Source organism: Amycolatopsis silviterrae (assembly GCF_042684085.1).
Taxonomy (GTDB): domain Bacteria; phylum Actinomycetota; class Actinomycetes; order Mycobacteriales; family Pseudonocardiaceae; genus Amycolatopsis; species Amycolatopsis silviterrae.
The window spans coordinates 8,128-58,503 of record NZ_JBHUKS010000019.1 but is presented as its reverse complement, the minus strand read 5'-3'; the positions used below and the strand labels follow the sequence as shown (position 1 = coordinate 58,503).

Below are 50,376 nucleotides of genomic sequence, written 5' to 3'. Positions count from 1 at the left end.
TTCTCACCGTGATCGCCACTCACGACTCAGCAAGCTCAGTCGAGAACGGCGAGCACGTCGATCTCGACCAGGAGACCGGCGGGCAGCCCGACGTACACCGTGGTGCGGGCCGCGTGCGGGGCCTCGCCGATCAGCTCGTTGTAGACCTCGTTGAACGCGGCGAAGTGGCTGGTGTCGGTGAGGTACACGCGCACCATCACCGCGTCCGCGAAGCTCGAACCGGCCTCGTCGAGCAGCGCGGTCAGGTTCTTGAACACCTGCCGGGTCTGGCTCACCACGTCGTCGCCGACGATCTCGTTCGTGGCCGGGTCGAACGCGACCGCGCCGGCGACCTGCAGGATGTTCCCCTTGCGGACGGCCTGCGAGAAGTTCGCCGGCGGCTTCGGCGCGTTCTCGCTGGTGATCGCCGTCTTGCCCATCATTGCCCCTTTCCGTTCCCCGTCCATCCACTGTGGACGGAAGCTTCCTCGGCGGCGGCCAGCAGCTCGGGCGCGAGCGCCAGCAGCCCGTCGTAGTCCAGCAGCACCTTCGGCACCGACATCGACGCCGCGGCGAGGACTTCGCCGCCCGCGCCGCGCACCGGTGCGGCGATGCAGTGGATGAAGTCCTCGTGCTCGGCATTGTCCACCGCGTATCCGCGCTCGGCGACCTGGTCCAGTTCGGCCAAATACTGCTCGGGCGTGGTGATGGTGTTGGCGGTGAGCACGACGTAGGTGATCGCGTGGGCGATCCCCTCGCGTTTGGCCCGCGGCATCGCCGCGACGAGCACCTTGCCGACCGCGGTGCAGTGCAGCGGCGCGCGTTTGCCGACCCGCGAGTACATCCGGACCGCGTGGTGTCCCTCGAACTTGTCGATGTACACCACCTCACCGTCCTCATAGGACGCGAGGTGCACGGTGTGCCCGGTGCGCAGGTTCAGCGCGGCGAGCGCTTCGTGCGAGCTGCGCCGGACGTCGCGGTCTTCCAGCGCCTGGTTGGCGAGGTCGAAGAGCGCGCTGCCGAGCCGGTAGTGCCGGGTCCCCTCGCGCCGCACGAAGTGGTGCGATTCGAGCGTGCGCAGCAGCCGGAGCACGGTCGTCTTGTGCACGCCGATCTCTTCGGCCAGCTCGTCGAGCGTCTTGCCGCCGCGGGCGAGGCCGCCCAGCAGCGTCAGCGCGCGGTCGAGGCTTTGGCTCACGTGGCCACCACTCCCTCTCCGGTGAGCCGGACGGAACCCCAGAGGTCGGCGTCCGCCTGCACCAGCTTCGTCACGACGGCTTCGGCCAGCGGAGTGCCGACGTCGTCCTGCGTCAGCAGCGTCGCCGCGGCTTGCAGGTGCCCGCGGCGGAGCCGGGTCAGCGGATCGGCATCGCGCAGCGTCGCGGCCAGGAATCCGGCGGCGAAGGCATCGCCCGCGCCGACTGGTTCGACCACGTCAACGCGCAGCGCGGGCGAGAACAGCGGTTCCGCCGAGCCTTCGACGAGCGTCGCGCCGCGTTCCCCATGCTTGACCACGAGCGTGCGCGGGCCGGGCAGAAGAGTGCGCAGCCGCACCGGATCGCCGGTGCCCCACACGCGTTCCGCCTCGTCGTCGCCGGTCAGCACCAGGTCGGCCTTCCCGGCCAGTTCGGCGAGGACGGACTGGTCTCGTCCGGTCCACAGCGCGGGCCGGTGGTTGACGTCGAACGACACGATCAGGTCGCCGCGCGGACGGTCGAGCAGCGCGCGGACCAGCGCGAGACAGCTGTCCGACAGCGCGGGCGTGATCCCGGAGAGGTGCAGTACGCGGACGCCGGAGAAGTCCAGCCGGGACACCAGTTCCGGGCCCATGCCGGACGCGGCGGAGCCCGAGCGGTAGTAGCGGACCGGACTGCCGCCCGCGCCGCTTTCCTTCACGTACATCCCGGTCGGGCGCGCCGGATCGACCACGACGCCGCGGACGTCCACCCCGGCCGAAGCGATCTCGCGGACGAGCGCGCGGCCGAACGGGTCGTCGCCGACCGCGCTGACCCATCCGCTCGGGACGCCCAATGCGGGCAGATGGCACGCGACGTTCGACTCCGCACCGCCGATGGTGCGCAGCCAGGTGCGCACCTCGTCCGGCGGGCCGGGTTCGGCGGGCACGAACAACGCCATCGACTCGCCGATGCAGAGCACTTCGGGCGGCACTCCGGGCGAAGCTGACGGACTGCTGGTCACTGACGTGTTCCTTCCCCGTTGACCTGTGGCGACCCGGATGCTACACCTATGCAACGCATTTTGCGCAACGTCCGTTGCAAGATACGCAACCGAGGTCCTGAATGAACAGCAACGCCGCTCTCACCGCCGCCGTCCGAGCCGGGCGCGGCGAACGGATCGACTGGCGCTTCCGCGCACTCCCGCCTGCCCTGTCCGGACTCACTCTCGACGAAGCCGCGGCCCGCCGCGCGAAGCTCTTCGACGACGGCTTCTTCGGTCCGTTCGTGGTCATCGACGCGGCCGCGCTGGACCACAACCTCGCCACCATGGCCCGCTGGTGCGCCGACCGCGGCATCGCGCTCGCGCCGCACGGCAAGACGACGATGGCGCCGGAGCTGTTCGCCCGGCAGCTGGAGCACGGGTCGTGGGGCATCACCGCGGCGAACGCCGGGCACGTGCGGATCTACCGCGCGTTCGGCGTGTCGCGGATCCTGCTGGCGAACCAGCTGGTCGACCCGTCCGCGCTGCGCTGGCTGGCCGGCGAGCTGGCGGCGGATCCGGAGTTCGAGTTCGTCTGCTGGGTCGACTCGGTGCGCAGCGTCGAGCTGATGACCGAGGCGCTCGCCGGTGCCGAGCGTCCGGTGGATGTCTTGGTGGAGCTGGGCGGCGAAGGCGGCCGCACCGGTGTCCGTGACGCGGCGACTGCGCTTGCGGTGGCTGAGGCCGCGGCGAAGAGCCCGGTGCTGCGTCTGCGCGGCACGGGCGGTTACGAGGGCGCGCTCTCGCACCACACCGACGAGGCGGCGCTGGCGAAGATCAGCTCCTATGTGGACAGTCTGCGCGACGCGACGGTCACCTTCGCGGAGAAGGGTTTGCTCGCCGACGGTCCGGTGTACGTCACCGCGGGCGGCAGCGCGTACTTCGACCGCGTGGTGGACGAGCTGACGAAGCCGTGGCCGGACGGTCTCGATGTACTTCCGATCCTGCGCAGCGGCGCGTACCTGACGCACGACGACGGCTTCTACCGCGAGATCTCGCCGCTCGGCGAACACCCGCGCATCGCCGGTGTCGACAGCTTCCGTCCGGCGCTGCACGCGTGGGCGCAGGTCACGTCGAAGCCGACGCCGGAGCTGGCGCTGCTCACCGCGGGCAAGCGCGATCTGCCCTACGACGAAGGCATGCCGGAGCCCCAACTGCTGCGCAAGAACGGCGTGGTCACCGAGCTGACCGGGCACACCGTCCCGAAGCTCAACGACCAGCACGCGTTCCTCGAACTGCCCGAGGGGTCGCCGGTCGAGGTCGGCGACTGGGTGCGGCTCGGTCTGTCGCATCCGTGCACGACATTCGACAAATGGTCGCTGCTGCCGGTCGTGGCCGCAGACGGCGAAACCGTGGTCGACTTCGTCCGGACGTGGTTCTGATGGACCTCGTGATCCGTGGCGCCCGCGTCGCCGACGGAACCGGGGCCCCGCTGGAGATCCGCGACGTCGGGATCGACGGCGACCGCATCGCCGACGTCGCCGCGCCGGGAGCGTTGACCGCGCCGCGCGTGCTCGACGCGACCGGTCAGGTCCTCTCCCCCGGTTTCATCGACATGCACTCGCATTCCGACCTGCAGGTGCTCGCCAACCCGGACCACCTGGCGAAAATCAGCCAGGGCGTGACCACCGAGGTGCTGGGCCAGGACGGCCTCTCCTACGCGCCGGTCAACGACGAGGTGCTCGCCGCCCTCCGCCAGCAACTGGCCGGATGGAACGACGACCCGGCCGGCTTCGACTGGAACTGGCGCTCGGTCGGCGAGTACCTCGACCGGCTCGACCAGGGCATCGCGACGAACGCCGCATACCTGGTCCCGCAGGGCACGGTGCGGATGCTGGTGGTGGGCTGGGAAGACCGGCCGGCCACCGACGCCGAGCTGACCCGGATGAAGGACCTCATCGCGACCGGGCTGGAGGAAGGCGCGTTCGGCCTGTCGTCCGGGCTCACCTACACGCCCGGGATGTACGCGACCACCGAAGAACTGGTCGAACTGTGCCGCGTGGTCGGCGAGCGCGGCGGCTACTACAGCCCGCACCACCGCAGCTACGGCGCGGGCGCGCTGGAGGCGTTCGCGGAGATGGTCGACGTCTCCCGCCGCTCCGGCTGCCCGCTGCACCTCGCGCACGCGACGATGAACTTCTCCGTCAACAAGGGCAAGGCCCCGGATCTGTTGCGGCTGCTGGACGACGCGCTCGACGACGGCTGCGACATCTCCCTCGACACGTACCCGTATCTCCCCGGCGCGACCTACCTGTCCGCGCTGCTGCCCAGCTGGTCTACCGAAGGCGGATTGGAATCGACGCTCGCGCGGCTGTCCGATCCGGACACTCGGGAACGGATCCGGGCGGAGATCGAAGAGTCCGGTTCGGACGGTGCGCACGGCGTCCCGATCGACTGGGACGCCATCGAAATCAACGGGGTCCGCCGCGAGGAAAACGCCGCGCTGGTGGGACACAGCGTCCTCGCGTCCGCCCGCAAGAACGGGAAACCCCCGGCGGAGCTGTATTTCGACACGCTGATCGACGAAAAGCTCGGCACGTCCTGCCTCATGCACGTCGGGCACGAGGAGAACGTGCAGTCCATCATGCGGCACCGCACGCACACCGGCGGCTCGGACGGCCTGCTGGTCGGCGCGCGGCCGCATCCCCGGGCGTGGGGCACCTTCCCGCGGTACCTCGCCCGCTACGTCCGCGAGCTGGGCGTTCTCGAACTGGCTGACTGCGTCGCGCACCTCACCGGGCGCGCGGCACGGCGGCTGGGGCTGTCCGACCGTGGCCTCGTCCGCCCCGGGCACGCGGCCGATCTGGTGCTGTTCGACCCGGACACGGTCGCCGACACCGCGACGTTCGACAATCCGCGGCAGCCCGCCGCGGGCCTCTCCCACGTCTTCGTCAACGGCGTCGCCGCCCTCGAAGACGGAACCCCCACCGGCGCACTCGCCGGGCATTCCCTTCGCCATCCCGGGAGTCGACGATGATTCACTGGCTGCAGACCAGCACGGCCGGTCTGCTCACCCTCGCCGCGGTGTCCATCGCGGTGCTGCTTTTCCTCATCATCAAGGTAAAAGTCGAACCGTTCATCGCCTTGATCGTGGTCGGCCTGCTCACCGCGCTGGCCGCGGGCGTTCCGGTCGGCACCCTGGTCGGCACCGCGCAGAAGACGTCGGATTCGCTGCTGGAGAAGGGTTTCGGCAGCATTCTCGGGCACATCGCGGCGATCATCGGGCTGGGCACGCTGCTCGGCTCGATCCTGGAGAAATCCGGCGGCGCACGGGTGCTCACCGCCGCGCTGCTGCGCACCTTCGGCGAGAAACGCGCTCCGCTCGCCATGGGCCTGTCCGGGCTCATCTTCGGCATCCCGGTGTTCTTCGACATCGGCATTTTCGTGCTCGCGCCGCTGGTCTACGCCGCGGCCAAGCAGGGCGGCCGGTCGATCGTGCTGTACGCGATGCCGTTGCTGGCCGGGCTTTCCATCACGCACGCCTTCATCCCGCCGCACCCCGGACCGGTCGCCGCGGCCGGGCTGCTGCACGTCGATCTCGGCTGGCTGATCCTGATGGGCGCGGTCTGCGGCATCCCGGCGTGGTTCATCGGCGGCATCCTGTACTCGACCTGGATCGGCAAGCGCGTGGACGTGCCGCTGGCCGAGGACTTCGCGAAGCTCGCCGGGGAGGACGGCGAGCAGGACGGCCCCGCTCCGTCGCTCAAACTGGTCGGCGGGATCATCGCGGTGCCGCTGGTGCTGATCCTCGTCGGCACGTTCGGCAGCATCCTGCTGCCCAAGGGGTCCACCGGCGCGGGCATCGCCGCGTTCCTCGGCACCCCGGCCATCGCGCTGACCATCGCGACCCTGCTCGCGTCGTGGCTGCTCGGCCGTCGCCGGGGAATGAGCGGCGCGGATCTCGCCCAGCTGTCGGCCAACGCGCTGCGTCCGGTCGCGATGATTCTTCTTGTGGTCGGCGCGGGTTCGTTCTTCGGCGCGGTCCTTTCCGCCACCGGAATCGGCAAGGCAGTGGCCGGTTCCCTCGGCGACGCCGGGCTTCCGGTGCTGCTGGCGGCGTACATCATCAGCTGCGGCATGCGCATCGCACAGGGCTCCGCGACCGTCGCGATCGTGACGACGAGCGGCATCGTCGCGCCCACGGTGCTGGAATTGCATTACTCGCAAGCGCAATTGGCGCTCCTGGTGGTCGCGATCTCGGCCGGGTCGATCATCGCCTCGCACGTGAACGACGGCGGATTCTGGATCGTGTCCCGGTATTTCGGGCTCACCGTGACCCAGACCCTGAAAACCTGGACGGCTTTGGAAACAGTCCTTTCCCTGAGCGGTTTCGGTGTGGCAGCATTGGTGATGGCATTGGTCTGAACCACATCGGCACATGTTCCGGGGGTATTCGATGACCGAGATTTCCCGCCGCACGTTCGTCGGCGCAGTCGGCGCGGCCGGAGCCGCCGCCGTGGTGGGCGCACAGCTCGCCACCGCGGCGCCCCGGCCGCGCGCGGCCGCCACGGTGTACGTCGGCAGCTACACCAGCAGCGCACCGGCGGGCCACGGGCTCGACGTCACCCAGCGTGCGGCCGGCAGCCCCGCGCTCACGCCGGTGCGCACCGTTCCGAAGCTGACCGACGTATCCTGGTTCGATCGCAGTCGCGACGGCCGGATCCTGTACGTCACCAACGAAAACGAGGGCGCGGAGACCGGCACGGTGTCCGCATTGGACATCTCCGACCCGTCCCGGCCGAAGCTGCTCGGGTCGACGTCCTCGAAGGGCGGCTCGCCCACGCACCTGTCGGTGCACCCGAGCCAGAAGTACGTGCTGGCGGCCAATTACGACTCCGGCAGCGTCGTCGTGCTGCCGATCAAGGCGGGCGGCAAGCTCGGCGCGGCCACTAACCTCCAGCAGCACCAGGGCAAAGAGCCGCACGCGCACCAGGTCGTGACCGATCCGTCCGGCAAGTGGGTGCTCGCGGTCGACCTCGGCACCGACTCGGTGTACGTCTACTCCTTCGACACCGGCAAGGGAAAACTGAAGCTGCACAAGCAGATCACCCTCCCCGCCGGCGCCGGCCCGCGTCACCTCGCGTTCCACCCGAACGGCAAGTTCGCGTACGTCGCCCAGGAACTGCGGCCGGAGATCACCGTCGCCAGCTGGGATTCCGCGACCGGCGCGTTCAAGCCGATCGCCGTCGTGCCCGCCGTTCCGCCCGGCAGCACCGGCGACCTGTTCCCCGGCGAGATCGCCGTTTCGCGCGACGGGAAGTTCGTCTACGCCACCGTGCGCGGGCCCAACACCGTCGCCACTTTCACCGTCTCCGACGGCGGTGCCGGGCTCGCCCTGGTCTCCTCGGCCCCCTCCGGCGGCAACTGGCCGCGGCACCTCGCGCTGGACCCGGACGAGAAGTGGTTCTACGTCTCCAACCAGCGCTCCGGCACCGTCACCTGGCTGCCGCGCGACCCGGCCACCGGCCTGCCCGGCACGTCCGCGGGCTCGCTCGCGGTCCCCAGCGTCAATTCCGTCTTCTTCGTCTGAGAAAAACCGGGGCTGTCACGCCGCACAGTCCCGTCTTTCCGGTCTTCGACCGGTCCCCTCGACAGGAGTCACCGATGAAGCTGCGTTCTGTCCTGCCCGCTGTCGCCGCGCTGGCCTTGCTCGCCTCGTGTGCGCCCACCCAATCCGGCCCAGCCGCTTCCGGCGGGAACAAAACCGACGGCACGCTCAGAGTCTGGCTGTTCGACGAAGCGAACCGCGCTCCGAAGGAGGCCGCGGTCAAGGAAGCCATCACCGAGTTCGAGGCCAGCCACGCCGGCGTGAAGGTCGACGTGCAGTGGGTCCCGGTCGAGGGCCGCGCGGACAAGTTCTCCGGCGCGTTCAACGACCCGTCCAACGCCCCGGACGTCGCGGAGTTCGGCAACACCGACGTCTCCAGCTACGCGCAGACCGGCGCGCTGTCCGACCTCAGCAAGGACATCGCGAACTGGTCCGACGGCAAGGACCTCCTCCCGTCCGTTGTGGACACCGCGAAGGCGAACGGCAAGACCTACGGAATCCCTTGGTACACCGGCATTCGCGCGTTGTACTACCGCACTGACGTCTTCACCGAGCTCGGTCTCAAGCCGCCGACGACGCTGAACGAGCTTGCCGACGACGCCCGCCGGATCCGCGCCGCCAAGCCGGAGATGTACGGCATCGCCACCGGCGGCAAGTACACCTACGCGATGCTGCCGTTCATCTGGGCCAACGGCGGCGAACTGGCCAAACAGGACAATGGCAAGTGGACGTCCGCTGTGGACTCCCCGCAGGCCAAGGCAGGCGTCGCCGCGTACGCGAACCTGATCAAGGACGACACCTGCCCGCCGTCGGCCTGCGCCAACCTCACCGGCACGCAGAGCGTCACCGCATTCGCCGGCGGCAAGGCGGGCATGGTGATCGGCGGCGACTTCAACCGCAAGGCCGTCGAACAGGGCTCGGTCAAGGGCAAGTACGCGATCGTGCCACTGCCCGGCACCACGCCGAACTCCACCGCTCCCGCGTTCGCCGGCGGCAACCTGCTCGGCGTGTTCGGCGCCAGCCAGCGCCACGGTCTCGCGGTGCAGTTCGCCGAGCTGCTGGCCGGCGTCAAGTACCAGGAGAAGATGTACGCGGCGATGGGCAACCTGCCCACCCTCGCGTCGGTGCAGAAGAAGCTCGCCGCCAGCGACCCGACGCTGAAGGCCTTCGTGGACACCCTCGCCGCGGGCACGAAGTTCGTGCCGGCCACCCCGGCGTGGTCGAAGATCGACAGCCAGAACGTGCTGCCGACCGCCGTGCAGCAGATCGCCACCGGCGGCAAGGACGTGAACGCCGCACTGGCCGACGCCGCCGCGGCGATGAACAAGAACTTCGGCTGACCGGTGGCCGCGGTCCGTTCCGCGACCGTCCGCCGCGACGGCCGCGCAGCCCTGCTGTACCTGCTGCCCGCCGGGATCCTCCTCGGCGCGCTGCTGGTGTACCCGATCTACCAGCTGGTCGTGATCTCGCTCTACGACTACGGCCAGCCGCAGGCCGCGGGCGCCGCCCCGCTGGTGTTCCTCGGCCTCGACAACTACGCGAACCTGCTCGCCGAGGCCCAGTTCTGGACGGTGCTCGGCAAGACGGTCGCGTTCGCCGCGGCCTGCGTGATCGGCAGCCTTGCCGTCGGCACGGCGCTGGCCGTGCTGGCGAGCCGGGTCCGCGCGTTCCCGCGCACGCTGCTGTTCCTGGCGGCGCTCGGCGCGTGGGCCACCCCGGCGATCGCCGGCTCGTACGTCTGGCTGTTCCTCTTCGACACCGATTTCGGCCTGGTGAACGAGGTGCTCTCGGGCATCGGGTTCAGCGGGATGGCGCACCATTCCTGGACGTTCGGCACCTTCGGCACGTTCGGGCTGGTCGCCGCCGAGGTGATCTGGTGCTCGTTCCCGTTCGTGCTGGTCACCATGTACGCCGGGATCAGCGCGGTGCCGAAGGAGACGCTGGAGGCGGCGGCGCTCGACGGCGCGTCGGTCTGGCGCACCACGTGGTCGGTGATCCTGCCCGCGGTGCGGCCGCTGCTGACCATCGCGACCGTGCAGTCGATCATCTGGGACTTCAAGGTGTTCACCCAGATCTACGTGATGACCAACGGCGGCGGCGTCGCCGGGCGGAACCTCATCCTGAACGTCTACGCCTACCAGCAGGCGTTCGCCGGGCAGGAGTACGGGCTCGGCTCGGCGATCGGGGTCGTGATGACCTTGCTGCTGCTGTCGATCACCGGGCTCTACGTCCGGTCCCAGCGCCGGAGTGCCGCATGGCTCTGAAAGTCCGCCGCCCCGCGCGGCTCGTCGCCGAAATCGTGACCGTGGTGATCGCCGGGATCGTCGCGTTCCCGCTGTACTGGATGGTGCTCTCGGCGTTCAAGCCGGCCGGCGAGATCCAGTCGGCGCATCCGAAACCGTGGACGTTCGCGCCCTCACTGGACAGCTTCAAGCGCGTGCTCACGGTCTCCGGGTTCAGCCGGTACTTCCTCAACAGCCTCGTCGTCGCGGTCGTCGTGGTGCTGCTGTCGCTTTTGCTGTCGTTCCTTTCCGCAGTGGCGCTGACGCGATTCCGGTTCCGCGGCCGCGGCATGCTGCTGGTGATGGTGCTGGTGGCGCAGATGGTGCCGGTGGAGGCGCTGACCATTCCGCTGTTCTTCCTGATGCGGTCGGTCGGCGACGCGGTGCCGGCGTTCGGGCTCAACGAACTGGGCTCGCTCATGCTGGTGCACCTGGCGTTCAGCCTGCCGTTCGCGATCTGGATGCTGCGCGGGTTCGTCGCCGCGGTGCCCGCCGAACTCGAGGAAGCGGCCACTTTGGACGGTGCGTCGCGGATGCGGTTCACCTGGCAGATCCTGTTCCCGCTCGTCGCGCCCGGGCTCGTGGCGGTGAGCGTGCTCGCGTTCATCCACGCGTGGAACGACTTCCTGTTCGCCAAGACGTTCATCATCTCCAAGACCGAAAACCAGACTCTGCCCCAGGCGATCCTGGTGTTCTTCAAGCCGGAGGACACCGACTGGGGCGCCGTGATGGCCTCGTCCACCCTGATGACGATCCCCGTGCTGGTGTTTTTCGTGCTGGTGCAGCGGAGGCTCGTCGGCGGGACGGCCGGAGCCGTGAAGGGATGACCATGCCTGGATTCGAGACTCTCCTCCCCCGTCCGGTGTCCGCGGAAGCCGCGCCCGGCACCTGCCCGTGGCCCGCTCCGGTCGTCGTGCAGACGGCGCCGGACCTGCCCGCCGAGGGCTACCGGCTCACCATCGCCCCGGACGGCGTCACGCTCGACGCGGCCGACGCCGCGGGCGAGTTCTACGGCCGCCAAACCCTGCGTCAGCTAGCCGGACCGGACGCGTTCCGCGCCGTGTCGATCCACAATGGACCGGCCGAACTGCCGTGCGGGACGATCACCGACCATCCGCGCTTCGCCTGGCGCGGCTGCCTTTACGACGTCTCCCGGCACTTCCGGACGAAGGCCGAGGTGCTGCGGTTCATCGACCTGCTGGCCGCGCACAAGATGAACGTGCTGAACCTGCACCTCACCGACGATCAGGGCTGGCGGATCGAGACGCCGGAATTCCCCAAGCTGACTTCTGTCGGCGGCTGGCGGAAATCGTCGATGGTCGGCAGGCACGACGGCCCGGAACGCGACGGCCGTCCGCACGGCGGTTACTACACTGTGGACGATCTGCGCGAGATCGTCGCTTACGCTGCTTCGCGTTCGGTCACCGTGGTGCCCGAAGTGGACATTCCCGGGCACGCACGGGCCGCCATCACGGCCTACCCTGAACTCGGCCCGGCGTCCGACACTCCCTGGGAGGTATGGACTTCCTGGGGCGTCAGCACCTCGCTGCTCGACCCGTCGGAGTCCACTCTGGACTTCTTCCGCGCGGTCTTCGACCACCTGCTGGACATCTTCCCGTCCCCGGTGATCGCGCTCGGCGGCGACGAGGTGCCCGGCATCACCGAGGCGCACCACCGGTTCGTCCGGGCGATCGCGGACCACCTCGCCGCCCGCGGCCGCACGCCGATGGGCTGGGACGAGGTCCTCGACGGCGGCGACCTGCCGGAGATGGTGATCGGCGTGTGGCAGGACCGCGAACGGGCGTCGCTGGCGCTGAAGGCCGGGCACGAGGTGGTGCTCTGCCCCGAGGACGGCGTGTACCTCGACCACCGGCAGAGCGACCACCCGGACGAACCGATCCCGGTCGGGTTCCTGCAGGACCTCGAACACTTCTACGGTTTCGAACCCGAGGCCGGGCCGGGCGTGCGCGGCGTCCAGGCGCAGCTGTGGTGCGAGCACCTGGACACCGTGCGGCGGACGGACTACGCGGCGTTCCCGAGGCTGTCGGCGTTCGCCGAGGTCGCGTGGAGCAGCGGACCGCGCGACTACGCGGAATTCCTGCCCCGGCTGCGGGAACACCACCTGCCCCGGCTGGATGCGCTCGGCGTCGAGTACCGGCCGCTCGAAGGACCGCACCCGTGGCAGACCCGGCCGGACGCGCCGGGACGGCCGCGCTGAGCCCCCGGGCGGCTCGGCCGGATTCAGGCCGGGCCGCCCGGTTTCAGGCAGCCGGACGGGCGCGGAGCACGGTGCAACAGCCGGGGGCTGTAAGCGGGCCGGGTCCACACCGCGGCGGGGATGGCGGCGGCCAGCTGCCACTCCGGCGACGGCTCGAAGCCCGGCCGTCGATGGGCGCGCACGTGGACCTGGACGATATCGCCGGAAAACCGTGCTCTCCCGGCGGTGATGCCGACGATCTCCTCCGACATGAGGTCGTCGCTGCCGAAGCTGCGGAGCCGCGCGATCAGGATCCGCAGCCGTTCCATCTGCTCGACCGCCGTCAGCTCCTCGAACTCGCGGCGCTCCCGCTCGGCCGAGGCGTCGTCTTGCCGTTGCCGACGGGCCCGCAGCCGTTCCGGCACCCCGTCGAACAAGACCGTGGCGAGTTGCTCGGCGACCCAGATCAGCCGTTCCCGCCGCGGCACGTCGTGCAGTTCGGCCACCAGCTCCGCCCGCCGCGGATGTCCTTGCGGGTAAACCCTTGCCAGCAGGTTCACCGCGAAGACCGGGAAGAACCCGAAGACGAGGGCGGTCAGGACGAGCGTGCCCGCTCCCCAGGTCGCGACCTGGCCCGCCAGCTCGTCCATCAGGCCCACCCGAGCCGGACGCCGCGGAACCTCTCGTCGGCGGCCGCCCGTTCGAGCAGTGCGCCCAGCTCGGCCTTGCCTTTCCCAGTCAGCGTGTAATACCGGCGGGGCGGGCGGCCGTCGGCCTCCTCGACCGATTCCCACCCGTCCTCCAGCCAGCCCTCGGCCAGCATCTGGGTCAGCCGGGGATACATCGCGCCGGAGCGGACTCCGGACGCTCGCGACAACCGGTAGCCCCAGTGCCGGTCGTCGGAGGCGGCCATCAGCGCAGCGGCGAGCTGGACCAGGGCGTGCGTTACGCGCATCAGCCAAGTATGACCTATGTCGCGCAAGCCCTCAACTAGCCGGCGACCGGGCCCAGGAACGTTCCGCCCGTCGCGTCAACAACCTGCCCGGTGACCCACCGCGAGTCCGCCGAGGCCAGAAACGCCACCACATCGGCGATGTCAGCCGGCTCGGCCACCCGACGCAGCGCGGACGCCCCCGCCATTCCCGCGCGCAGCCGCTCGTCGGCGAACAGGTGCGCGGTGCGGTCGGTCGGCGTCGGACCGGGCGCGACGCTGTTCACCGTGATCCCCCGCTGGCCGAGTTCCTGCGCCAGGCTGCGGCTGAACACGTCGAGCGCGCCCTTCGTCATGCTGTAGGCCAGCTCGAACGGCAACGCGATGCGCGTGTCCGCGGACGAGATGTTGACGATCCGGCCGCCGTCCCGCAGCACCGGCAACAGGCGCTGTACCAAGAAAAACGGTGCCTTCACGTTCACCGCGAACACCCGGTCGAACTCCTCCGGCGTCGCCGTGGTGATCGAACCGGCACCGGTCGCCGCGTTGTTGACCAGGATGTCGAGCGCGACTTCGCCGGTGCGTTCACGCAACTCCGCGGCGAGACGGTCGACCAGCGTCGCCACGTCCTCGTCCAGCGTCGCCGGCACCGCGAACGCCTGGCCGCCTGCTGCTTCGATCGACGCGACGGTTTCTTTCGCCGCGGCTTCGTCGCTGCCGTAGTGCACGGCGACCAGCGCGCCGTCGTGGGCGAGCCGGGTCGCGATGGCCCGGCCGATGCCCTTGCTGCCGCCGGTGACGAGTGCGATCTTCATTTCTTGCTCCCCTTGAAGTGGTGTGAACTTCGATGTCCACACCTTCGAGGGGCGCGCTTACCGTCCGCGCACGAAACGCTGACGGGGGTCAGCCAGGCTTCAGCCGGTACCACACCTCCGGCCGCCCGACCTGCCCGTATCGCGGTTCGCGCTGAGCCAATCCGTTGTCCGCCAAGTACTCCAGGTACCGCCGGGCGGTCACCCGGGACGCTCCGATCGCGCTGGCCGCCCCGCCGGCGGACAGTCCTTCGCCGGCTCCGGCGAGCGCGTCGGTGATCGCGTCCAGCGTCTCCGCGCTCATCCCCTTCGGCAGCGGCGCGGCCTCGGTGGTGCGCAGCGTGCCGAGCGCGCGGTCGATCTCCGCCTGCCCGGTGACCTCGCCGGACGCCTCGCGGAACGACGCGTAGCGCTCCAGTTTGTCCCGCAGCGAGGCGAACGTGAACGGCTTCAGCAGGTACTGCACGACCCCGACCGAGACCGCCGCCTTGACCAGCGCGAGATCGCGCGCGGACGTCACCGCGATGACGTCGATCGGCAGCCCGGCCGCGCGCAGCGAACGGCACACCGCGAGACCGTGCGTGTCGGGAAGGTAGAAGTCGAGCAGGACCAGGTCGACCGGTTCGCGTTCGCAGAACCGCAGCGCCTCGCCGCCGGAATGCACCACCCCGGCGACCTCGAACCCGGGCAGCCGCTCGACGTACAGCCGGTGCGCCTCGGCCGCCACCGGCTCGTCCTCCACCACCAGCACCCGGATCACGCCGGCACCTCCTGCCTCGGCAACCGCACGGTGAACACCGCGCCGCCGTCCCGGCCGACGTCGATGGTGCCGCCGTAGCGGCGCACCGCCTGCACCACCAGCGCCAGCCCGAGCCCGTGCTCGTCCCCGGCCTTGGTCGACCAGCCCCGCCGGAACATCTCCCCCACCGCTTCCTCCGGCACGCCCGGCCCGTTGTCCGCGACGCGCAGCAGCAGACCGTCCTCTTCGGACCGAGCGGTGACCACCACCGCCGGGCGCGCGCCGGATTCCCGCACCACGGCGTCGATTCCGTTGTCGATCAGGTTGCCGAGGATCGTCACCAGATCCCGTCCGGCGACGCCGGGGCCGAGGTCGTCGATCATCGTGTCCGGCGTGATGGTGAACTCGACGCCGCGCTCGCTCGCCTCCGCGGCCTTGCCGAGCAGCAACGCGGCGAGCACCGGTTCGGCGACCGCGGTCATCACGCGGTCGGTGAGTTCCTGCGCCAGCGCGAGTTCGGCGGTCGCGAATTCCACCGCGTCCTCGGGCCGGCCCAATTCGACCAGCGAGACCACCGTGTGCAGCCGATTGGCGGCTTCGTGCGCCTGCGACCGCAACGCCTCGGCGAGGCTGCGCGCGGTGGTCAGCTCGCCGGTGAGCGTCTGAAGTTCGGTGTGGTCGCGCAGAATCACGACGGTGCCCTGCGCGCGGCCGCCGGAGCTGACGAGCGTGGTGCTCACGACGAGCACCCGCGAGTCGGTCAGATGCAGTTCCTCGGTGCGGTTCTCCGGCGCGGTGAACGCGGCCGCCAACTCGGGCGACAACCCCAGTCCGGCGAGCGGCTTCCCGACGGGATCGCCGCTCAGTCCGAGCAGCGTGCGGGCACCGTCGTTGCACAGCCCGACCCGGCCGTCGCGATCGACCAGCAGCACGCCCTCGCGGACGGAGTGCAGCACCGCCTCGTGATACTCGAACAGATTGCTCAGCTCGGCGGGCGCGATGCCGCGCGTCTGCCGCCTCAGCCGGGCGCTCACCAGCCAGCCCCCGCAGGCGCCCACGAGCAATACTGCCGCCGCGACGCCGAGCAGCGGCCAGACGCGTTCCTGCAGCTCGGCCGAGATCGCCGCGATCGTGATGCCCACCGCGACGAGCGCAACTACCCGGTGGTTCGCGTCGAACACCGGCACCACCACGCGCACCGACGGGCCGAGCGAGCCGGTGTAGGTCTCGGACACCACCCCGCCCCGCTGCGCCGCTTCGATGTGCCCGAGGAACGGCTGCCCGATCAGCGCCGGATTCGGGTGCGTGTAACGGATTCCTTGCGGCGACATGATCGTCACGAAGTCCACGCGCGTGTCCACGAGCACCCGCTGCGCGTACGGCTGCAGCGTCGCGGTGGGGTCGGCGGTGGCGGCCGCCCGCGCGACATCCGGCGCGTCCGCGATCGAATGGGCCACCGCGAGCGACTGCTCCCCGGCCCGGTCGGTCGTCGTGCGGCGGGCGTCGAGGTAGGCGATAGTGATCCCGCCGGAGACGAGCACGAGCAGTATCGCCAGCTGCAGCACCAGCAGCTGACGGGCCAGGCTCCAGCGGCTCGTCCGGATCCGGGGTGTCGGGGGCACCTGCTCATACCAGCACACGCACGGGTCCGGCAACACTCCGGCGCCGCGGCCGGGAAGTCCACACCGGACGGTCTCGCCGCGAACTCAATGAACACAACAGTGACGCCAGTCATACTGTCCCCGCATAGTGACCCGCGTTCCCCCCACCGAGCTGGAGGCAACGGTGCCGACACCGACCCCCGAGGCAGTCGCGCCCAAGCGCGACCGCACGCGTTACCTGTACCTGGCCGTGATCGCCGCCGTAGTGCTCGGCGTCGCGGTCGGGCTGCTCTGGCCGTCCGTCGGCAAGAGCCTCGCCCCGCTGGGCACCGGCTTCGTCAACCTGATCAAGATGATGATCTCGCCGATCATCTTCTGCACCATCGTGCTGGGCATCGGCTCGGTCGCGAAGGCGGCGAAGGTCGGCAAGGTCGGCGTCACCGCGCTGGTCTACTTCGTCGTGATGTCGACGTTCGCGCTCGCGATCGGGCTCGTCGTCGGCAACCTGCTGCACCCGGGCAGCGGCCTGCACCTCAACCCGGCCGACGTGTCCAAGGTGCACCAGCAGGCCGAAGGCGGCGAGGGCACCACCGACTTCCTGCTCGGGATCATCCCGAAGACCTTCGTGTCCGCGTTCACCGAGGGCGAGGTCCTGCAGACGCTGCTCGTGGCGCTGCTGGCCGGGTTCGCGCTGCAGAAGCTCGGCAAGCGCGGCGAGCCGATCCTGCGCGGCGTCGAGCACATCCAGCGGCTCGTGTTCCGCGTCCTCTCGATGATCATGTGGGCCGCCCCGGTGGGCGCGTTCGGCGCGATCGCCGCGGTGGTGGGCGCGACCGGATGGGGCGCGCTGCGCAGCCTGCTGGTGATCATGCTCGGCTTCTACCTGACCTGCCTGGTGTTCGTGTTCGGCGTGCTCGGCGCGGTGCTGTGGCTCGGCGCGCGGGTCAACATCTTCAGCCTGCTGCGCTATCTCGGCCGCGAATTCCTGCTGATCCTGTCGACGTCCTCTTCGGAATCCGCACTGCCGCGGCTGATCGCGAAGATGGAGCACCTCGGGGTCAGCAAGCCGGTCGTCGGCATCACGGTGCCCACCGGGTACTCGTTCAACCTCGACGGCACCGCGATCTACCTGACGATGGCGACGCTGTTCATCGCCACCGCGCAGGACCAGCCGCTCGCGCTCGGCGAGCAGATCACGTTGCTGCTGTTCATGATCATCGCGTCGAAGGGCGCGGCAGGCGTGAGCGGCGCCGGCATCGCGACGCTCGCCAGCGGCCTGCAGTCGCACCGGCCGGAACTCGTCGACGGCGTCGGCTTCATCCTCGGCATCGACCGGTTCATGTCCGAGGCCCGGGCACTGACGAACTTCGCCGGCAACGCGGTCGCGACTGTCCTCATCGGATCGTGGATGAAGGAATTCGACCGCGACCGCTCGCGGCAGGTGTTCGCGGGCCAGTCCCCGTTCGACGAAGCGACCCTGCTCGACGAAAAACCGGCCGAACCCGCCGCTCCGGCTCCGGCTCCGGCGAACACCTGAGGCCCAGTCCGCGCCCGGGCCCCTTCCCTCCGGGTGCGGACTGTTTCGGCGCCGCAGCCGTGCGCGTCCCCCGTGCGCACGGCTGCGGCGCCTTTTTGCGTGTGCTAGCAGGCAGTGCGTCCGTCATACCCCTGCCGCGAAACCGCGATCGCCTCGCGGTGCCGCTCCGCCCAGTCGACCAGCCCGGACAGCGAGTCGTACAGCTCGCGCGCCATCTCGGTGGCCTCGTACTCGACCCGCGGCGGCACCGTCGGGTAGACCGTGCGCGTCAGCAGGCCGTCGCGTTCCAGGTTCCGCAGGGTGAGCGTGAGCATGCGGCGGCTGATCCCCTGCACCGAGCGTTCGAGTTCAGTGAACCGCACTGGCCCGCGCGTCGCCTCCAGCAGGATGCCGATCACCCACTTCCCGCTGATCCGGTTCACGACCTCCATCACCGTGCACACCGCGAATTTCGCCGGGTCGAAGTCCGTGGCCTCCTCGGTCACAGCGATGTTCCCCTGGGACATGAAAGTGCCTCCTTCCGCACTGCCCCATGGTCACACATGATGGGCACTGTAACAAGAGATGCCCTGGCTTCGACCAGCGAAAAATCTCCCCTGTGCTCGTTCTGGAGGACTTTGTCATGCCCGAAACCGCTCGGCATCGCGGCGCCGCGCTCGCCGTGCTGTCCGCCGCCTCGCTGATGGTGGTGCTCGACAGCTCGATCGTCGCGGTCGCCCTGCCGGTGATCCAAGCCGACCTCGGGTTCAGCGCGTCCGGGCTGGCCTGGGTGGTCAACGCCTACCTCGTCGCATTCGGCGGCCTGCTCCTGCTGTCCGGGCGCCTCGGCGACCTCGCGGGCAGGCGGCGGGTGTTCCTGATCGGCATCGTCGTTTTCACCGCCGCGTCGCTGGCCGCCGGCCTGTCCCCCAACGCCACCACGCTGGTGATCGCACGCTTCATACAAGGCGTCGGCGGCGCTCTGACGTCGGCAGTCGTCCTGGGAATGATCGTGACGCTCTATCCCGAACCACGCGCCCGTGTCCGCGCGATCGGCGTGTACAGCTTCACCCAAGCCGCGGGCGCGTCCATCGGCATGGTCGCCGGCGGCGCGCTGACCCAGGGCCTCGACTGGCACTGGACGTTCTACATCAACCTGCCCATCGGCGTCGCCGCCCTCGTCCTGACCCCGCTGGTCGTCGCGTCCGACCGCGGCCTCGGCCTGCGCACCGGCATCGACGTCCTGGGCGCACTCCTCGTCACCGCCGGCTTGATGCTGCTGGTGCTGGGCATCGTGCAGGCCGGCGACACCGGCTGGACCTTCCTGACCATCGGCACGCTCGCGCTGGCCGTCGTGCTGCTCTCCCTGTTCCTGCTGCGCCAGGCCCGAACGCGAACCCCGTTGCTGCCACTGCGTTTGCTGCGTGTCCGCGCGATCAGCGGTGCGAACCTGACTATGGTCGTGATGGTCGCCGGGTTCCTGGGATTCCAGTTCGTCACCGCGCTCTATCTCCAGCAGGTCCTCGGTTTCGACGCGCTGACAACAGGTTTCGCCTTCGTCCCGACGCCGATCATGATCGCCGCGTTCTCGCTCGGCCTGGCCGACTGGCTGAACACCCGCTTCTCCCCGCGCGCGGTCCTGATCGCCGGTTTGCTGACGACGTCGGTCGCGTTCCTGTACCTGACCCAAGTCCAGACCGACGGCGGCTACGCACTGCACGTGCTCCCGTCGCTGATCCTGATGGGCGCCGGAGCCGGTACCGCGATCCCCGCGCTGATGGGCTTGGCCATGTCCGGAGCGACCCCCGCAGACTCCGGCGTGACCTCCGGCTTGATCACCACCACCCAGCAAGTCGGCGGCGCCCTGGGCACCGCCGTGCTCGCCGCGGCCGCCGCAACCCGCACCGCTGACCTGCTGGGCGACGGCGCACCCGAGAAGGAGGCGCTGGCGTCCGGCTTCCGAGTCGCCTACGGCTTCAGCGCCGGCTTGACCGCCCTAGCCGCGATCCTCGCCGCCGTGATCCTGAGCCGCCGCTCCTCGCCCGCCGCCGCTCCCGAACCGGTCGCTTCCTAAGCCGCCAGGTACCCGGCCAGCCCGTGGTGGCCCCGCCGCATCATCCACGCGTGATTGGCGCGGAAGAACGGCCGGGCCACCACGTCAAGCCTGCGCAGCAACGGTTTCCGCGCCCGGACGTGCTGAGTGATCTCCAGCGTCGTGCCGCCGCCCGCGGCGCGGATCGCCCCCGCGAGCACCCCGTCGAGATCCCCGCTCAGCCGCACGCGCACCCGCAGTCCCGCCGCGTCCTGCTGCTCCCGATGCATCGCGACGACAATCCGGTACGGCAACCGAGACCGGCAGACGACCTGCGCGGTGTCGTCGTCGACCTGGCGCACCGACTGGACGTCCGGCCACCACCGCGGATACGCCTCGAGGTCGACAATCGCGTCGAACACCCGCTCCGGCAGGGTGGTCGGCAGCCACCAGACACTCCGGAACGAGTACTGGGCACTTTCCCGTTTCGCGCGGACCACCCTCTCTCCCAGTGCCGATCAGCGGGACGCCCGCTTGTCGATCTTGACCGTGGTTTTTAGGCTGGCGCACGCCCTCGGGCACGCCGCCGCCAGAACCACCCTTCGGAGGCTTGCCGTGCCCGTACCAGCCCGAACCGCCCTCGCGACGACCATCCTCGCCGCGACCCTCGCCGGCTGCAGCACCCCGTCGGCTCCAGCCTCTCCAGCGTCCCCGGCCTCCCCCGCTTTCACCGCGACCCTCACCTCGCCGACCAACGTCGTCCTGCACTGGCCCTCCGACCCAGCGGCGGCGGGCTACCTGCTCGAATACACCAACACCACCGACAGCCCGTGGACGGCGCTCCAGTACCTCCCGCCCGGCCAGACTTCTTATACCCACCCGGACCTGATCCCGGAAACCCCGTTCTACTACCGAATCCGCACTTTCTCCGGCCCGGTGTCGGCTGTCGTTCCCGGGGCCGGCTCCGTTCCGCCCTCCGCCAAGGCCGCCCCCACGTCCGTGCGCGACCCCGGTGCCGCCCCGACTCACCTCACCGCGGGGCCATCGGCGGACCAGAGCATGCACTTCAGCTGGACCGACCACTCGACCGACGAGGCCGGTTTCCTGCTGGAGATCCGCCGCCCGGGCGCCCCGGATTTCACGCCGGTCGAGGTCACGGACCCGAACGTGACGCAGTGTGCGCTTTCCCTGCTGCCGGGCGAGCAGGGTTCGGCTTTCCGGATCCGCGCTCTGTCTTATGGTCCGATTTCCCCTGTCGTCGAACGCACGACCGGGAAGGGCTGACCCCGTTCCCGGCCCAGGCCAGCACCACCCGAGACCGCGCCCGGCCGGACCGGCGGCACGCCAGCTCAGCCCGAGACCACGCGACTCAAGCCGGACCGGGCCACTCGCCTCATGCGAGAACTCCGGCGGGCTGGGTCTGGCCCCGCCAGGGGTCGTGAGTGTTAAACCCGGTTCTCACCGGCATAAACACTCACGACTCACGACACCCGCGCGGGTCAGGCCGGGTTGAGCACCTCCGCGAGAAACTCGCCCGTGTAGCTCCCCTCGGTGGCCGCCACCTGTTCCGGCGTTCCCTCGGCAATCACGGTTCCGCCGCCGGAGCCGCCCTCCGGGCCCATGTCCACGATCCAGTCGGACGTCTTGATCACGTCGAGGTTGTGCTCGATCACGATCACCGTGTTGCCCTTGTCCACCAGGCCGTTGATCACGCCGATCAGCTTGCTGATGTCCTCGAAGTGCAGGCCGGTGGTCGGCTCGTCGAGGATGTAGACGGTCTTGCCGGTGGAGCGCTTCTGCAGTTCGCTCGCCAGCTTCACCCGCTGGGCCTCGCCGCCGGACAGGGTCGGGGCGGGCTGGCCGAGGCGGACGTAGCCGAGGCCGACGTCGACCAGGGTCTGCAGGTGCCGGTGGATCGCCTTGATCGGCTCGAAGAACTCGGCCGCCTCCTCGATCGGCATGTCCAGCACGTCGGACACCGTCTTGCCCTTGTAGTGCACCTCGAGCGTCTCCCGGTTGTACCGGGCGCCCTTGCACACCTCGCACGGGACGTAGACGTCCGGCAGGAAGTTCATCTCGATCTTGATCGTGCCGTCGCCGGCGCACGCCTCGCAGCGGCCGCCCTTGACGTTGAACGAGAAGCGGCCCTGCTGGTAGCCGCGGACCTTCGCCTCGGTGGTGGCGGCGAACAGCTTGCGCACGTGGTCCCACACGCCGGTGTAGGTGGCCGGGTTGGAGCGCGGCGTGCGGCCGATCGGCGACTGGTCGACGCGCACCAGCTTGTCGACGTTGCCGAGGCCGTTGACCCGGGTGTGCCTGCCCGGGACCTGGCGCGCGCCGTTGAGCTTGTTGGCCAGCACCTGCGCGAGGATGTCGTTGACCAGCGTGGACTTGCCGGACCCGGACACGCCGGTGATCGACACGAGGCAGCCGAGCGGGAACGACACGTCGATGCCGCGCAGGTTGTGCTCGCGCGCGCCCACCACGGTGAGCTGCCGCTTCTTGTCGACCGGCCGCCGGATCGCCGGCACCTCGATCTGCCGCCGCCCGGACAGGTACGCGCCGGTGATCGATTCCTTGTTCTTCAGGATCTTCTTGTACGGGCCGCTGTGCACGATGTGCCCGCCGTGCTCGCCCGCGCCCGGGCCGATGTCGACCACCCAGTCGCTGGCCCGGATGGTGTCCTCGTCGTGCTCGACCACGATCAGCGTGTTGCCGAGGTTGCGCAGCCGGGTGAGCGTCTCGATGAGCCGGTGGTTGTCGCGCTGGTGCAGGCCGATCGACGGCTCGTCCAGCACGTACAGCACGCCCACCAGCCCGGACCCGATCTGCGTCGCCAGCCGGATGCGCTGCGCCTCGCCGCCGGACAGGGTGCCGGACGCGCGGTCGAGCGACAGGTAGGTGAGCCCGACGTCGAGCAGGAAGCGCAGCCGCGCCTGGATCTCCTTCAGCACCGCACCCGCGATCATCGCCTCGCGCGGGCCGAGCACCAGCTGGTCGAGGAACTCCGACGCCTCCGCGATGGACAGCGCGCAGACCTCGGCGATCGACCGGTCGCCCTGCGTCGCGTGCTCCAGCGTGACCGCGAGGATCTCCGGCTTGAGGCGGGTGCCCTGGCAGGCCGGGCACGGCACCTCGCGCATGTAGCCCTCGTACCGCTCGCGCATGTACTCCGAGTCGGTCTGTTCGAGGCGCCGCTCAAGGAACGGGATGACGCCCTCGAAGGCCGCGTAGTACGAGCGCTGCCTGCCGTACCGGTTGCGGTAGCGGACGTGCACCTGCTCGTCGACGCCGTGCAGCACCGCCTTCTGCACCCGCGCGGGCAGCCGCCGCCACGGCGTGTCCATGCGGAACCCGACCGCCTCCGACAGCGATTCCAGCAGCCGCAGGAAGTAGTCGGCGCTCTGCCCGCCCGCCCACGGCGCGATGGCGCCCTCGGACAGCGACAGCTCGTCGTCGGGCACCACCAGCTCCGGGTCGACCTCCTTGCGGATGCCGATGCCGGTGCACTCGGGGCACGCGCCGTAGGGCGAGTTGAACGAGAACGACCGGGGTTCGAGGTCCTCGATCGCCAGCGGGTGGCCGTTGGGGCAGGCCAGGTTCTCGGAGAAGCCGCGCACGCGGTGCGGGTCGTTTTCGTCAAGGTCGACGAAGTCGAGTTCGACCAGGCCGTCGGCCAGCCGCAGCGCCGTCTCCACCGAGTCGGTGAGCCGCTGCCGGGCGCTGGTCTTGACCGTGAGCCGGTCGATGACCACGCCGATCTGGTGCTTCTCCTGCTTCTTCAGCTTCGGCGGGTCGGTGAGCGGGTGCACCGTGCCGTCGACGACCACGCGCGCGTAGCCCTGCTGCTGCAGGTTCTGGAACAGGTCGAGGTACTCGCCCTTGCGCCCGCGCACGACGGGCGCGAGCACCTGGAACTTGGTGCCCTCGGACATCTCCAGCACCTGGTCGACGATCTGCTGCGGCGTCTGCTTGCTGATCGCCTCGCCGCACTTCGGGCAGTGCGCCTTGCCCGCGCGGGCGTAGAGCAGCCGCAGGTAGTCGTAGACCTCGGTGATGGTGCCGACGGTCGACCGCGGGTTGCGCGAGGTCGACTTCTGGTCGATCGACACCGCGGGCGAGAGGCCCTCGATGAAGTCGACGTCCGGCTTGTCCATCTGCCCGAGGAACTGCCGGGCGTAAGCCGACAGCGACTCCACGTACCGCCGCTGCCCCTCGGCGAAGATCGTGTCGAAGGCAAGGCTCGACTTGCCCGACCCCGACAGGCCGGTGAACACGATCATGCTGTCGCGGGGCAGATCGAGATCCACGCCGCGGAGGTTGTGCTCGCGCGCTCCGCGAACAACGAGGCGATCAGCCACGCCTTCGTCCCTTCCATCGTTCTGCTCGGTGGCCCGCCGGAGATCCGGTTCCGGCGGACGCGCCCAGAGTAGGGACGACCACCGACAAAAACCGGACCGCACGTGTCCTGCCTGGGCTTTTCCGCTCTCCGGGGGCCGGGGGAAGCGGCCCGCGGCGGGGTCCGCGGACGCTGCCGGCGGCCCCGCGCGGCAGAGCGGATGCGCGGGCTGGCCCGGTTCCACGATACAGGTCGGCGACGGCTGCCCGGCCCGGGTGCGGGGGCCGGGAAACCGGCCGGCGAGCAGCGTTTTCCGGGGACCCGCCGCCGGGGCGCCGGCGGCCCGCTACGTTCGGGGCGTGGGGAGCGAAGATGCCAACGCCGTCCGGGTCTACGCCGCCGGGAAGGGCGGCGTCCGGTCCGGCCCGGGAGGCTGGGCCGCCGTGCTGGCCTACGGCGATCACCGGAAGTCGATGACGGGCGGCGCGGCGGACACGACCGCTGACCGGATGGCACTGACCGCGGCGGTCGAAGCGCTCGAAAGGCTGAAAAGACCGGTCCGGGTGCACCTCTACAGCGACAGCGAGTATCTCCGCACCGCACTCGACCCGGACGGCCAGCTGTCTGACGACCTTCTCGCGAGGCTCCGCGCCTGCACCGCTCGCCACCACATCACGTGGCGGGCGGTGGAGGAACCGAGCGTCCGCGCCCGCCTCGACGAACTCGCGACGGCGGCCCGGCCCGCCGCGCGGCCGACCGCCCCGCCGGAAGACGACGAGTGCAGGCACGGCATGACGAAGGCCTACTGCGCCGACTGCCGGCAGCTCGACGCGGGAGTCCTGCCGACCGGCTACCGCACCAAGGGCGGCAGCGCCTACCACAACGACGCCGACTGCTCCTGGCTGCGCCGAGGCCAGCAACGGCAGGAGCGGATGGGCCGCGACACGCACGAGATCGTCCGGATCGCCTGGGCGTCGGTGATCCCGGGCGAACTCGAACCGTGCGAAGCCTGCTGCACGCCGGAATGGCTGAAACGGCACCGGCGCGGCTGAGGGCTCAGCCGCATTGCATGACGCACCGAACCCGGTCGAACCGGCCGGCGGCGAGGTCGTCCTCGCGGATCAGCCAGTAGAGGATGCCGACGTCGCCCCACATCAGGCCCGCGTCGCCGTCGCTGTCGATCTGGGCGAGCAAAGCCCAGCGCAGCGCTTCGTCCGCGCAGTCGGAGTCGGTGCCCTCCGGCAGGACCGCCAAGGCGACCTCGTCCTCCGGCGGGCCCTGGATCGGCCACGAACAGCCGCCGATCTGGTGGTACGGCGCGGCCGTCGACTCCCGAAGAAGGTCGAAGAACTCCTCGGACCAGTTGTCCGGATCGGAGAGCGGAAGCCCGTCGCGGGCGAGCGTGCGGCGCAGCACCTCCTGCTGGGAGTTCGGGAAAGTACCCGTGACTGCCGCGGACAGCTCCAGCCGCGGATAGACCTCGACCCCCTCGGGCGCGGCCCGATCCGCGGTTTCGACGCCCTCCGCCACGACGACGACCCCGCCGAGCGCCGTCAGATCGACCGGAGCCTCGGCCTCGAACCAGTCGTCGCAGTAGAAGAACAGCAACGAACCCGACGCGGGCAGCTCGATCCCGCCCGGCACCCGAGGCAGCGCCGCGCAGTCGACCGCCGCGACGAAGTTCATCGGCAACTCGCCCCGCCAGACCGGCCATTCCACATCCGCGGGCAGTGCTGGGTTCCCGCCGAGACAGCCAACGCGGGCACCGGCCCCGCCCGCCGTGAGCCGCACCGCAGGACGGAACACCGTTTCCCACGCCTCGGCCACGTCCGGCGGCAGGTTCTCGCGCGCCAGCTTGGCGAGCGGGTCGATCCAAGAGGTCATGCGGAGATCTTGACAGCAGGCACCGACAAAAACGGCCGCATGGCCGACGCGCGGGTGATCCGGCTACGGTGGGGACTCGTGAACATCGCCGACACTTACACCGGACACGTCGAACCGGGCGGCGACGCCGCGCGCCGGACGCTGGACGGGCTCACCATCACCAAGCTCTCCGTTGGCCCGATGGACAACAACGCGTACCTGCTCGTGTGCCGCGAGGAGAACGAAGCGCTGTTGATCGACGCGGCGAACGACCCGGAACGCATCTCCGACCTGATCGGCCACGGCCCCGACCGGCCCGCGCTGCGCACCGTCGTGACGACGCACCAGCACGCGGACCACTGGCAGGCCCTGGGCGCGGTCGCGGGCGCGAACGGCGCGAACACCGCGGCGCACCCGCTGGACGCGGAACCGCTGCCGGTGCCCCCGGACTTCCTGGTCGAACACGGCGACACGCTGAAGGTCGGCGCGGTGACGCTGGAAGTGATCCACCTGCGCGGCCACACGCCGGGGTCGATCGCGCTCCTGTACCGGGATCCGAAGGGGCACGGGCACCTGTTCACCGGGGATTCGCTGTTCCCTGGCGGAGTCGGGAAGACGTCGTCTCCGGAGGACTTCACGTCGCTGCTGGATGATGTGTCGTCGCGGATCTTCGATCAGCTGCCGGACGACACGTGGTTCTATCCGGGGCATGGGGACGACTCGACGCTGGGCGAGCAGCGGCCGCACCTGGCGGAGTGGCGCGAACGCGGCTGGTGAGCTGACATTCCGGAACGGGGCTGCCCTCTTGAAGGGCGGCCCCGTTCCGTGTCAGCGGCGTCGGCCAAGGGTCGGCAAACCGCCGGATCGAGTGGACACTGAGGTAGTACCGTGAATGTCTTGATCACTGCGATGGAGAACGTCGTTTTCGAGGTCCAGCAGTTGACGACGCTGTTCCGCGGTCAGCGCGGCACGTTCGGCGGCATCGAGGTCACTCCAGGCGAGCCTGCCCTGCCGGACCAAGTTACGTAGTTCCCGGAAAGGGCGGGCGGACTTCGCAGACCGCGCACCACGCTGCGGGCTCGCCTGCTTGGCTGCTCTCGAGCGAGAGCGGCGGTCAGTCGCACAGGCACACCCCAGGCCGACCGTCAGACCACATCGTGCGCATTCCACTTGCTTACTGCCCTCCCCGGCAACGCCTGACCTTGCGAGTCAGTCGTACGGCTGCGCATCGGTGTTACATCCCGTGGTGAGCAAGGGTCCTTACAAGACAGTCGCAACGTTCCTACTCCTCGGCGCTGTTCCCCTGCGGGGTTGGGAAGACTCATTCGCCCGCGGACTTCACGTCACTGCTAAACGACGTCTCGTCGCGGATTTTCGACGAACTCCCGGACGACACGTGGTTCTACCCGGGACACGGTGACGACTCGACGCTGGGCGAGCAGCGGCCACATCCGCCAGAGTGGCGCGAACGCGGCTGGAGAGCTGGCAAAAACGAACGATCGTGCTAGAAAGGTCTCATGACCAAAGGCGAGACGACCCGGCAGACAGTCCTGGACCGGGCCGCCGCAACCGCCAGCCGGATCGGGCTCGCCGGGTTGACCATCGGCACGCTGGCCGCGGACACCGGGCTTTCCAAGAGCGGCCTGTTCGCGCACTTCCAGTCCAAGGAGTCCCTTCAGGCCCAGGTCCTCGCCCACGCGAGGGAGCTGTTCGCCGATCGGGTCGTGCGCCCCGCGCTCGCCGCCCCGCGCGGCGAGGACAGGGTGCGCGCGCTGTTCGAGCATTGGGTCGCGATCGGCAGGGAAGGCGGCCCCTCGTGCCTTTTCGTCTCCGCGTCCACCGAGTACGACGACCAGCCCGGCCCGATCCGGGACCAACTGGTGCGCGACCACCTCGACTTCGCCGATTCGGTCGCGCAGATGTTCCGCACCGGGATCAGCGAGGGCCAGTTCCGCCCGGACGCGGACCCGGATCAGTTCGCCCACGACCTGCACGGCGCGATGCTCGGCTTCTTCCACGCGCACCGGCTGCTGGCCGCGCCCGCCGCCGAGGCGAGGACCCGGCGCGCCTTCGAAAACCTGCTCGCCGCCGCGCGAGTCACCCCGTAACCGCACCTCACCGAGGACACAGGATGATTGTTTTTTGGCCAGAAAAAAGCACGATCGTTCGTACTAAAACTCACCGAAGCCTGCCGCCGCGGGTGAGGCGTGCCAACGGAAAGGCCGCTGCCGGGCGCGAACAGGCCGTCTCGTGCTGAGGGCCGGGTGGCGGGCGGGTCCGGCGACCGACGGCGGCGAACCGGTGTTCGTCGCGATCACCGAGTTCCGGCCGCACCGGCGGCGGGACATGCTGGCGGTCGCCAAGGCCGGGACCCTGCTCCGGCGCAGCTGGCCGGAGCTTCCCGGCGCGATCGGGATGTGGCTGTGGTGCCAGCCGGCCCTCGGCCGCACCGGTTCGGTCTCGGTCTGGCGCGACGAGGAAGCGCTGCGCGGCTTCGTCCGCTGGCCGCCGCACGTCGAGGTGATCAAGCGGTTCCGCGACGAGGGCTTGCTGCGCAGCCACGGCTGGTGGACGCCGTCGTTCGAGCAGGAACGAACCTGGCGGCAGGCCCGCAAGGATCTCGCCCGGCCTCGCGAGTGAGCTGGGAATCCCAAGCCCGCCAAGGGGATTCGGCCAGGTGTGAATCCATTCCTGGCCCGCATCGCGCGATGCCGAACGCGTCTTGGACAGGAGCCGCATCCAGCCGTGCAATGGAAAAATGATCAATCACCCGACGCGCGTCATCGCGGTCGAGGAACATGTCGCCACCGAGCAGTTCCTCGCCACCGCGCACCACCTTCCCGTCTTCGAAGGCGACCGGACCGAAGTCGACCTGATGCGCATGGTCGAAGGACCGCTGCGGTCCGCGCTCACCGACCTCGACGGGCGGATCGCCGCCATGGACGCCGCGGGTCAGGAGATGGCGGTCCTCAGCATCAATCCGCCCGGCGTCCAGCCCTACCCGGCGGCCGACGCCGTCCCCCTTGCCCGCACGGTGAACGACTCCCTCGCCAGCCTGGTGCGGCAGCAACCAGACCGGTTCGGCGCCCTCGGCACGGTGGCACCGCAGGATCCGGCCGCCGCCGCGGACGAGATCGAACGGGTCATGGGGCCGCTCGGGCTGCACGGCATCATGATCAACTCCCACACCGAAGGCCGGTACCTCGACGAACCGCAGTTCGCCCCGCTGCTCGAAGCGGCCGAAGCGGCGAAGGCACCCATCTACTTGCACCCGCGATTCCCGAGCATGCTGGCGCCCTACAACGCGTACGGAATGCAGGCCGCGGTCTGGGGTTACCAGGCCGAAGCCGGGCTGCATGCCATGCGGCTCATTCTGAGTGGAGTGTTCGACCGATACCCGGGCCTCACGATCGTGCTCGGCCACCTCGGCGAAGGCATCCCATATTGGCTCAAACGCATCGACAACCGCCACGCCTTCGCCGCTCGCATCCCGGGTGCCGCCGGCGCGATGCCGAAGCTCCGGCTTACGCCGAGCGAATACTTTCGCCGCAACTTCGTCATCACCACCAGCGGCATCGACGACCCAGCCGTCCTCGCGCTCGCCCTGGACGCGGTCGGCGAAGACAACATCCTGTTCGCCGTCGACGCCCCCTACGAAGACACCGCCGACGCCATGGCTTTTCTCCGGTCCGCGCCGTTGTCCGACGCGCAGCGAGCGAAGATCAGCCACCTCAACGCGGAGCGCGTCTTCACCCTTCGGTGACAGCGGGCGCGGCGCTGCCGATGTACTCGCCCAGATTCGAGACCAGATCGGCGATGTCGGCCATGCTGTCGAACCGGCGCTGGTGCAGTGCGGCGATCTTCGCGCCGGTTTCCGGGTCCGGGTCGTCGGTGATGTCGAACGACATGAACTTGTCGACCAGCGGCAACCCGATCCGGTCGGTGGCGAGGTGCGCGGGGTGGACCAGGTACTCCCAGTAGCCGTCGAGATCGTCGATCACGAAGGTGGCACCCCATTCGTACTCGCCGCCGTAGTCGCGGCCGACGACGAACGACTTCACCGACGGGATGGTCCTCCCCTGGTTGCGAAGGCTTTCCAGCGCTGCCTCGACCTGCTCCGGGTCAGTGCCGGGCTTGATGGTGAAACGGTTGCCGTGGTAGATCATCGGGATTTTCCTTCCGGGCGAATTGCCAGAGCGTTCGCTGACAAGGTCGAGATTGCCAGCGGTGCTTGACCGTTCGCGTCGGTGAAAGTCGCCTATCCGGACCGGCTGTCGCGATAAGCTGCTTTCCCCGCCGAGGCAGGAAGATTGGGGCTGTTCGCGCCGATGAGCCCTTTTGTCCAGCAGTTGCTTACGCTGACCGCCGTGCTCTTGGGCGCCGCGGCCTCGTTCACCGCGACGACGCTGGTCGAACGCAGTAAATGGCGACGCCAGTACTCGACGCGGTGGGATGACAAACGGCTCAGCGCTTACGCCGAGTACGCAACCGCATTGAAGTCCTGCGCGCAGTTGTCCTACCGCATCGCTGCCACCCGCGGCTACCCGGCGGGCGCCCTGCCAGTCGATCTCGAAGAGGGATTGACAGCCCTCGCCGACGCCGAGAACGAGCGCACGATCAAGTGGGAGACGGTGCTGCTCCTCGGTTCGCCAGCCGCGGTCGACGCCGGACGCCGCTGGCACGAGACCGTCTGGAAGCTCAGCTGGGTCGCCCGGGGCAAAGCGATGAGCCACGATGACTTCATCGGGCTCTACCAGGTCATCGGCGCCAAACGGGACGAGTTCTACGTATCCGCTCGCGCCGACCTGGACGTGCGCAGCGGCCGCCTCCCGCAGCCTGATCGCGACTGGCTGCCGCCCGCGGACCGAGACCTTCGCGGATGACCGCTCGGCTCAGCGCCCAAGCACCGCACGGAGCCAGCACCGACCCGATCAACCAACCCCCACTACCGCCGCTCGTAAGGCAGCTTCTCCCCCGCCTCCACTGCGAACGGCAGGTGGTTGCCCTCCGGCGGCAACGGGCACGTGGCGAAGTCCGTGAACGCGCACGGCAGGTTCACCGCCCGGTTGAAGTCCAGCGTCACCGTCCCGTCCGCGGCGGCTTCGGCGACCGGGAGAGAACGGTTCGCGGCATAGGTCGTCACGCCGCTGGTCTCGTCGGTGAAGAGGATGCTGTAGCCGCCGGCCTTGCCGTTGAACGCCGTCAGCACATGCTCGACACCGTCGCGCGAGAAGACCACCCGGCCGGGTGCCGTGTAGACGTGCGACAGTCCTTCCACGACCGCGCCGACCGTCGTGGGGCGTGGTTCGTCGAACGGTTCGAAGCGGCCACTCAGGACCCAATCCGGGTCCGGTTCGTACGCGGGCACGCCGTGGAAATCGTGCAGCACCGGGGCTTTCGGGTCGTGCACGCGGATCAAGTAGCCCGACCGGCGGGCGATCTCAATTTCGACAGAACCGGCCGTCACCCGGGTGCCCGCGCCGCTGTTCACCAGCTCGAAGCGGTGGACGCCGGTCAGCACCGCGCCGTCGTGCCGGAGGTCGCCGCCGTCCGGGTCGACGTAGGCGGCTTCGGCGTCCTGCCACCATCGGCCGGGCAGGCCGGGGTACGTCCGCGGCGAGTCCTCCAGCCAGTCGAGCGACACCAGCGCCAGCCAGCCGTACGGGTCGGCCAGCGTCTTCTCCCGGTCTGCCTTCCAGTCCTGCCACGCCTGCGCGAATTCCACCGCCATGTCGGATCCCTTCCGCTCGTGTCGACGGGCACAACACCGGGCCCGGCCCGGCATTCCGGCTCCCACCACGTGAGAACGGTAGGGTCCCCCGGGTGGCGGAGCAGACGGAACAGGCCGTGGAGATCTACACCGACGGCGCGTGCAGCGGCAATCCCGGACCGGGCGGATGGGGCGCGCTGCTGCGCTACGGCAAGCACGAGCGCGAGATGTACGGCGCGGACGACTCCGTCACCACCAACAACCGCATGGAGCTGATGGCTCCGATCCGCGCGCTGGAAAGCCTCACCCGGGCGTCGGTGGTGCGGATCTACACCGACAGCACGTACGTCCGCAACGGCATCCTCCAGTGGATGCCGCGCTGGAAGAAGAACGGCTGGCAGACGCAGGCGAAGCAGCCGGTCAAGAACGCCGACCTGTGGCAGCGCCTCGACACCGCCTGCGAGCGGCACGAGGTCGAGTGGCTGTGGGTCAAGGGGCACGCCGGGCTGCCGGAGAACGAGCGCGCGGACAAGCTCGCGGTGAAGGGTTCGCAGGAGGCCGCCGCGGCCGGGGTGCGCCGGGCCCGCGGCTGAGAGCAGCCCGAAGCTGCCGCCCGCACCCCGGACGACACAATCACCCGCGTGAAGAAACCCTGCCCCTGCGGACTCCCCGAGCCCTACCCCGACTGCTGCGGCCGGTTCCACCGCGGCGACCAGCACGCCCCGACCGCCGAGCGGCTGATGCGGTCGCGGTATTGCGCCTTCGCTGTCGGAGACCCGGGCTACCTGCTCGACACCTGGCATCCGGACACCCGCCCGAAGCGGCTGCGCCTCGACCCCGCGCAGGAGTGGACCCGGCTGGAGATCCTCGGCCGCACCGGCGGCTCGCTGCTGCAGAACGACGGCACCGTCGAGTTCCGCGCGCACTACCGCTACCAGGGCCACGACGAGGCGCAGCACGAGAACAGCCGGTTCGTCCGCGAGGACGGCCGCTGGTACTACGTCGACGCGCTCTGAACCCCGGCGGAAAATCGGGCGAAAAGCACCCGCCGAGGTCTGTTCCCCGGCGCTCCGGGCGGCTACCATCACCGGCAATCGTTAAGGAACTTTACTAACAATCGCCGCCGCCAGGAGCCCGAGGAGGACCGCTCGTGACCCCACGCCGGCCAAGAATGCCCGGACGGCTGTTAGCAGTCGCCGCACTGACCGCGGCGCTGATCCCCGGTGTCGCCGGGGCCGCGTCGGCCGGGCCGGAGCCCGGTCAGGCCGCGATTCCCGGTTATCTGATCCAGTCCTCGGCCAAGGTGGCCGACGACGCCGCGGTGTCGAAGCCCGGCTTCGACGCGAAGGGCTGGTATCCGGTCGGCGCGCAGTCGACGGTCTACGCGGGCCTGCTCGCCAACGGCCGCTACTCCGACCCGTTCTACTCCACGAACATGAAGAACGTGCCTACCGCGGACTTCAAGGTCCCGTGGTGGTACCGCTCCGACATCAAGGTCGCCGACCCCTCGCAGCGCACCTACCTCGACATCAGCGGCGTCCTGTCCAAGGCCGACATCTGGGTCAACGGCACCCGCGTCGCGACCAAGGACGAGGTCAACGGCCCTTACACCCGGCACGATCTCGACGTGACCAAGCAGGTCCACGAGGGCGTCAACAGCGTCGCGTTCAAGGTCTACCCGAACGACCCGAACAACGACCTCTCGATGGGCTGGATCGACTGGGCGCAGACCCCGCCGGACCAGAACATGGGTCTCGCGCGCGAGGTCGTCGTCCGGCACAGCGGGCCGGTCGCGCTCCGCGGCGCGCACGTGGTCACGAAGCTGAACGTGCCCGGGCTCGACCATGCCGACCTCACCGCCAAGGCCGACGTCCGCAACGACTCCGATTCGGCAGTCCGCGCCACGGTGTCCGGCACGGTCGCGGGCCGTCCGGTGAGCCAGGAAGTCTCACTGGCCGCGCACGAGAAGAAGACGGTCTCGTTCCCGGTGATCGGCGTGGACAAGCCGCAGGTGTGGTGGCCGGCCGGGATGGGCGGGCAGCCGATGCAGCAGCTCGACCTGACCGCCACCGTCGGCGGGACCACGTCCGACGCGAGCCACTCCAGCTTCGGCATCCGCGACGTCAAGGCTCCGCTGAACTCCAGCGGCGGCAGGCAGTACCTCGTCAACGGCAAGCCGCTGATGATCAAGGGCGGCGGCTGGTCCCCCGACCTGCTGCTGCGCTGGGACGCGGGCCGGGCGGCGGACAAGCTCGCCTACGTCAAGAACCTCGGGCTCAACACGGTGCGGCTCGAAGGCCACATCGAACCCGACGCGTTCTTCGACCTCGCGGACCGGATGGGCGTGCTGACCATGCCCGGCTGGGAATGCTGCGACAAGTGGGAAGGCCAGGTCAACGGCGACGAGAAGGGCGAGCCGTGGACCGAGGCGGACTACCCGATCGCCAAGGCGTCGATGACCGCCGAGGCCGAGCGGCTGCGCGACCACCCGAGCGTGCTCTCGTTCCACATCGGCAGCGACTTCGCGCCCAACGCGCGGATCGAAAAGGGCTACCTCGACGCGTTGTCCGCGGCGGACTGGCCCGCGGCGGTGATCTCCGCGGCGTCGGCCAAGGCTTCGCCGAAGCTCGGCCCGTCCGGGATGAAGATGAACGGCCCGTACGACTACGTCCCGCCGAACTACTGGTACGACAAGGCGCACAAGGACGCGGGCGGCGCGTGGAACTTCAACTCCGAGACCAGCGCCGGGCCGGACATCCCGACGATGGACACGCTCAAGCGGATGATGACGCCCGCCGAGCTGGAAACGCTGTGGAAGAACCCGTCCGCGCCGCAGTACCACCGGTCCGAGTCGGAGACCTTCGCCAACCTGAAGATCTTCGGCGACGCGCTGGCCGGCCGCTACGGCAAGCCGACGAGCCTGGACGATTTCGTCCGCAAGGCGCAGCTGGCGCAGTACGAGAACGTCCGCGCGGAGTTCGAATCGCACTCCCGCAACTTCACCGACTCGAAGGACCCGTCGACCGGGCTCATCTACTGGATGCTCAACAGCGGCTGGACCTCGCTGCACTGGCAGCTGTTCGACGCCTACCTCGACCAGAACGGCTCCTACTTCGGGGCCAAGAAGGCGAACGAGCCGCTGCACATCCAGTACTCGTACGACACCAAGTCGGCTGAGGTGGTCAACTCCACCACGAAGAAGGCGTCCGGCCTGACCGCCAGCGTCGAGCTGTTCAACACCGACGGCACGAAGAAGTTCTCGAAGACCAAGAAGAACCTGTCGGTCAACGGCGGCGGCGCGCACGCGAAGGCGCTCGACATCGGTTCGGTCAGCGGGCTTTCGTCCACTTACCTGGCGAAGCTGGTGCTCACCGATTCGGCGGGCAAGGAGGTCAGCCGGAACGTGTACTGGCTGTCCACCAAGGACGACAAGCTGAACTGGAGCAAGTCGGACTGGTACTACACGCCGACGTCGTCGTACGCCGACCTGTCCGGGCTGTCGAAGCTGGGCGCGGCGAAGGTGGGCGCCACGGCGACGTCCGCGCCGGGTCCGGACGGCACCACCGTCACCACGGTGAAGCTCACCAACACGTCGTCGGGCAAGACCCCGGCGTTCATGGTGGACACGCACATGGTGGACAGCGCGGGCACGCCGGTGCTTCCGGTGTCCTGGTCGGACAACCAGGTCAGCCTGTGGCCGGGCGAATCGGTGACGCTCACCGCCACCTACCGCACGGCCGACCTGCACGGCTCGGCGCCTTCAGTGCGGGTCGCGGGCTGGAACACCGGCACGCAGACCGTCGGAAGCTAGGCCTCGTGAGTGGCAATCCCGGTTCCAACCGGGATTGCCACTCACGACCCCCACAACCTCCGCTGCTCCGCATCCGGATCAGCCACCGTCACACTCACGTCGTCAAACACCCGCGTCACCCGGCCTCCCGGCTCGTAGGCCGCCCACCCCGGGTCCCCGACCACCACGAACCGGACCCACGTCTCGAACATCTCCTTCGCCATCCCCCGCATCCGCTCCGGATCGGGCCGCGCGATCGCGAACAGAAACCGCCAGCTGGGGTTGCGAATGTCGTCGAACACGAACGGCAGGTCCACCCCGTGCGCCGCGCCGAGGCCCTTCCCGCGCGGCGCGATCCGCCAGTCCAGCCGGTACATCCACGCCGTCCCGCCCGCCGCGTGCTGGGTTTCCGCGAGCCGGATCGCCGGCAGCCACCAGTCCCCCGCCGTGCGGACGCGGTTCACGAGCTGGTCCTCCGGCCAGTCCGGCAGCAGCTCCCGGTACGCCTCGGTCATCCGGGCGATGACGTCCGGTTCGAGCATCGTCGAGCCGGTCCCGAGCAGTTTCGCGCCGCCGGTTTGCAGCCAGGAGAACAGGTCCTGCTCGTCGGCCGTGGTTCCGGTCAGGATCCGGACGTCCCGCGCCGCGCCGTCCGCGACCGCTTCGCCGGGCCGCCGCGGCAGAAGATCGCCGTCGACCACCACGCGGTACGGCACGAGCGTGCCGAGCTGAGCCGTCACCCGTTGCTGCGCCGCCAAAATCTCCGTCACCGGCAACACGGCCAGGTCCGCGCCGCCCAGCTCCTCCAGCACCGCCTCGCCGACGTCTTCCGCCTCGGCCGGGGTGTGCACGACGGAGCCGACGCCGGTGCCGCTCTGCACGATGGCCTGGCTGAACAGCCCGCGCGCCGCCGGAACCGCCAGCAGCGTCCCGACCGTGCGGCCGCCGTTGGACTGCCCGGCGAGCGTGACGCGCCGCGGGTCGCCGCCGAACGCGGCCACGTTGTCGCGGACCCATTCCAGCGCCAGCACCTGGTCGTGCAGCGAGAGATTCCCGTCGGAAACCCCGGGCAGCCGGAGCAGGCCGAGCACCCCGAGGCGATACGCGATGGTCACCACGACCACGCCGCTGCGGGCGTACGCGGACGCGTCGAACTGATGCGGCGCGCCCATCAGCCCGCCGCCGCCGTGGATCCACACCAGCACCGGGTACGAGCCGGGCGCTTCGGGCGCGTAGACGTTGACGTACAGGCAGTCCTCTTCGCCGATGAAGCGTTTCCCGGTCACGTCCGGCTGCGGGGCTTTGGCGGCGAACTCCGTCGCGTCGCGCACCCCGGTCCAGGACGCCGCCGGCACCGGCGGCCGGAACCGCAGCTCCCCCACCGGCGGCTCCGCGAACGGCACCCCCAGGAAACGCCCGACCCCGTCCCGCACCTCGCCGCGGACGGCACCGGCCCGCGTCTCCACCGTCGTCACGACCGCAGCCTAACGCCGGTCCCCGCGCGTCCTCCGAAGCCGCGGGCGATGATTGTCCGGTGGAAATCGCAGCGGAATTGGTGGCGCTGGTCCTGACGGTCCTCCTGGTGACCGTCGTCGCGCGCCGGATGGACTGGTCGGCGCCGCTGTGCCTGGTCGCGGTCGGCGTCGGGGTGTCGTTCATCCCGGGGGTGCCGCAGTACGAGCTGGACCCGGAGATCGTCCTCATCGGACTGCTGCCGCCGCTGCTGTACTCGGCGTCGATCCAGACGTCGCTGGTCGCCTTCCGCAAGCTGCGCGGGCCCATCGCGCTGCTGTCGGTCGGGCTGGTGGTGTTCACCGCGTTCGGCGTCGGGGTCGTCGCCTGGCTGGTCGTGCCCGGATTGCCGCTGGCCGCCGGGATCGCGCTGGGCGCGGTCGTCGCCCCGCCGGACGCGGTGGCGGCGAGCGTGGTCGCGCGGCGCGTCGGAATGCCGCGCAAGCTCGTCCGGCTGCTGGAAGGCGAAAGCCTCTTCAACGACGCGGCCGCGCTCGTCGCGCTGCGGACCGCGATCGCGGCGATCGCCGGTGCGGTCAGCCTCTGGCAGGTCGGTCTCGACTTCCTGCTCGCGGCCGTCGGCGGGATCGTCGTGGGCTTCCTCGTCGGGCTGATCGTGACGTACGTGCGCGCGAAGCTGGAAGACACGCTCACCGACACCGCGCTGTCGTTCGCGGTGCCCTTCGCGGCCTATCTGCTCGCGGAAGCGGTGCACGGATCCGGGGTGCTGGCGGTGGTCGTCACCGGGCTGATCCAGGGGCACCAGACGCCGCGGATCCAGTCCGGGCCGTCGCGGCTGGCGAGCAGGCTGAACTGGGAAACCGTCCAGTTCCTGCTGGAGAACATGGTCTTCCTGCTGATCGGCCTCCAGGTGCGGGGAATCCTGCACGAGGTCGGCAAGAGCGGGCTGTCGCTGTGGCAGCTCGTCGGGATCTGCGCCGCGGTGCTCGCCGCGACGATCTTCACCCGGATGCTCTGGATGGCCGGCATCGGCGTGGTGAAACGCGTCCTGAACGGACTGGGCGTCCAGCGCGGCAAGGTCTGGCCGTGGCGTTATTCGGCGGTGATCGCGTGGGCCGGGATGCGCGGCGTGGTCACCCTCGCCGCGGCGTTCGTGCTGCCCGCAGACACGCCGCAGCGCGCGGTGCTCGTGCTCGCCGCAGTCGTAGTGGTGGCCGGGACGCTCCTGATGCAGGGCATGACGCTGCCGCCGCTGATCCGACGGCTGCGGCTGCCTCGTCCGGACCCGGCGGAGGACGCGCTGCAGGAAGCCGCCGTGCTGCACGACATGACCCGGGTCGCGCTCGCGAAACTGGAAGAGCTGCAGCGTCCGGAAGACCCGCCCGAGGTGATCCAGCGGCTGCGGGACCGGCTGCAGGGCCGGTCCGACGCCGCGTGGGAACAGCTCGGACGCCAAAGCACTCTCGCCGAAACCCCCAGCGACGCCTACCGCAGGCTTCGCGTCCAGCTGCTCGAAGCCGAACGCGAACAGTTCCTGCTGGCGCGCGACCGGGGCACCGCCGACGACGCCGTGCTGCGCCGCGTGCTGGCCCGGCTCGACATCGAAGAATCCATGCTCGACCGCGACGAGGAGGAACCACCGGTGGCCGAACGCGAACTCAGCACCCCCGCCGCCACGGCCGGGTCGTGCAAGCACCTCAGCCATGCCTGGACGGACAAGGAACCCAGTTCCCCGGATTCCTGCGCCGAATGCGTCGAAGCCGGGATGACCTGGGTGCACCTGCGGATGTGCCTCAAGTGCGGCCACGTCGCCTGCTGCGACTCGTCGCCGGGCAAGCACGCGTCGCAGCATTTCCACGAGACCCGGCATCCGGTGATGCGCAGCTTCGAGCCGGGCGAGACGTGGCGATGGTGCTTCGTGGACAAGCAACTCGGTTGAGCCGACCGGTTAGGGTCGGGGCATGAGCACGCCCGAACAGGAAGTCGAGTACCGCCAGCACCGCTTCAGCCCGCCCTCCGGCGCCACCGAGATTTTCCTGGTGCGCCACGGGGAATCGATGCCGCAACGGCTCAGCGAGCCGTTCGATCTCGTCGACGGCCAGGCCGACCCGGACCTCGCGCCGGAAGGCCGCGACCACGCCGCGCGCGTAGGCGAACGGCTGGCGTCGGAACGCATCAGCGCGCTGTACGTGACGACGTTGCGACGCACCGCGCAGACCGCGGCGCCGCTGGCGGAGAAGCTCGGCCTCACCCCCGTCGTCGAGCCGGAGCTGCGCGAGATCCACCTTGGCGAATGGGAAAACGGGCTGTTCCGCAAGCACACCGCCGAGGGCCATCCGCTGGCGCAGAAGCTGTGGGAGGAACAGCGCTGGGACGTCCTGCCCGGGGCGGAATCAGACGAAGCGTTCGGCCGCCGCATCCGGGCCGCGCTCACCCGCATCGCCGCAGCGCATCCGGACCAGCGAGTCGCGGTGTTCACCCACGGCGGCGTGATCGGCGAGGTGTTCGCCCAGGCGAGCCGCGCGCTGGAACGGTTCGCGTTCCTCGGCGCGGACAACGGATCGATCTCCCACCTCGTCGTGCACGGCGACAACTGGCTCATCCGCGGGTTCAACGACCGCTCTCACCTGGCCGCCCCGCTCGGCTGAGCGTGCTCGTCGCGGCGGAGCGCCCCCGCCGCGACGAGCTGCACCGTCACCAGCACCGCCACCGACTCGGCGGCAAGGAGCCCGATCAGCACCAGCACCTGCGTAGTCCCGGCCTGAAGCGGGCTCGCCCCGCCCAGCAGGACGCCGACGTACGCGCCCGGCAGTGTCACCAGGCCGACCGTCCGGGTCTGGTCGAGCGCCGGGATCAACGCGTGCCCCGCCGACGGACGGCAGATCTCCAGCGCGGCGTGCCTCGGCAGAAACCCCAGCGCCAGCGCGGCTTCGTACTCGCCGCGGCGCTGCTTGAGTTCGTCGAGCGCGCGACGGGCCGCCTGCGACGTCGCGGTCATCGACCCGCCGATCACGATCCCCGCGACCGGCACCACCGAGATCGGCTTCGCCGGCACGACTCCGGAACCCAGCACGAGTCCCAGCACCGGAACGACACCGGACGCCAGCGCCAGCGCGACCCACCCGACCCGCCGCGGCGCCCCGATCCGGCTCGCGGACGTCGCGGCGGCGATGGAGAACATGAGCAGCACGAACAGCCCGGTCAGCCAGTCGGAGCGCAGGATGACCGTGATGACCAGCGAGACAAGCGCGAGCTGCGCGACCGCGCGCACCGCCGCGACGAGCACCGCCCGGCCCTGCCCGAGCTGCCCGAACCGGACGACGGCCGCGCCCGCGAGCGTCAGCACCACGAGCACGGCGATCAGCGCTGGCCCGAACCCGATCGCACCGTTCACGGTGCCGATCCTGCCTCAGCCGGGCTCGCCGCGATGACCGCCGCCTAACCGCCTTGGGTGCGCGACATGCATCGGCCAGGCGAACTCTCCGCTCCCGCAGAAGTCCGTGAAGGACTCCTTGCGGGAATCTGATTCCCTCAAGGAGTCCTTCACGGACCGCCGCGGGTCAGGCGCTGCAGCTGAGCTGCCGCCCCTCCCCCGCCACCGATTTCTCGGCCACCACGTGCCCGTCCACCCGGATCCGGCACAGCAGCGCCCCGGCGCTCTGCGCGACCAGGCTGCTGAACACCGGCTGTTCGGCGGGCACCCTCCGCTGCACCGTCACCGACCAGGGCAGATGCACCTCGGCCTGCTGTTCGAGGTCGCCGCCGTTCGCGACGTAGGTGAGGTTGTGCGCGAGGTCCCCGCCGGTCAGTTCGTAGACGACGGTGCGGGTCACCTCGCGGGTGATCGCCGGCTCGACGGTCACCGACGGCACCGCGGCGGCCGGCGCGGGCTGGTCGTCCGGCGTGGCTTTCGGCATGACGTACCACGCGACGGTCACCGCCACGGCGATGACGCCGATCACGACCACCGCGCTCCCGAGCGGCCGCAGCCTGCCCGAATCCCCCCGAACCGCCGTGGGCCGGGTCGCGCCAGGAACACCCATGGAGAGGTCTTCTCTTCTCGAGCGCACTTCCCGCGAGTGCGACGTCTGGTTCTTCGCCAGACCGTTACACGGCGTTAGCCAACCCGGAGAAACCTGTCCCATTTCACCCTGATGGGGGTAACGATCGGTCGCACAGGAGTACGGTCACCACGCACGATGCCGATAACGCTCGCGCACTCCCCTCGCGACGCAGGGTGATCAGTCGACCAGCCCGGCCTCGGACAGCATCCGCAGCACGCGCTGTCCGGCGGGCGGACAGGCGGCGGCGTCGGCGGCGCGCAGCCAAGCGGCCTCGGCGATCTCGGCCGAGGGCTCCGGCTCGCCAGTGTGGTCGGCGGTGTAGCAGGTCATCCGCACGCGGCGGCCGTCGGCGAACCCGTCGGCCTGCTCGTCGAGGAGCGCGAAGAAGCGGAAGCTGAGCGGGTCGAGCGCGACGCCCAGTTCTTCGCGGATCTCCCGGCACAGGCCCTCGACGTCGCCCTCGCCGGGTTCGCGCTTGCCGCCGGGGAGATAGAACTTTTCCTTGCCGGTCGTGCGGACGGACAGCAGCCGCCGGTCCCGCACGTGGACCCAGGCCAAGGCATCGATCGGGGTCATGGATCGCATTCTGTCGTACCCGGGAGGCATGATCGCGGGGTGTACTGCGAAAGCCCGCCGCCGGCCTCGCTGCGCCGCCTCGTGCGGTGCGGCTGGGAGTCGGTGGAGCGCGGCCCGAAACGGATCGTCCCGGACGGCTGCGTAGACCTCGTCGCCGGAGACGGCGAAGTCTTCGTCGCGGGCCCCGACACGGTGGCGTGGACGTCGATGTTCCCGCCCGGTGCCCGGCTGCGCGGGCTGCGTTTCCAGCCGGGCGCGGCGTTCGCGATGCTCGGCGTCGGCGCGGACGAGCTGCGCGACAGCCGGATCCCGCTGGCCGATCTCTGGAACCGGCGCGGCGCGGCCCTCGCCGACGAAATCCTCAGCGGCCGCGACCTCGCCGACGCGATGGCCGACGTTGCGGTGGAACGAGCGGCCACAATGGACCCGGCGGACCCCGTGGACCCGGTGGTCGAGCGGATGCTGGCGCGACTCGCCTGGGACACCGGGATTCCCGGCCTAGGCACCGCTTCGCAACCAATGCACCCGGGCGCGCGAACCGCCGTGCTTCCGGGCGGACCCCGGGCCGACGGCCACTCCCGCTGGCATCCGGCAGATCCGGCCGGATATCGGGCCGAAGGCCAGTCCGCCTGGCGAGCAACTCCCGGCCGGAGCGAACGACAAGCGCGGCGGCTCTTCACCCTCGCAGTCGGCTACGGACCGGCCACCTACCGGCGCGTCCTCCGCCTCCAACGGGCCATCGCACTGGCCCCCGCCACCGCGACCCTCGCCGACCTTGCCGTCGCCGCGGGCTACTCCGACCAGCCGCACCTCACCCGCGAATGCCGGGCGCTCACCGGCCTCACCCCGCGCACCTACTTCGCCCTCGTGAGTGGCAATCCCGGTTAGAACCGGGATTGCCACTCACGAGGGTCACTCCGCCGCCAGATCCTGTTGCCGCGCAAGGAAATGCGCCGTCTCCACGGTAGCCGGGTACAGCGCGCGATAGTGCGCGTAGAACTCGTCGTACCGATCCGCCCGCGCCGGATCCGGCTGGAGCACCTCGGCAACCGGGTTCCACGCCTCGATGTCCGGCTCCAGCCCGACCGCCACCGCCGCCAGGTACGCGTCCCCGAAGCACGCGCCGACAGTTTCCGTCGGAAGATGCTGCGGCGTCCGGGTCACGTCGCTCACGATGCCCGTCCACACCCGCCCCTGCGTGCCGCCGCCGACCGCCACCAACCGGCGAGCCGGCGAGCCCATCGCCGCGAGGTTGTGCCGCACCCCGTAAGCCGTTCCCTCCAAAGCCGCGCGATATAGCTCGGCCCGGCCGTGCGACGTGGTCAGCCCCGCGATCACCCCGCGGGCCAGCGGATCCGGCACCGGCGTCCGCTCTCCCGCGAAGTACGGCAGCATCAGCAACCCACGGCTCCCTGCCGGGACGCGGCCTGCCGAAGCGACCAGCTCGGCGAAATCGCCGTCGAAGAGTTCCCGCAGCCAGTCGGTGATCGCGCCGGACGTCGCCATTCCGGCGGCGAGCGAGTAACTGCCTGGGAAAACCCCGCGCGTCGCCCACAGCCCGGGCACCGCGCGAGCCTCGGCGACCGCCTGGACGAGGAACATCGTGGTGCCGTACATGACCATCGTGTCGCCGGGCTCGCGCACGCCTGCGCTGGTCGCTTCGGCCCACGCGTCGATCGTTCCGCAGGTGACCGGCAACCCGGCCGGCAACCCGGTCTCGGCGGCCGCCGCGGCGGTGACCGTGCCGACGACCTCGGTCGGCCAGGCGAGCCGCGGCAGTTCGACCCCGGGCGCGACGAGCGCCGCCCAGTCCTCCGCCCAGCCGCCCGCGCGCAGGTCGTACATCGGATCGCACTGGCTGGCCGAATGGTGGTCGAGCACGTACTCGCCGGTGAGCCGCTGCACGAGATACGAACTCGCCATCAGGAACTGCCGGGCCCGCACCGCGACCTCCGGCTCGTGCCGGTGCAGCCACCGCCATTTCGGGCCGACCGCCTGACTCGACAGCGCGCTGCCGCACCGCTCCACAATGGACTCTTCGCCGAGTTCGGCGGTCAGCTCGGCGATTTCCGCGCCGGCCCGGGTGTCGACGCCGTACAGGATCGCCGGACGGAGCGGGCGGCCGCCGCCGTCCGCGGGCAGCAGGACCGGGCCGATGCCGCTCACCGCGAGCCCGGCGGGTTTCTGGCCGCCTGCCAGCAATTCGCGCGCCAGCTCGGCGAACGCGGCCCACCACACCGTTTCGGCGTCGTGCTCGAACCAGCCGGGCCGCGGGCGGGAGGTGCCGTGCGGGCGGGCGGCGCGCGCCAGTACAGTGCCGTCCGCACCCACGAGGACGCCTTTCGCACTGGACGTGCCGATGTCGATGCCGAGCAACGGGCCCGGTTGCATCGCAGCACCCCCGGTAAGCGGACGGTAAACGATTACCGGGACGGTATTCTGCGGTCACCGGGGTGTCAAGGAAACCAGGACGAGGAGGCGCGGTGGCCACGATCAGCGACGTCGCCGCCAGGGCAGGCGTCTCGACCGCCACCGTGTCGCGGACGCTGAACGGGAAGTCCACAGTGGACCCCGAACTGGCCGCGCGCGTGCTCGAGGCGGCCGCGGAACTCGGATACCACCCGAACGGACTGGCGCGGAATCTGCGCCGCCAGGAAACCGCGGTGCTCGCGCTGATCATCTCCGACGTCGAGAACCCGTTCTTCACGTCGATCGCGCGCGGGGTCGAGGATCTCGCGCAGGTGTCCGGGTACTCGGTCGTGCTCTGCAATTCCGACGAGAACGAGGACAAGGAACGCCGGTACCTCGACGTCGCGCTCCAGGAGCGCGTCGCGGGCGTGCTGCTCTCCCCGACCGGCGCGGCCACGAACGTCACGCGCCTTCGCCGGCTCGGCACGCCGGTGGTCGCGGTCGACCGGCCGCTGCCGGGCACCGACGGCGACCAGGTCCTCGTCGACACCCGCCGCGCCGCCCGGCAGGCGGCCCGGCACCTCGTCGCGAACGGCTACCGGCAGGTGGCGTGCCTGACCGGACCGCCGGGCGTGCGCACCGCCGACGACCGGCTCGCCGGCTATTTCGACGCGGTCGGCGAGGAGAACGCGGTCTACCGCCGCGCCGAATACCGGGCCGAGGGCGCCCGGCACGCCGCCGGGGACCTGCTGGACCGGCCGGAGCCGCCGGACGCGCTGCTGGTCGCCAACAGCACGATGGCGATCGGCGTCCTCGAAGCGCTCGCGGCGCGGAATCTGCGCGCCGGCCGCGACGTCGGCATCGTTTCCTTCGACGACGCCCCGTGGACGACCTTGATCGACCCGCCGCTCACCGTCGTGGCCCAGCCCGCGTACGAGATCGGCCGGGTCGCCGCGCAGCTGCTGCTCGCCCGCATCGCCGACAGCACCCGCGCGCCGGTCACCACGACCCTGGACGCACAGCTCATCGAACGGCAAAGCTCGCACCGCTGACGCACTCCCGGCACGGGAAAGAACCCGGAAAGGCCCGCCACGCCGCGAAATCCGGCATCGGCGGGCGGTGAGCGCACGGCGCAGGCGAACGTCCGCGAACCGCGAACGCCGCGGATCACGCACCGGCATCAGCGACCAGCGAAGGCGGCGAACAGCGGCGCACGGCGATCGATCTCAGCCGCCGCGGGCGGCAAACCGTGGCACACGGCGAAATCCGGCAGGCAGCCGCGCGCGGCGAAGGGAAACGACGTGCCTGGCGGTCCGCCGGAAATCCGGCGGACCGCCAGGAACGCCCCACCCCCTGTCCCCCCAGCTTCCGCCGCGGACGGCGGAGCAACGGGCCACACCCGAGGGCGGGAAACCGATTACTCGTTCGCAACGTAAATCGGCGGTCCGGGAGTGTCAAGCGCGCGAAAGCCTGGACAAGCCACCCGGCGCGGGGCAGACTGTCCCGGTCGTGCCTACGCATCGTGTTTACTTCTGTGCGATGCGTGGCGATCTTTGGTGAATTCACCCACAAAAGGGCGAGAAACCGCACGAACCCGCACACACGCGCTAGGCTGAGCGTATGTCGATAGCGCTGGAGAACGTTCTCGCCAGAGCGGGCCTCAAGGCCGACGCGAACGAGTTCCTCACGCTCGTGGAGGACGCGGCCCGCAGGCTGTCGCCGCCCAACCCCGACCCCTCGCACTACTTCTCCCCCGATCAGCAGTCGGCGCTCACCGACGCGGGCCTCGACCTGAGCCCGCGCGGCGAGGGCGAACCGGACTTCCGCGCGCGCACCGTCGCCGCGCACGCGGTGCTGGCCGATTCCGCGCTGTCGGTCGGCCAGGCCGCCGAAATGCTGAACGTCGACGACAGCCGGATCCGGCACCGCCTCAAGGAAGGCAGGCTCACCGGCTGGAAAGACCAGGGCTGGCGGCTGCCCGCGTGGCAGTTCAACGGCGCGGGCGTGCTGCCCGGCCTCGAAACGGTGCTGCGCGCGGTGCCCGACGACCAGCCCGCGCTGGTCGTCGCGGCGTTCATGAACACCCCGCAGTCCGACCTGGTGATCAGCGACCGGCCCGCCACGCCGCGGCAGTGGCTGCTCGCGGGCGGCGATCCCGAGCAGGTGGCCCGGCTCGTCGCCACGCTCGGCTCGCCGTTCTGATCCGCTGACCCTCCCCGCCCGCGCACCGATCCGCCCTCCGTGCGCAGGCCCGCCCCCTGCCCCGACACAGGACGGACAACTCCTCCCGCATGGCCCGGCTCCCCTCGCCTCCGGCGCGGTCTGCTCTGGTCAAGGGGCTGGACCGCAGCCACGACGTGGTTTCGGTGCAGCCCGAGACCCGGCTGGTCCGCATCTTCACCGCACACGGCAACCACCCGCAGCAGTGGAACACGTTCCGCTACACCGGCCCGCTCCCGCACGGCCGGTTCGACCAGCAGCCGCCCGGCCGCGGCGGCCGTCCGGTCACCGACCCGGGCAACGGCGTGCTGTACTTCGGCCTGACCGTGCGCACGAGCGTCGCCGAGGTGTTCCAGACGACCTCGACGGTGGACCGCACGACGCGCGGCCCCCGGCTGGTCGTGGTGCGCCCGACGCGGGTGCTGCGGCTGCTCGACCTCACCGGCCTGTGGCCGACCCGGGTCGGCGCGTCGCAGGAGATCTCCAGCGGCCCGAAGAAGATCACCCAGGCGTGGGCGCGGGCGATCCGCGGCGCGATGCCCGACCTCGACGGGCTCTGGTACCGCTCGTCGATGGACGCGGGCAAGCCCTCGGTGTGCCTGTGGGACCCGCCCGCGGGCGCGGCGCTGCCGATCGCCCCGGACGTCCTGCTTCCGCTGGACCATCCGGGGCTCGACGTGCCGCTGGGCCGGGTGTGCGAGGAGCTGAACTACACGCTGCTCAGCTGAGGTGCCGGGCCCACCAGTCCAGCACCGCCTCGAACCGCTGCACCCGGTGCCGCGGCTTGCCCGAGCGGGTCAGCTCGTGGCCCTCGCCGGGGAACAGCAGGAACTCGGTTTCGACGCCGGCCTGGCGCAGCGCCACGAACTGCCGCTGCGCCTGCTCCAGCGGGCACCGCCAGTCCTGCTCGGAATGCACGACGGCGAACGGGATCCGGATGTCGGCGGCGTAGCTGAGCGGGCTGCGGCGGCGCTGTTCGTCGGAGTCCGCGCCGACGTAGTTCTCGGCGAAGTAGTAGCCGATGTCGGAGCTGCCCGCGAAGGAATCCCACGCGTTCACCGCGCGCTCGCTCCACGCCGCGCGGAACCGGTCCGGGTGCTTGGCGGCGACCCAGCTCGTCATGAACCCGCCGTAGGAACCGCCCATGATGCCGGTCCGCGACGCGTCGAGATCCGGCCGCTCCAGCGCCTTGTCGAGCAGCGCGAGCACGTCGTCGACATCGACCGTGCCCAGGCCGTGCACCACCGAAGTACCGTGCGATTGCCCGTATCCGGCCGAGCCACGCGGGTTGCCGAGCACGACCGCGAACCCGGCTGACGCGTACACCTGCGCCTCGTCGAACACCGTCCATTCCTGCTGGGTGAACGGCCCGCCGTGCACGACGCGCAGCACCGGATGCGGTCCGTCGCCCTCGGGCAGGACGAGCCAGCCGTGCACCGGATATCCGTCCGGCGCGGTCGTTTCCAGCTCCACGACCTCGCAAAGACCCTTGTCCCGCAACGGCTTCGAGTAATCGGTGAGCGCCTGCGGACCGTCCGCGCCGAGCACCGCCAGCTCGCCCGCGGTGTCCGGACCGGCCACTACCGCGACGACAGTGTCGCCGTCCGCCGCGAATCCGTGGACTGCCGAGCGACCGGCGTGCAGCACCCGCAAGCCGTCCAGCTTCGCGCCGTCGGCGTTCGCCGGAACCGCGCGCAACTCCACCGCGCCGCGGTTGCGCACGGCGACCAGCACCTCGTCGCCGCGCGGAATCGCCGGACCAGAGCCGCATTCGACGTCGACGGTCTCCACATCGGTCAGCCGCCGCGGCTTTCCGTCCGGCACGACCGCATACAGGCCGAAGTTGGACGCGACCACGACACCGTCCTCATGGGACGTGCCGTAGAAGTAGAGCGTGCCGTCCGGCGTGTACACCGGCTGATCGGCATACCCCGCGCAGGCCGCGAGCACCTCGGGCTCGCCGCCGTCGACCGGGAACGCGACGAGGTCGTGCTCGCGCGTTTCGGTCCGGTCGAAGTCGTGCGGCACACTCACGACCACGCGCTCGCCGTCCGGCGTCCACACCGGCTGGTTGACGCTGTACTCGCGCGGGGTCACCGCTTCCGGCTCGCCCTCTTCGAACGTGTCGAGCACGAACAGCCGCTTCGGCCGGTCACGCAGGAAGCCGATGTTGTCGACGCGGTAGTCGAGCCGGGTGATCAGCCGCGGCGCCTCGGCACCGGGCTCCGGCGTGCGCTCGTCGGCGTCCTCGGTGCCGTAGCGGCCCGGCTCGGCTTCCCGCGCGGTGAACGCGAGCCAGCGCGAATCCGGGGCCCACACCGGCGCGTCCGCGCCGAGGTGCAGCGACGTGAGCTTCCGGGATTCGCCGCCGCCGGCGGGCATCACGTGCACCTGCGGGCTGCCCTCGGCGCCCTTGCCTTCGCCGGTGCGCAGGAACGCGACCCAGCGGCCGTCCGGCGAAATCGCCGGAGCGGAATCGCGCGGACCGTGCGTCCACGGCGTTTCGCCGCCGGAGAGCGAGATCCGGCGGATCGAGCCGCGGTACTGGTCGGTTTCCAGGTCGGGGCTGCTCACCGCGGCGAGCAGGAGGTCACCGCGCAGCGCGGGACGGCCGGGTACGGCGAGGACTTCGATGTCGGCAGGACGCATGCCGACGACCGTACCCGATCCTTAGCAAGGCAAACGACCTATTTGGCCTCGACCGCCCGCTGTTCGTCGCGCTTGGCCTTCGCCAGGCTCAGCACCGTGGTGACGGTGAGGACGACGACGATTACGCCCAGGGACATCCAGTTGTTGATGTCCAGCCAGTCCGGCGCGAGGTGGTACTCGTGCAGCGCGTGCACGACCAGCTTCGCGCCGATGAAGGCGAGGATCACCGCGAGGCCGTAGCTGAGGTAGACGAGCTTCGTGACGAGCCCGCCGAGCAGGAAGTACAGCTGCCGCAAGCCCATCAGCGCGAACGCGTTGGCGGTGAAGACCAGGAACGCCTCCTGGGTGATGCCGAAGATCGCCGGGATGGAGTCCACCGCGAACAGCAGGTCGGCCGAGCCGATCGCGATGATCACCAGCAGCATCGGGGTGATCTTCCGCTTGCCGCCTTCCTTCACCAGGTACTTGTGGCCGTGGTAGTCGTCGGTGACCGGGAACAGCTTGCGCACCCAGCGGGTGAGCGCGTTCTCGTGGTACTCCTCTTCCTCGCCGTTGCCGCGCAGCATGCTGATCGCGGTCCAGATGAGCACCGCGCCGAAGGCGAAGAACACCCACACGAACTGGTTGATCAGCGCCGCGCCGACCGCGATGAACACGCTCCGCATGCCGAGCGCGAGCAGGATGCCGACGAGCAGCACGCGGTGCTGGTGGATCGCGGGCACCTTGAACGAGGTCATGATGATCATGAAGATGAACAGGTTGTCCACGCTCAGCGAGTACTCGGTGATGTACCCGGTGAAGAACTGGACCCCGGGGTCGTGCCCGGCGAAGAACCAGACGCCCGCGCCGAACAGGACGGCGCAGGTGATGTAGAAGATCACCCAGCGAGCGGCCTCGCCGGTGGTCACCTCGTGCGGCTTGTGGTCGACGATCACCAGGTCGATGGCGATCAGCGCGAGCAGCCCGCCGACTGTCGCGAACCACAGCCACAGGGGGACGGTCATATCTGAAACCTCCGGATAGTGCGCAGCAGCAACTAACCGGAGGTCTCTCCCGCCGGTGCGAAACCGGCCGACGGTGCCGGGGACCTCGGCGAATGACTCGCCCGGGTCACCGTGCTGACGACACCGCCGCGAAGGAATACTCCCCTCACAGCGCGTTCAGTCTGCCGGTTACGGGCTGCAAACGCCAGCCGAGGTTGCCCACGTCACCGAACCGGCCGTGTCTTCTTCATCACTCCGAGCACCGGACAGGCGACCGACCACTCTCCGCACAGCCGAACCAGCGTGGAGAGGGGCTCGTGAGTGGCAATCCCGGTTAGAACCGGCATCGCCACTCACGACCCCCTGCCCAACCCGACCACACCGGCGGGATTGCGCCGGCGTTTGGGGTGAGCGGCGGGACAGGCCGAAGGCCCCTCCCGCCGCTC

48 protein-coding genes and 1 pseudogene are annotated in these 50,376 nt (G+C 70.1%); 28 read left to right on the top strand and 21 right to left on the bottom strand.

The features are described 5' to 3' along the window. Positions 1-35: 35 nt before the first annotated feature. From ACFSVL_RS27495 to ACFSVL_RS27485, 3 genes are read right to left on the bottom strand one after another with little or no spacing between them, the layout of a single operon-like run. A complete protein-coding gene (locus ACFSVL_RS27495; RefSeq protein WP_020660357.1) occupies positions 36-419 on the bottom strand; it encodes a RidA family protein in 384 nt (127 codons plus the stop codon). Next, entirely contained in the window at positions 419-1,177 is a 759-nt protein-coding gene (locus ACFSVL_RS27490) for an IclR family transcriptional regulator (protein ID WP_378308449.1), read from the bottom strand. Before ACFSVL_RS27490 ends, ACFSVL_RS27495 begins: the two co-directional genes overlap by 1 nt. After that, positions 1,174-2,127, bottom strand: a complete 954-nt coding sequence (locus tag ACFSVL_RS27485; RefSeq protein ID WP_378308471.1) for a sugar kinase — start codon at positions 2,125-2,127, stop codon at positions 1,174-1,176. The genes ACFSVL_RS27490 and ACFSVL_RS27485 overlap by 4 nt, the downstream gene beginning before the upstream one ends. A gap of 152 nt (positions 2,128-2,279) precedes the next feature. Here ACFSVL_RS27485 and ACFSVL_RS27480 point away from each other — a divergent pair, with 152 nt between their 5' ends. The 8 genes from ACFSVL_RS27480 to ACFSVL_RS27445 all read left to right on the top strand — a co-directional run bounded on the left by ACFSVL_RS27480 (position 2,280) and on the right by ACFSVL_RS27445 (position 12,244). Beyond that, positions 2,280-3,578 (top strand): amino acid deaminase, encoded by a 1,299-nt coding sequence (locus ACFSVL_RS27480; protein ID WP_378308448.1) that lies wholly within the window; start codon positions 2,280-2,282, stop codon positions 3,576-3,578. After that, positions 3,578-5,173 carry an N-acyl-D-amino-acid deacylase family protein gene (locus tag ACFSVL_RS27475; protein ID WP_378308447.1) on the top strand — a complete coding sequence of 532 codons (1,596 nt, stop codon included), beginning with the start codon at positions 3,578-3,580 and terminating at the stop codon, positions 5,171-5,173. Before ACFSVL_RS27480 ends, ACFSVL_RS27475 begins: the two co-directional genes overlap by 1 nt. Next, positions 5,170-6,561 (top strand): GntP family permease, encoded by a 1,392-nt coding sequence (locus ACFSVL_RS27470; RefSeq protein WP_378308446.1) that lies wholly within the window; start codon positions 5,170-5,172, stop codon positions 6,559-6,561. The genes ACFSVL_RS27475 and ACFSVL_RS27470 overlap by 4 nt, the downstream gene beginning before the upstream one ends. 31 nt (positions 6,562-6,592) lie before the next feature. Further along, on the top strand, positions 6,593-7,726 hold the full coding sequence (locus tag ACFSVL_RS27465; RefSeq protein WP_378308445.1) for a lactonase family protein: 1,134 nt from the start codon (positions 6,593-6,595) through the stop codon (positions 7,724-7,726). A gap of 74 nt (positions 7,727-7,800) precedes the next feature. Continuing rightward, positions 7,801-9,084 (top strand): extracellular solute-binding protein, encoded by a 1,284-nt coding sequence (locus tag ACFSVL_RS27460; RefSeq protein ID WP_378308444.1) that lies wholly within the window; start codon positions 7,801-7,803, stop codon positions 9,082-9,084. A 3-nt stretch (positions 9,085-9,087) separates the two neighbouring features. After that, on the top strand, positions 9,088-10,008 hold the full coding sequence (locus tag ACFSVL_RS27455) for a carbohydrate ABC transporter permease (protein ID WP_378308443.1): 921 nt from the start codon (positions 9,088-9,090) through the stop codon (positions 10,006-10,008). Then, positions 9,999-10,853 (top strand): carbohydrate ABC transporter permease, encoded by an 855-nt coding sequence (locus ACFSVL_RS27450; protein WP_378308442.1) that lies wholly within the window; start codon positions 9,999-10,001, stop codon positions 10,851-10,853. Before ACFSVL_RS27455 ends, ACFSVL_RS27450 begins: the two co-directional genes overlap by 10 nt. 2 nt (positions 10,854-10,855) lie before the next feature. Then, entirely contained in the window at positions 10,856-12,244 is a 1,389-nt protein-coding gene (locus tag ACFSVL_RS27445; protein WP_378308441.1) for a beta-N-acetylhexosaminidase, read from the top strand. Between the two features lie 23 nt (positions 12,245-12,267). On the opposite strand, the gene ACFSVL_RS27440 is transcribed toward ACFSVL_RS27445, so the two are convergent. The 5 genes from ACFSVL_RS27440 to ACFSVL_RS27420 all read right to left on the bottom strand — a co-directional run bounded on the left by ACFSVL_RS27440 (position 12,268) and on the right by ACFSVL_RS27420 (position 16,327). Then, the gene (locus tag ACFSVL_RS27440; RefSeq protein WP_378308440.1) at positions 12,268-12,873 is read right to left on the bottom strand and encodes a hypothetical protein; all 606 of its coding nucleotides are present in this window, start codon (positions 12,871-12,873) and stop codon (positions 12,268-12,270) included. Further along, the gene (locus tag ACFSVL_RS27435) at positions 12,873-13,178 is read right to left on the bottom strand and encodes a PadR family transcriptional regulator (protein ID WP_378308439.1); all 306 of its coding nucleotides are present in this window, start codon (positions 13,176-13,178) and stop codon (positions 12,873-12,875) included. Before ACFSVL_RS27435 ends, ACFSVL_RS27440 begins: the two co-directional genes overlap by 1 nt. 35 nt (positions 13,179-13,213) lie before the next feature. Further along, positions 13,214-13,969 carry an SDR family NAD(P)-dependent oxidoreductase gene (locus ACFSVL_RS27430; RefSeq protein ID WP_378308438.1) on the bottom strand — a complete coding sequence of 252 codons (756 nt, stop codon included), beginning with the start codon at positions 13,967-13,969 and terminating at the stop codon, positions 13,214-13,216. A gap of 88 nt (positions 13,970-14,057) precedes the next feature. Continuing rightward, positions 14,058-14,726 (bottom strand): response regulator, encoded by a 669-nt coding sequence (locus tag ACFSVL_RS27425; RefSeq protein ID WP_378308437.1) that lies wholly within the window; start codon positions 14,724-14,726, stop codon positions 14,058-14,060. Beyond that, positions 14,723-16,327, bottom strand: a complete 1,605-nt coding sequence (locus ACFSVL_RS27420; RefSeq protein ID WP_378308436.1) for a sensor histidine kinase — start codon at positions 16,325-16,327, stop codon at positions 14,723-14,725. Before ACFSVL_RS27420 ends, ACFSVL_RS27425 begins: the two co-directional genes overlap by 4 nt. 163 nt (positions 16,328-16,490) lie before the next feature. Here ACFSVL_RS27420 and ACFSVL_RS27415 point away from each other — a divergent pair, with 163 nt between their 5' ends. Continuing rightward, on the top strand, positions 16,491-17,843 hold the full coding sequence (locus ACFSVL_RS27415; RefSeq protein WP_378308435.1) for a cation:dicarboxylate symporter family transporter: 1,353 nt from the start codon (positions 16,491-16,493) through the stop codon (positions 17,841-17,843). A gap of 104 nt (positions 17,844-17,947) precedes the next feature. Here the strand turns inward: ACFSVL_RS27415 and ACFSVL_RS27410 are convergent, their stop codons facing one another. Then, positions 17,948-18,349 carry a winged helix-turn-helix transcriptional regulator gene (locus ACFSVL_RS27410; RefSeq protein WP_378308434.1) on the bottom strand — a complete coding sequence of 134 codons (402 nt, stop codon included), beginning with the start codon at positions 18,347-18,349 and terminating at the stop codon, positions 17,948-17,950. Positions 18,350-18,465: 116 nt separating this feature from the next. On the opposite strand from ACFSVL_RS27410, the gene ACFSVL_RS27405 reads away from it, so the two are divergent. Beyond that, entirely contained in the window at positions 18,466-19,896 is a 1,431-nt protein-coding gene (locus ACFSVL_RS27405) for an MFS transporter (protein ID WP_378308433.1), read from the top strand. Here the strand turns inward: ACFSVL_RS27405 and ACFSVL_RS27400 are convergent. After that, complete coding sequence (locus tag ACFSVL_RS27400) at positions 19,893-20,354, bottom strand: SRPBCC family protein (RefSeq protein WP_378308432.1); 462 nt, start codon at positions 20,352-20,354, stop codon at positions 19,893-19,895. The two genes, ACFSVL_RS27405 and ACFSVL_RS27400, sit on opposite strands and share 4 nt — an antisense overlap. A 115-nt stretch (positions 20,355-20,469) precedes the next feature. Here ACFSVL_RS27400 and ACFSVL_RS27395 point away from each other — a divergent pair, with 115 nt between their 5' ends. Beyond that, on the top strand, positions 20,470-21,138 hold the full coding sequence (locus ACFSVL_RS27395; RefSeq protein WP_378308431.1) for a fibronectin type III domain-containing protein: 669 nt from the start codon (positions 20,470-20,472) through the stop codon (positions 21,136-21,138). A gap of 215 nt (positions 21,139-21,353) precedes the next feature. Here ACFSVL_RS27395 and uvrA read toward each other — a convergent pair whose 3' ends face one another. Further along, positions 21,354-24,215: an excinuclease ABC subunit UvrA gene (uvrA, locus tag ACFSVL_RS27390; protein WP_378308430.1), complete on the bottom strand. Its 2,862-nt coding sequence runs from the start codon at positions 24,213-24,215 to the stop codon at positions 21,354-21,356. 337 nt (positions 24,216-24,552) lie between these two features. Here uvrA and ACFSVL_RS27385 point away from each other — a divergent pair, with 337 nt between their 5' ends. After that, positions 24,553-25,245 carry an RNase H family protein gene (locus ACFSVL_RS27385; protein WP_378308429.1) on the top strand — a complete coding sequence of 231 codons (693 nt, stop codon included), beginning with the start codon at positions 24,553-24,555 and terminating at the stop codon, positions 25,243-25,245. 4 nt (positions 25,246-25,249) lie between these two features. Here ACFSVL_RS27385 and ACFSVL_RS27380 read toward each other — a convergent pair whose 3' ends face one another. Then, on the bottom strand, positions 25,250-26,077 hold the full coding sequence (locus ACFSVL_RS27380; protein WP_378308428.1) for a YwqG family protein: 828 nt from the start codon (positions 26,075-26,077) through the stop codon (positions 25,250-25,252). Between the two features lie 39 nt (positions 26,078-26,116). Between ACFSVL_RS27380 and ACFSVL_RS27375 the strand changes: the two genes are divergently transcribed. The 6 genes and pseudogenes from ACFSVL_RS27375 (at position 26,117) to ACFSVL_RS27350 (ending at position 29,819) form a co-directional block, all read left to right on the top strand. Next, positions 26,117-26,833, top strand: a complete 717-nt coding sequence (locus ACFSVL_RS27375) for an MBL fold metallo-hydrolase (protein WP_378308427.1) — start codon at positions 26,117-26,119, stop codon at positions 26,831-26,833. A gap of 120 nt (positions 26,834-26,953) precedes the next feature. Then, the gene (locus ACFSVL_RS27370; RefSeq protein WP_378308426.1) at positions 26,954-27,085 is read left to right on the top strand and encodes a hypothetical protein; all 132 of its coding nucleotides are present in this window, start codon (positions 26,954-26,956) and stop codon (positions 27,083-27,085) included. Between the two features lie 263 nt (positions 27,086-27,348). Next, positions 27,349-27,564: pseudogene (locus ACFSVL_RS27365) on the top strand (hypothetical protein); the annotation flags it as partial. A gap of 9 nt (positions 27,565-27,573) precedes the next feature. After that, positions 27,574-28,164 carry a TetR/AcrR family transcriptional regulator gene (locus tag ACFSVL_RS27360; RefSeq protein WP_378308425.1) on the top strand — a complete coding sequence of 197 codons (591 nt, stop codon included), beginning with the start codon at positions 27,574-27,576 and terminating at the stop codon, positions 28,162-28,164. Positions 28,165-28,306: 142 nt separating this feature from the next. Then, positions 28,307-28,696, top strand: coding sequence for a hypothetical protein (locus ACFSVL_RS27355; RefSeq protein WP_378308424.1), 390 nt, complete (start codon positions 28,307-28,309; stop codon positions 28,694-28,696). Between the two features lie 118 nt (positions 28,697-28,814). Next, positions 28,815-29,819, top strand: a complete 1,005-nt coding sequence (locus ACFSVL_RS27350; RefSeq protein ID WP_378308423.1) for an amidohydrolase family protein — start codon at positions 28,815-28,817, stop codon at positions 29,817-29,819. On the opposite strand, the gene ACFSVL_RS27345 is transcribed toward ACFSVL_RS27350, so the two are convergent. Continuing rightward, positions 29,806-30,222, bottom strand: coding sequence for a Dabb family protein (locus ACFSVL_RS27345; RefSeq protein WP_378308422.1), 417 nt, complete (start codon positions 30,220-30,222; stop codon positions 29,806-29,808). The two genes, ACFSVL_RS27350 and ACFSVL_RS27345, sit on opposite strands and share 14 nt — an antisense overlap. Before the next feature lie 201 nt (positions 30,223-30,423). Between ACFSVL_RS27345 and ACFSVL_RS27340 the strand changes: the two genes are divergently transcribed. Further along, positions 30,424-30,939: a hypothetical protein gene (locus ACFSVL_RS27340; protein WP_378308421.1), complete on the top strand. Its 516-nt coding sequence runs from the start codon at positions 30,424-30,426 to the stop codon at positions 30,937-30,939. Positions 30,940-31,001: 62 nt separating this feature from the next. Here ACFSVL_RS27340 and ACFSVL_RS27335 read toward each other — a convergent pair whose 3' ends face one another. Next, on the bottom strand, positions 31,002-31,787 hold the full coding sequence (locus tag ACFSVL_RS27335) for a DUF1684 domain-containing protein (protein WP_378308420.1): 786 nt from the start codon (positions 31,785-31,787) through the stop codon (positions 31,002-31,004). A gap of 92 nt (positions 31,788-31,879) precedes the next feature. On the opposite strand from ACFSVL_RS27335, the gene rnhA reads away from it, so the two are divergent. The 3 genes from rnhA to ACFSVL_RS27320 all read left to right on the top strand — a co-directional run bounded on the left by rnhA (position 31,880) and on the right by ACFSVL_RS27320 (position 35,577). Next, positions 31,880-32,359: a ribonuclease HI gene (gene rnhA, locus ACFSVL_RS27330; RefSeq protein WP_378308419.1), complete on the top strand. Its 480-nt coding sequence runs from the start codon at positions 31,880-31,882 to the stop codon at positions 32,357-32,359. Between the two features lie 48 nt (positions 32,360-32,407). Beyond that, on the top strand, positions 32,408-32,782 hold the full coding sequence (locus ACFSVL_RS27325; RefSeq protein WP_378308418.1) for a YchJ family protein: 375 nt from the start codon (positions 32,408-32,410) through the stop codon (positions 32,780-32,782). A 155-nt stretch (positions 32,783-32,937) separates the two neighbouring features. Continuing rightward, positions 32,938-35,577, top strand: coding sequence for a glycoside hydrolase family 2 protein (locus ACFSVL_RS27320; protein ID WP_378308470.1), 2,640 nt, complete (start codon positions 32,938-32,940; stop codon positions 35,575-35,577). Positions 35,578-35,618: 41 nt separating this feature from the next. Here the strand turns inward: ACFSVL_RS27320 and ACFSVL_RS27315 are convergent, their stop codons facing one another. After that, complete coding sequence (locus ACFSVL_RS27315) at positions 35,619-37,031, bottom strand: carboxylesterase/lipase family protein (RefSeq protein ID WP_378308417.1); 1,413 nt, start codon at positions 37,029-37,031, stop codon at positions 35,619-35,621. Between the two features lie 59 nt (positions 37,032-37,090). Between ACFSVL_RS27315 and ACFSVL_RS27310 the strand changes: the two genes are divergently transcribed. Beyond that, positions 37,091-38,968 (top strand): Na+/H+ antiporter, encoded by a 1,878-nt coding sequence (locus tag ACFSVL_RS27310; RefSeq protein ID WP_378308416.1) that lies wholly within the window; start codon positions 37,091-37,093, stop codon positions 38,966-38,968. A 22-nt stretch (positions 38,969-38,990) separates the two neighbouring features. Further along, on the top strand, positions 38,991-39,677 hold the full coding sequence (locus tag ACFSVL_RS27305; RefSeq protein WP_378308415.1) for a histidine phosphatase family protein: 687 nt from the start codon (positions 38,991-38,993) through the stop codon (positions 39,675-39,677). On the opposite strand, the gene ACFSVL_RS27300 is transcribed toward ACFSVL_RS27305, so the two are convergent. From ACFSVL_RS27300 to ACFSVL_RS27290, 3 genes are all read right to left on the bottom strand, one after another. Beyond that, entirely contained in the window at positions 39,653-40,423 is a 771-nt protein-coding gene (locus ACFSVL_RS27300; protein ID WP_378308414.1) for an ABC transporter permease, read from the bottom strand. The two genes, ACFSVL_RS27305 and ACFSVL_RS27300, sit on opposite strands and share 25 nt — an antisense overlap. A gap of 166 nt (positions 40,424-40,589) precedes the next feature. Next, positions 40,590-41,072, bottom strand: coding sequence for an MmpS family transport accessory protein (locus ACFSVL_RS27295; protein WP_378308413.1), 483 nt, complete (start codon positions 41,070-41,072; stop codon positions 40,590-40,592). Positions 41,073-41,270: 198 nt separating this feature from the next. Continuing rightward, positions 41,271-41,669, bottom strand: a complete 399-nt coding sequence (locus ACFSVL_RS27290) for an NUDIX hydrolase (protein ID WP_101439349.1) — start codon at positions 41,667-41,669, stop codon at positions 41,271-41,273. 39 nt (positions 41,670-41,708) lie between these two features. Here ACFSVL_RS27290 and ACFSVL_RS27285 point away from each other — a divergent pair, with 39 nt between their 5' ends. Next, positions 41,709-42,557 carry a helix-turn-helix domain-containing protein gene (locus tag ACFSVL_RS27285; protein WP_378308412.1) on the top strand — a complete coding sequence of 283 codons (849 nt, stop codon included), beginning with the start codon at positions 41,709-41,711 and terminating at the stop codon, positions 42,555-42,557. A gap of 24 nt (positions 42,558-42,581) precedes the next feature. On the opposite strand, the gene ACFSVL_RS27280 is transcribed toward ACFSVL_RS27285, so the two are convergent. Then, a complete protein-coding gene (locus ACFSVL_RS27280; protein ID WP_378308411.1) occupies positions 42,582-44,060 on the bottom strand; it encodes an FGGY-family carbohydrate kinase in 1,479 nt (492 codons plus the stop codon). 92 nt (positions 44,061-44,152) lie between these two features. Between ACFSVL_RS27280 and ACFSVL_RS27275 the strand changes: the two genes are divergently transcribed. The 3 genes from ACFSVL_RS27275 (at position 44,153) to ACFSVL_RS27265 (ending at position 47,026) form a co-directional block, all read left to right on the top strand. Next, entirely contained in the window at positions 44,153-45,130 is a 978-nt protein-coding gene (locus ACFSVL_RS27275; RefSeq protein ID WP_378308410.1) for a LacI family DNA-binding transcriptional regulator, read from the top strand. A 568-nt stretch (positions 45,131-45,698) separates the two neighbouring features. Continuing rightward, positions 45,699-46,280 (top strand): DNA-binding protein, encoded by a 582-nt coding sequence (locus ACFSVL_RS27270; RefSeq protein ID WP_378308409.1) that lies wholly within the window; start codon positions 45,699-45,701, stop codon positions 46,278-46,280. An 89-nt stretch (positions 46,281-46,369) separates the two neighbouring features. Beyond that, on the top strand, positions 46,370-47,026 hold the full coding sequence (locus ACFSVL_RS27265; protein WP_116206792.1) for an RES family NAD+ phosphorylase: 657 nt from the start codon (positions 46,370-46,372) through the stop codon (positions 47,024-47,026). Here ACFSVL_RS27265 and ACFSVL_RS27260 read toward each other — a convergent pair. Further along, positions 47,019-48,947, bottom strand: a complete 1,929-nt coding sequence (locus tag ACFSVL_RS27260) for a S9 family peptidase (RefSeq protein ID WP_378308408.1) — start codon at positions 48,945-48,947, stop codon at positions 47,019-47,021. The genes ACFSVL_RS27265 and ACFSVL_RS27260 overlap by 8 nt on opposite strands. A 38-nt stretch (positions 48,948-48,985) precedes the next feature. Continuing rightward, positions 48,986-49,951 carry a TerC family protein gene (locus ACFSVL_RS27255; protein ID WP_378308407.1) on the bottom strand — a complete coding sequence of 322 codons (966 nt, stop codon included), beginning with the start codon at positions 49,949-49,951 and terminating at the stop codon, positions 48,986-48,988. Positions 49,952-50,376: the final 425 nt, after the last annotated feature.

What these genes read in the sequence shown, in the direction of transcription:
- ACFSVL_RS27495 (WP_020660357.1), bottom strand. Translation starts at nt 419, where the DNA reads ATGGGCAAGACGGCGATCACCAGCGAGAACGCGCCGAAGCCGCCGGCG.
- ACFSVL_RS27480 (WP_378308448.1), top strand. Translation starts at nt 2,280, where the DNA reads ATGAACAGCAACGCCGCTCTCACCGCCGCCGTCCGAGCCGGGCGCGGC.
- ACFSVL_RS27475 (WP_378308447.1), top strand. Translation starts at nt 3,578, where the DNA reads ATGGACCTCGTGATCCGTGGCGCCCGCGTCGCCGACGGAACCGGGGCC.
- ACFSVL_RS27470 (WP_378308446.1), top strand. Translation starts at nt 5,170, where the DNA reads ATGATTCACTGGCTGCAGACCAGCACGGCCGGTCTGCTCACCCTCGCC.
- ACFSVL_RS27465 (WP_378308445.1), top strand. Translation starts at nt 6,593, where the DNA reads ATGACCGAGATTTCCCGCCGCACGTTCGTCGGCGCAGTCGGCGCGGCC.
- ACFSVL_RS27460 (WP_378308444.1), top strand. Translation starts at nt 7,801, where the DNA reads ATGAAGCTGCGTTCTGTCCTGCCCGCTGTCGCCGCGCTGGCCTTGCTC.
- ACFSVL_RS27450 (WP_378308442.1), top strand. Translation starts at nt 9,999, where the DNA reads ATGGCTCTGAAAGTCCGCCGCCCCGCGCGGCTCGTCGCCGAAATCGTG.
- ACFSVL_RS27445 (WP_378308441.1), top strand. Translation starts at nt 10,856, where the DNA reads ATGCCTGGATTCGAGACTCTCCTCCCCCGTCCGGTGTCCGCGGAAGCC.
- ACFSVL_RS27440 (WP_378308440.1), bottom strand. Translation starts at nt 12,873, where the DNA reads ATGGACGAGCTGGCGGGCCAGGTCGCGACCTGGGGAGCGGGCACGCTC.
- ACFSVL_RS27435 (WP_378308439.1), bottom strand. Translation starts at nt 13,178, where the DNA reads ATGCGCGTAACGCACGCCCTGGTCCAGCTCGCCGCTGCGCTGATGGCC.
- ACFSVL_RS27430 (WP_378308438.1), bottom strand. Translation starts at nt 13,969, where the DNA reads ATGAAGATCGCACTCGTCACCGGCGGCAGCAAGGGCATCGGCCGGGCC.
- ACFSVL_RS27410 (WP_378308434.1), bottom strand. Translation starts at nt 18,349, where the DNA reads ATGTCCCAGGGGAACATCGCTGTGACCGAGGAGGCCACGGACTTCGAC.
- ACFSVL_RS27405 (WP_378308433.1), top strand. Translation starts at nt 18,466, where the DNA reads ATGCCCGAAACCGCTCGGCATCGCGGCGCCGCGCTCGCCGTGCTGTCC.
- ACFSVL_RS27380 (WP_378308428.1), bottom strand. Translation starts at nt 26,077, where the DNA reads ATGACCTCTTGGATCGACCCGCTCGCCAAGCTGGCGCGCGAGAACCTG.
- ACFSVL_RS27375 (WP_378308427.1), top strand. Translation starts at nt 26,117, where the DNA reads ATGGCCGACGCGCGGGTGATCCGGCTACGGTGGGGACTCGTGAACATC.
- ACFSVL_RS27360 (WP_378308425.1), top strand. Translation starts at nt 27,574, where the DNA reads ATGACCAAAGGCGAGACGACCCGGCAGACAGTCCTGGACCGGGCCGCC.
- ACFSVL_RS27350 (WP_378308423.1), top strand. Translation starts at nt 28,815, where the DNA reads ATGATCAATCACCCGACGCGCGTCATCGCGGTCGAGGAACATGTCGCC.
- ACFSVL_RS27345 (WP_378308422.1), bottom strand. Translation starts at nt 30,222, where the DNA reads ATGATCTACCACGGCAACCGTTTCACCATCAAGCCCGGCACTGACCCG.
- ACFSVL_RS27335 (WP_378308420.1), bottom strand. Translation starts at nt 31,787, where the DNA reads ATGGCGGTGGAATTCGCGCAGGCGTGGCAGGACTGGAAGGCAGACCGG.
- ACFSVL_RS27320 (WP_378308470.1), top strand. Translation starts at nt 32,938, where the DNA reads ATGCCCGGACGGCTGTTAGCAGTCGCCGCACTGACCGCGGCGCTGATC.
- ACFSVL_RS27305 (WP_378308415.1), top strand. Translation starts at nt 38,991, where the DNA reads ATGAGCACGCCCGAACAGGAAGTCGAGTACCGCCAGCACCGCTTCAGC.
- ACFSVL_RS27295 (WP_378308413.1), bottom strand. Translation starts at nt 41,072, where the DNA reads ATGGGTGTTCCTGGCGCGACCCGGCCCACGGCGGTTCGGGGGGATTCG.
- ACFSVL_RS27290 (WP_101439349.1), bottom strand. Translation starts at nt 41,669, where the DNA reads ATGACCCCGATCGATGCCTTGGCCTGGGTCCACGTGCGGGACCGGCGG.
- ACFSVL_RS27280 (WP_378308411.1), bottom strand. Translation starts at nt 44,060, where the DNA reads ATGCAACCGGGCCCGTTGCTCGGCATCGACATCGGCACGTCCAGTGCG.
- ACFSVL_RS27270 (WP_378308409.1), top strand. Translation starts at nt 45,699, where the DNA reads ATGTCGATAGCGCTGGAGAACGTTCTCGCCAGAGCGGGCCTCAAGGCC.
- ACFSVL_RS27265 (WP_116206792.1), top strand. Translation starts at nt 46,370, where the DNA reads ATGGCCCGGCTCCCCTCGCCTCCGGCGCGGTCTGCTCTGGTCAAGGGG.
- ACFSVL_RS27260 (WP_378308408.1), bottom strand. Translation starts at nt 48,947, where the DNA reads ATGCGTCCTGCCGACATCGAAGTCCTCGCCGTACCCGGCCGTCCCGCG.
- ACFSVL_RS27255 (WP_378308407.1), bottom strand. Translation starts at nt 49,951, where the DNA reads ATGACCGTCCCCCTGTGGCTGTGGTTCGCGACAGTCGGCGGGCTGCTC.